Origin of the sequence: Clostridium sp. UBA2485, from assembly GCF_002341865.1 — a bacterium.
Taxonomy (GTDB): Bacteria; Bacillota; Clostridia; order Clostridiales; family Clostridiaceae; genus Clostridium_J.
Genome location: NZ_DDOV01000055.1, coordinates 1 through 57,671 on the forward strand (window position 1 = coordinate 1; position 57,671 = coordinate 57,671).

At 28.6% G+C, this 57,671-nt stretch carries 45 protein-coding genes and 2 riboswitches (1 of these 47 running past the window's edge); of the genes, 35 read left to right on the plus strand and 10 right to left on the minus strand.

Annotation, left to right across the window (positions count from 1 at the left end):
• The first annotated feature begins 106 nt into the window (after positions 1–106).
• The 3 genes from B3603_RS11380 to B3603_RS11390 all read left to right on the plus strand — a co-directional run bounded on the left by B3603_RS11380 (position 107) and on the right by B3603_RS11390 (position 5,740).
• Positions 107–1,879: a glycoside hydrolase gene (locus B3603_RS11380; protein ID WP_291564789.1), complete on the plus strand. Its 1,773-nt coding sequence runs from the start codon at positions 107–109 to the stop codon at positions 1,877–1,879.
• An 85-nt stretch (positions 1,880–1,964) separates the two neighbouring features.
• On the plus strand, positions 1,965–3,044 hold the full coding sequence (locus B3603_RS11385) for a glycosyl hydrolase family 18 protein (RefSeq protein WP_291564792.1): 1,080 nt from the start codon (positions 1,965–1,967) through the stop codon (positions 3,042–3,044).
• Between the two features lie 962 nt (positions 3,045–4,006).
• Complete coding sequence (locus B3603_RS11390) at positions 4,007–5,740, plus strand: methyl-accepting chemotaxis protein (protein WP_291564794.1); 1,734 nt, start codon at positions 4,007–4,009, stop codon at positions 5,738–5,740.
• Between the two features lie 112 nt (positions 5,741–5,852).
• Here the strand turns inward: B3603_RS11390 and B3603_RS11395 are convergent, their stop codons facing one another.
• The gene (locus B3603_RS11395) at positions 5,853–8,432 is read right to left on the minus strand and encodes a Xaa-Pro dipeptidyl-peptidase (RefSeq protein ID WP_291564795.1); all 2,580 of its coding nucleotides are present in this window, start codon (positions 8,430–8,432) and stop codon (positions 5,853–5,855) included.
• Positions 8,433–8,994: 562 nt separating this feature from the next.
• Here B3603_RS11395 and B3603_RS11400 point away from each other — a divergent pair.
• From B3603_RS11400 to B3603_RS11410, 3 genes are all read left to right on the plus strand, one after another.
• A complete protein-coding gene (locus tag B3603_RS11400) occupies positions 8,995–9,807 on the plus strand; it encodes an alpha/beta fold hydrolase (protein WP_291564797.1) in 813 nt (270 codons plus the stop codon).
• Positions 9,808–10,047: 240 nt separating this feature from the next.
• Positions 10,048–10,224: riboswitch (cobalamin riboswitch) on the plus strand.
• A gap of 339 nt (positions 10,225–10,563) precedes the next feature.
• Positions 10,564–10,758: riboswitch (cobalamin riboswitch) on the plus strand.
• A gap of 475 nt (positions 10,759–11,233) precedes the next feature.
• Positions 11,234–12,895, plus strand: a complete 1,662-nt coding sequence (locus tag B3603_RS11405) for an iron chelate uptake ABC transporter family permease subunit (RefSeq protein WP_349676812.1) — start codon at positions 11,234–11,236, stop codon at positions 12,893–12,895.
• On the plus strand, positions 12,892–13,677 hold the full coding sequence (locus tag B3603_RS11410) for an ABC transporter ATP-binding protein (protein ID WP_291564799.1): 786 nt from the start codon (positions 12,892–12,894) through the stop codon (positions 13,675–13,677). Before B3603_RS11405 ends, B3603_RS11410 begins: the two co-directional genes overlap by 4 nt.
• Before the next feature lie 183 nt (positions 13,678–13,860).
• Here B3603_RS11410 and B3603_RS11415 read toward each other — a convergent pair whose 3' ends face one another.
• The 3 genes from B3603_RS11415 to B3603_RS11425 form a co-directional block, all read right to left on the minus strand.
• Positions 13,861–14,622 carry a YoaP domain-containing protein gene (locus B3603_RS11415; protein WP_291564800.1) on the minus strand — a complete coding sequence of 254 codons (762 nt, stop codon included), beginning with the start codon at positions 14,620–14,622 and terminating at the stop codon, positions 13,861–13,863.
• A gap of 1 nt (position 14,623) precedes the next feature.
• The gene (locus B3603_RS11420; RefSeq protein WP_414632380.1) at positions 14,624–14,875 is read right to left on the minus strand and encodes a zinc ribbon domain-containing protein; all 252 of its coding nucleotides are present in this window, start codon (positions 14,873–14,875) and stop codon (positions 14,624–14,626) included.
• 91 nt (positions 14,876–14,966) lie between these two features.
• Positions 14,967–15,875 carry a helix-turn-helix transcriptional regulator gene (locus B3603_RS11425; protein WP_291564802.1) on the minus strand — a complete coding sequence of 303 codons (909 nt, stop codon included), beginning with the start codon at positions 15,873–15,875 and terminating at the stop codon, positions 14,967–14,969.
• 473 nt (positions 15,876–16,348) lie between these two features.
• Here B3603_RS11425 and B3603_RS11430 point away from each other — a divergent pair, with 473 nt between their 5' ends.
• The 15 genes from B3603_RS11430 (at position 16,349) to B3603_RS11500 (ending at position 28,826) form a co-directional block, all read left to right on the plus strand.
• Positions 16,349–17,104: a threonine/serine ThrE exporter family protein gene (locus B3603_RS11430; RefSeq protein WP_291564959.1), complete on the plus strand. Its 756-nt coding sequence runs from the start codon at positions 16,349–16,351 to the stop codon at positions 17,102–17,104.
• A 4-nt stretch (positions 17,105–17,108) separates the two neighbouring features.
• On the plus strand, positions 17,109–17,576 hold the full coding sequence (locus B3603_RS11435; RefSeq protein ID WP_291564804.1) for a threonine/serine exporter family protein: 468 nt from the start codon (positions 17,109–17,111) through the stop codon (positions 17,574–17,576).
• 436 nt (positions 17,577–18,012) lie between these two features.
• Positions 18,013–18,330, plus strand: a complete 318-nt coding sequence (locus B3603_RS11440; RefSeq protein WP_291564806.1) for a hypothetical protein — start codon at positions 18,013–18,015, stop codon at positions 18,328–18,330.
• Between the two features lie 45 nt (positions 18,331–18,375).
• Entirely contained in the window at positions 18,376–18,771 is a 396-nt protein-coding gene (locus B3603_RS11445; protein WP_291564962.1) for an alpha/beta hydrolase, read from the plus strand.
• 74 nt (positions 18,772–18,845) lie between these two features.
• A complete protein-coding gene (locus B3603_RS11450) occupies positions 18,846–19,007 on the plus strand; it encodes a hypothetical protein (RefSeq protein ID WP_291564808.1) in 162 nt (53 codons plus the stop codon).
• Positions 19,008–19,187: 180 nt separating this feature from the next.
• The gene (locus B3603_RS11455; RefSeq protein WP_291564810.1) at positions 19,188–20,081 is read left to right on the plus strand and encodes a glycosyltransferase family 8 protein; all 894 of its coding nucleotides are present in this window, start codon (positions 19,188–19,190) and stop codon (positions 20,079–20,081) included.
• A 141-nt stretch (positions 20,082–20,222) separates the two neighbouring features.
• Positions 20,223–20,345: a hypothetical protein gene (locus tag B3603_RS11460; protein WP_291564812.1), complete on the plus strand. Its 123-nt coding sequence runs from the start codon at positions 20,223–20,225 to the stop codon at positions 20,343–20,345.
• Positions 20,346–20,404: 59 nt separating this feature from the next.
• On the plus strand, positions 20,405–21,070 hold the full coding sequence (locus B3603_RS11465; protein ID WP_291564814.1) for an HD domain-containing protein: 666 nt from the start codon (positions 20,405–20,407) through the stop codon (positions 21,068–21,070).
• Positions 21,071–21,592: 522 nt separating this feature from the next.
• Positions 21,593–22,363, plus strand: coding sequence for a sigma-70 family RNA polymerase sigma factor (locus B3603_RS11470; protein ID WP_039633681.1), 771 nt, complete (start codon positions 21,593–21,595; stop codon positions 22,361–22,363).
• Positions 22,326–23,336 carry an anti-sigma factor domain-containing protein gene (locus B3603_RS11475; protein ID WP_291564816.1) on the plus strand — a complete coding sequence of 337 codons (1,011 nt, stop codon included), beginning with the start codon at positions 22,326–22,328 and terminating at the stop codon, positions 23,334–23,336. Before B3603_RS11470 ends, B3603_RS11475 begins: the two co-directional genes overlap by 38 nt.
• A 448-nt stretch (positions 23,337–23,784) precedes the next feature.
• On the plus strand, positions 23,785–25,044 hold the full coding sequence (locus B3603_RS11480; protein WP_291564818.1) for a hypothetical protein: 1,260 nt from the start codon (positions 23,785–23,787) through the stop codon (positions 25,042–25,044).
• Between the two features lie 141 nt (positions 25,045–25,185).
• Positions 25,186–25,911 (plus strand): ABC transporter ATP-binding protein, encoded by a 726-nt coding sequence (locus B3603_RS11485; protein WP_291564821.1) that lies wholly within the window; start codon positions 25,186–25,188, stop codon positions 25,909–25,911.
• Complete coding sequence (locus B3603_RS11490) at positions 25,898–26,650, plus strand: ABC transporter permease (RefSeq protein ID WP_291564822.1); 753 nt, start codon at positions 25,898–25,900, stop codon at positions 26,648–26,650. The genes B3603_RS11485 and B3603_RS11490 overlap by 14 nt, the downstream gene beginning before the upstream one ends.
• Before the next feature lie 9 nt (positions 26,651–26,659).
• Complete coding sequence (locus B3603_RS11495; RefSeq protein ID WP_291564824.1) at positions 26,660–28,096, plus strand: HAMP domain-containing sensor histidine kinase; 1,437 nt, start codon at positions 26,660–26,662, stop codon at positions 28,094–28,096.
• A gap of 34 nt (positions 28,097–28,130) precedes the next feature.
• Positions 28,131–28,826: a response regulator transcription factor gene (locus B3603_RS11500; protein ID WP_291564826.1), complete on the plus strand. Its 696-nt coding sequence runs from the start codon at positions 28,131–28,133 to the stop codon at positions 28,824–28,826.
• A gap of 441 nt (positions 28,827–29,267) precedes the next feature.
• Here B3603_RS11500 and B3603_RS11505 read toward each other — a convergent pair whose 3' ends face one another.
• Positions 29,268–31,007: a phosphoenolpyruvate carboxykinase gene (locus tag B3603_RS11505; RefSeq protein WP_291564827.1), complete on the minus strand. Its 1,740-nt coding sequence runs from the start codon at positions 31,005–31,007 to the stop codon at positions 29,268–29,270.
• A gap of 691 nt (positions 31,008–31,698) precedes the next feature.
• Complete coding sequence (locus B3603_RS11510) at positions 31,699–32,283, minus strand: TetR/AcrR family transcriptional regulator (RefSeq protein WP_291564829.1); 585 nt, start codon at positions 32,281–32,283, stop codon at positions 31,699–31,701.
• Positions 32,284–32,499: 216 nt separating this feature from the next.
• On the opposite strand from B3603_RS11510, the gene B3603_RS11515 reads away from it, so the two are divergent.
• The 6 genes from B3603_RS11515 to B3603_RS11540 all read left to right on the plus strand — a co-directional run bounded on the left by B3603_RS11515 (position 32,500) and on the right by B3603_RS11540 (position 44,695).
• Positions 32,500–35,175: a cation-translocating P-type ATPase gene (locus B3603_RS11515; protein ID WP_291564831.1), complete on the plus strand. Its 2,676-nt coding sequence runs from the start codon at positions 32,500–32,502 to the stop codon at positions 35,173–35,175.
• A 763-nt stretch (positions 35,176–35,938) separates the two neighbouring features.
• Positions 35,939–37,348, plus strand: a complete 1,410-nt coding sequence (locus B3603_RS11520; RefSeq protein ID WP_291564832.1) for an AAA family ATPase — start codon at positions 35,939–35,941, stop codon at positions 37,346–37,348.
• Complete coding sequence (locus tag B3603_RS11525; RefSeq protein ID WP_291564834.1) at positions 37,348–38,367, plus strand: DUF4435 domain-containing protein; 1,020 nt, start codon at positions 37,348–37,350, stop codon at positions 38,365–38,367. Before B3603_RS11520 ends, B3603_RS11525 begins: the two co-directional genes overlap by 1 nt.
• A 1,199-nt stretch (positions 38,368–39,566) precedes the next feature.
• On the plus strand, positions 39,567–40,511 hold the full coding sequence (locus tag B3603_RS11530) for a class I SAM-dependent methyltransferase (protein ID WP_291564836.1): 945 nt from the start codon (positions 39,567–39,569) through the stop codon (positions 40,509–40,511).
• A 582-nt stretch (positions 40,512–41,093) separates the two neighbouring features.
• Positions 41,094–42,884, plus strand: coding sequence for an ABC transporter ATP-binding protein (locus B3603_RS11535; RefSeq protein WP_291564838.1), 1,791 nt, complete (start codon positions 41,094–41,096; stop codon positions 42,882–42,884).
• The gene (locus B3603_RS11540; RefSeq protein ID WP_291564840.1) at positions 42,881–44,695 is read left to right on the plus strand and encodes an ABC transporter ATP-binding protein; all 1,815 of its coding nucleotides are present in this window, start codon (positions 42,881–42,883) and stop codon (positions 44,693–44,695) included. Before B3603_RS11535 ends, B3603_RS11540 begins: the two co-directional genes overlap by 4 nt.
• Before the next feature lie 128 nt (positions 44,696–44,823).
• Here B3603_RS11540 and B3603_RS11545 read toward each other — a convergent pair whose 3' ends face one another.
• The 3 genes from B3603_RS11545 to B3603_RS11555 form a co-directional block, all read right to left on the minus strand.
• A complete protein-coding gene (locus B3603_RS11545) occupies positions 44,824–46,218 on the minus strand; it encodes an alpha/beta hydrolase family protein (protein ID WP_291564842.1) in 1,395 nt (464 codons plus the stop codon).
• A 73-nt stretch (positions 46,219–46,291) separates the two neighbouring features.
• A complete protein-coding gene (locus B3603_RS11550; RefSeq protein ID WP_291564844.1) occupies positions 46,292–46,945 on the minus strand; it encodes a TetR/AcrR family transcriptional regulator in 654 nt (217 codons plus the stop codon).
• A 287-nt stretch (positions 46,946–47,232) separates the two neighbouring features.
• The gene (locus tag B3603_RS11555; RefSeq protein WP_291564846.1) at positions 47,233–48,105 is read right to left on the minus strand and encodes a LysR family transcriptional regulator; all 873 of its coding nucleotides are present in this window, start codon (positions 48,103–48,105) and stop codon (positions 47,233–47,235) included.
• Positions 48,106–48,369: 264 nt separating this feature from the next.
• Here B3603_RS11555 and B3603_RS11560 point away from each other — a divergent pair, with 264 nt between their 5' ends.
• Positions 48,370–50,118 (plus strand): ABC transporter ATP-binding protein, encoded by a 1,749-nt coding sequence (locus B3603_RS11560; protein ID WP_291564848.1) that lies wholly within the window; start codon positions 48,370–48,372, stop codon positions 50,116–50,118.
• Complete coding sequence (locus B3603_RS11565) at positions 50,105–51,853, plus strand: ABC transporter ATP-binding protein (protein ID WP_291564850.1); 1,749 nt, start codon at positions 50,105–50,107, stop codon at positions 51,851–51,853. Before B3603_RS11560 ends, B3603_RS11565 begins: the two co-directional genes overlap by 14 nt.
• A 121-nt stretch (positions 51,854–51,974) precedes the next feature.
• Here B3603_RS11565 and B3603_RS11570 read toward each other — a convergent pair whose 3' ends face one another.
• Positions 51,975–53,336: an MATE family efflux transporter gene (locus B3603_RS11570; RefSeq protein ID WP_291564851.1), complete on the minus strand. Its 1,362-nt coding sequence runs from the start codon at positions 53,334–53,336 to the stop codon at positions 51,975–51,977.
• A gap of 572 nt (positions 53,337–53,908) precedes the next feature.
• Between B3603_RS11570 and B3603_RS11575 the strand changes: the two genes are divergently transcribed.
• From B3603_RS11575 to B3603_RS11600, 6 genes are all read left to right on the plus strand, one after another.
• Positions 53,909–54,802: an alpha/beta fold hydrolase gene (locus tag B3603_RS11575; RefSeq protein ID WP_291564854.1), complete on the plus strand. Its 894-nt coding sequence runs from the start codon at positions 53,909–53,911 to the stop codon at positions 54,800–54,802.
• Positions 54,803–55,051: 249 nt separating this feature from the next.
• Positions 55,052–55,228 carry a DUF4358 domain-containing protein gene (locus tag B3603_RS11580; RefSeq protein WP_349676811.1) on the plus strand — a complete coding sequence of 59 codons (177 nt, stop codon included), beginning with the start codon at positions 55,052–55,054 and terminating at the stop codon, positions 55,226–55,228.
• Positions 55,225–55,758, plus strand: coding sequence for a Chromate resistance protein ChrB (locus B3603_RS11585; RefSeq protein ID WP_291564856.1), 534 nt, complete (start codon positions 55,225–55,227; stop codon positions 55,756–55,758). The genes B3603_RS11580 and B3603_RS11585 overlap by 4 nt, the downstream gene beginning before the upstream one ends.
• A 202-nt stretch (positions 55,759–55,960) precedes the next feature.
• Positions 55,961–56,866, plus strand: a complete 906-nt coding sequence (locus B3603_RS11590; RefSeq protein WP_291564859.1) for a cation diffusion facilitator family transporter — start codon at positions 55,961–55,963, stop codon at positions 56,864–56,866.
• A gap of 162 nt (positions 56,867–57,028) precedes the next feature.
• Entirely contained in the window at positions 57,029–57,625 is a 597-nt protein-coding gene (locus B3603_RS11595) for a Chromate resistance protein ChrB (protein ID WP_291564862.1), read from the plus strand.
• Between the two features lie 11 nt (positions 57,626–57,636).
• Positions 57,637–57,671, plus strand: the 5' end (the start) of a protein-coding gene (locus B3603_RS11600; RefSeq protein WP_291564865.1) for a Fur family transcriptional regulator. 418 nt of this gene lie beyond the right edge of the window; 35 of the gene's 453 nt are visible here — the first part of the coding sequence; the start codon lies at positions 57,637–57,639; its stop codon lies beyond the right edge, outside the window.

Genomic DNA, 57,671 nt, shown 5'->3' on the forward strand with positions numbered 1-57,671 from the left:
TTTTCGCATTGTATCCCTATAAGATAGGTAAGCATACTGATTAGTTATTTTTGATATGTCTTATCTATAGAAAGATTGTAAAGTAATAGGTGAGGGATGAATAAACATGAATAAAAACACCCGCAGTAATGAACTGAATTATCGTAAGAAAAACCGTATTAAAGTGATTAGAACAGTAATACAAGTAATTATTTTATTGATTTTCTCAGTGTTACTAATTAAAGCACTATTCGGTATTAAAAAATATGAAGAGCCAGATAAGACACAGTGGGAAAATAAAAATGGCTTTATTGCATTGTCATATTTTGGGGTGGGACGTTCCGGTACACCTAAATTAATATCTAAAAGTCAATTAGATAAACAACTAGAGACTCTTTATAATTTAGGTTATAGAACTATATCTCAGCAGGATATATTAGATTTTTACAATGAAGGAAAGCCATTACCCGAAAAAGCACTTTTCTTAACTTTTGAGGATGGACGAAATGACTCTAGTTTGTTTTCACAACCAATACTTGAAAAGTATAATTACAAAGCAACAATGCTTTCTTATGCTGACAAGTTAGAGGGAAAAGATTTTAAGTTTCTTCAATCAAAAGATTTATTAAAATTAATGAAAAATGGGTTTTGGGAACTTGGAACTAATGGATACAGATTGTCGTATATAAATATATTTGATAGATACAATAATTATATAGGGATGAAAAGTGAAACTGAATTTAAAGATAAAAAAAATGCAACATACTATGACCATTATCTTATGGATTTTATCCGCGACAAGGATATGATTCCGATAGAAAACCGAACTGAGATGGAGGCACGGATAAATCAAGATTATATGAAAATGGAAGAGGTTTATAATCAGAAACTTGGTTTTATGCCTCAAGTATATATGATTATGCATGCTAATTCTCTTTATAATGGTATGAATAGATTAGTTGAAGATGTAAATTCACAGAATATACAACAAAAATTTAAAATTCATTTTAACCAAGAGGGAGTCAGTTACAATAACGATGTTGAAGAACTATATAATCTTAAAAGATTACAACCTAACCCATATTGGTATACAAATCATCTTTTGATGAAGATCAATAAGGATACAGGACAGAAGCTAGCCTTTGTAATGGGTGATGAAAACCGCGGAAAACAATGGGAACTCATTAATGGCGCTGCAGAGTTTATAGGAAATAGGATTGTTCTTACATCTCCAGTAGAAGATAGCGGTGTATTATATTTAAAAGATAGTGATGACTATAATAATATTAAGTTAAGTACTAGGATTGAAGGAAATGTAGTAGGCAGGCAAAGTATAGTTCTTCGTTATGATAGAGAAAAGGACTCTTTTATAAATATTGCATTTCAGGATAATCAAATTATTGTTGAAGAGAAAGCACCTATGAAAGAGATTAAAAAGTTATTTTCTTATAAATTTGGAGATATAAAATTGGATGATGAGGAAATATCACCTCAAGATAGGAAGGAATCCTCTACTAAAGTTGAAACACCAAATAATAGTGTGATGGAAACAAAGGAATATCCCATTAATATTCAAAAAAGCAGAGATGTTAATATTATTATGAATGGTAATAAATTAGAAATTTGGGTAGATAATATTTTAGTAACAAAAGATATAGAAATAGACAGTGCCATAGTAAAGGGTGGAGTAGCATTAGAGTCTCAATACAGTAAAATCAATAAAAAAGACACAATATACGATGGAGTATTTGATGATTTAAAGATTCAGCATATTATAAAGGAAGAAGATAGTGAAATGCCTATTTTGTTTTATAATGGCTACACCAAATCTCAAAAGATAGCTAAAGATATACAAGACTTTTTCAATTCATTAGTTGACTGGGCAATAGAAACCTTTTAAAGATAAGGGGTCTTTAAGAAATAATAGGACAACATTTTAGGTTTATTATTTTTTGAAGATGTCTAATGTGAATGGAGATAAAGAGATGTTTCTTGGGAAGAAAGCTAATAAAAAGATATTTTTTGTAATTATAATCACCATTATAATTTGTATTTTAATACTATATAGTGGAATAGGACCTGCTACAAGGAATAATGAAGATATACCTAAAGAACCTCCTAAAAAGATATCAGCATGGATTGCTGACTGGCAATGGGAAGCTGGAATTAAGGATTTTAAAGAGGTCAGGAAAAATTTGTCCAGTTTGCAGGTCTTTGCAGCATATTTTGATTATCATGATAATTTGTATTTTACAAATGAGTTTAATGAGGTTCTACCTGAAATTATAGAAATTAATAGTGATAATAAGCTAGTTAATTTATATATCACAATTGTAAATGATAGATTTAATGAAGAGGGTAAAGCTGTTCAGAAGGATCCAGAATTATTAAAAAGGTTAATGGCAACAGAGGAGAGTAGGAATAATCATATAGATGAAATTATCAATATGGTTACACAAAAGGGATTTAGTGGAGTAGAAATTGATTATGAAAATATAGATGATGATATATGGGAAAATTATATTGATTTTTGCTCAAAACTCTACCAAAGGCTTAGCAGTATCGATAAATCTCTTAGAATTGTTTTAGAACCCAAAAGTCCTATAGACAAGTTAACATTGCCAGAAGGACCTGATTATGTGATGATGGCTTACAATCTTTATGGATATCACAGCGGTCCCGGGCCTAAAGCAGATGAATCCTTTATACATGATTTAGGTTTAAAGATGGGGAAAATTCCAGGTGATAAAATTATAGCCTTTGCCACAGGAGGATTCGATTGGAGTGACGATGGGAAAGTTACTGCTTTAACAGAAAGCGAGGCAGTTAAAGTATCAGAAAAAGCAGTTGATAATCTTAAACGAGATGAGTCAAGTGGAAGTGTATATTTTAATTATTTTGATGATAATAATATTAACCATACTGTTTGGTATGCAGATAATAGAACATTAGACAAATGGTTTAATATTTCAAAACAGTTAGGATATAACAAAATTGCATTATGGAGATTAGGAGACATGCAACAGAAAACACTTGATTATCTTAATCTTGAGGCTAATAATTAAAAAATTTGAATAGGTAAGTTAAATTTAAAGAAAGAAGATTTTTAATATAGTTTTTGTCATGGTGAGAAATCTTACTTTGACAAAATGAACTCTCAGAAATAAATAAAAAAATAAAATTCATATAGTGATATATAATAAAGTTATGTAAGTTAATGTTGTTATCTTTAATAAATATCTATATAATTAGCATTTAAAATAAAATTATTATAAAGAATAAGGAAAGGATGCGGGATAAGTCTCGCATCCTTTTTTGATTATCTTTTATAAAATTTAAGATTATATTAAACTTAAGTAATTGATTTTGCAATATTAGATAATTTATATATTTTTTATATCTATAAGATGACATTATAATACATTAAGCACAAAAAATTGACAGAAAAGATTGACAATAGACAAATGGTATATTAAAATATACATAATGTGGAGAATCCTGTAAGAATGAATAAAAAGAGGAAATAGAATAATAAAGTTTATCAAATTTGATATTGTATTAAGAATACTTTTCTCATCCAGATTTTGGATGAGAAAAGTCTTTATTATGTTTAAGACAGATTATAAAAATACTATTTATGTTTTATATGATATTATCGATAATATTAATATGCATTATATATATATGATTTCTTAGTGAAAAATTAATTCATAAGGAGTTAATTTCAACTATGATTATGAATTTTGCATTATGAATTGAAATACTCAAGGGTGCAGCTATATTAGCTATGCATTAACTTCTTAGGTAGTAATAGGAGTATTTATTTAGATATCTTAAAAAATAGCTGTAAGTATGCTAATTTATTTTGTGTTGCTTCGCAAAATCTACTGATATTTCTATTGTCAGTGGAATCTATTGACCTGGGCTGTGCAAAATATTTAGTCAATCTTTCACTAGTTATTTTATTTGAGATATCTTAAAGTATTTCAAGGTTATAAAGCTATATTTATGAAAGGGTGTGGGTATTTTGAAATTTAAAAAAATATCAAATGTTTCTTTATCTATGAAATCTAAAATTATATTAATAACATCACTGATAATAGTGTTGTCAAGTTTTTCTATGGGATACATATTTTATAGTAATATGTATTCTCACACTGTAACTCAACTACAAGGAGATGCTTTAAATATTGCAAAGTCAGCTGTTACAGTAATCGATGGAGATGAATTTGAAAAACTTTCAAAATCTTTAAATGGAAGTGATAAATTTTATATTGGTACAAGAAAAAAGCTACAAGCATTAAATAATAGTATCGGGAAAGGTATGTTATATACCTTTGTATCAAATGACTCAGACAATTATACATATGTAATTGATGGAAGTGATGCAAATACAGAAATAGGATATAAGCAACCAAAAGCTGATTTTTCAAAAGAGGCAAAAAAAGCCTTTGATACAGGTGAAGCACAGGTAAGTGAAATGTATTATGTTGAATCACTTAAGAATCATTATATATCAGCCTTTGTTCCAATATTAAATTCTGCTAATAAAGTAGTTGGAGTGGTAGAATATGATTATAGAGGCTCAGACCTTTCAGAAAGGACACATCAATTAACTGTAATAATAATCTTAGTTACCATTGTTTTAATTGGAATTTCTATAATTATTAACTATATTGCTTCAAAAATTATGCTTAAACCAATGGGAGCACTAGTAAAATCAATAAATAATATTGCAGAAGGAGATTTAACTTCACCTATTGACACTTCTAGAAAGGATGAAATAGGTAAAATTAACATTGCATTAAGTAAGACCGTTGACTCATTAAGAGATATGATAGAAAAAGTTCAAGTATCTTCTAAAAAGGTTACAGAAGCAGCTCAAGGAATTCTAGAAAGTTCATCGGATTCATCAAGTGCTTCTGAGGAACTGACTATATCTACAAATGAAATTTCTTCAATATCAACTGAGCAAGCTACGAAAACACAAAATATAAAGGATGTTTTAGATAAATTAGATTCTGACATTCAAAATATTTTTACACAAATAAATCATACTAATAAAATTGCGTACAAAACATTAGAAGATACTAATAATGGAACAGTAGTAATTAAAAATACTAAGAATCAAATTGATAATATTGAAGGTAGTATCAATAATGTAAATTCAGTTATTACAGAATTAGCACAAAGTATTAGTAAAATACAAGGTATATTAACAACAATATCAAGTATTGCTGATCAAACCAATCTTCTTGCATTGAATGCAGCAATTGAAGCAGCAAGAGCAGGTGAAGATGGAAAAGGTTTTGCTGTTGTAGCAGATGAAGTTAGAAAACTTGCTGTGGAATCAAACGCAGCAGCTAGTGAAGTAGTAGATATAATTGGATTTATGAATGAACAAACAAATAATGTACTGCAAGCAGTTTCTGTCAGTGTAAATATGACAAAAGAAGGTAAGAAATATACTGATAATGTAAGTGATACTTTTGAAGTAATAAAAGATTCTAATGCAGATATAGAAAGCAAAATAGTTGAGATTAAAAATTCAGCTAGCGAAATAGTATCAAATATTGGAAATATAAATGAAAGTATGAATGAAATTGATAAAGTATCAAAAACAATAGATACAAATGCTATGAATTTAGCAGCAGTAACTGAGGAGCAAATGGCTTCATCAGAAGAATTTAAAGCAATGTCTGAATTCTTAAATAGAGAAGCTGAAGTATTAAACGAAAGTATTTCTAAGTTTAAGGTATAGACAAGCATTTATAATTAACAAATATAAAATGCCAGGTGTAAAGGTAATTAAATTATTAATATCTTTTACATCTGGCATTTACTACATTATACTAATTTTTATAAGTGTCTTACTATTTTTTAGTATTATTTACTATTGGAATTTCTACAAAACTTTCACTTGTGTTAAATGTAAAGTTTGTTGTTTTTAAAGGTCTTACAGTAAATTCGGCATCTGTAGATAGTATTATTAAGCCTATCTTGTGACCTTTTTTAACAGTATAATCCATTGGCTGCATGTCCAAATTAAATGTATATTCTTGTCCAGGTTGTATAGTGTCTACACGATAATTTGCTACACGGTTTTGTGCATCCATCCAACCACGAGAAATAACTTTATAGTCTGTTTTTTCACTATCCATAACAAAGTTTATTATATCATCAGAACCTGCATTACCGCCGTATATTATACCATTAGGAACTACAACTTCTGTTTCTGTTGTAGGTCTATATTCAGGGCCGTAATCTACAAGTATTGCACTTATATTGGCAGTAGGCTTATCTATAGACGCTTTTATAGAAACATTTACAGTTCCACTTATTCTTGTATCTTCAGTAACAGGTTCGCTTACATAGGATAAACGATCAGGTCTTTTTACTTCAGGCTCTTTAGCTATTGTATCTAGCCATTTAGTAAAATCAGGATTTTCTCTATCAAATTGTGATAATGATAAATCATCAGAAAAAGTTTCTTTTAAATCTTTTTTTACTGGACTAAATGTTAATTTACCATTTGTACCATCATTATCAAGATAAAATTTAGTATTTTCTCCTTTTACAGGCCAAGTATTGAAGGTTTCCCATTTAAGGTCTGTATTGTTTTGTATTGTAGCAGTAGGAATATCTTCCATTACATTGTTATCTATATCATAAAGCCAATGAGCAAACCATCTACCCATTATATCATTGTAATCTATTCCTGCTAAATTATTGATGCTCATATGATCCCCTTGATGTAATATAACTTTACGTGGCACATCATATTTTTCAAGCTCTTTCCATAACATATCAAATTGTTTAGTTTTTACATTCCAGTCGCTAAGACCATGAACTAAGAATACGCTTGCCTTTATTTTGTCAGCATTATTTAAATAATTACGCTCGTCCCAAAATGTATTGTAATCTCCTGTGTCACGATCTTGATCAATTTGCATCTGTTTTATATTCTTTTCAAATAATTCTTTTACTGTAGAATAATCTTTAGGATCAAACATTCTGCTCATGCAATATGTTGCTAATAAGTCAGCATCATCTCCTTGCCAACCTAAAGCTGGAGAAGTTACACCATTTGATCTATAATAATCGTACCAGTTGCTTATTGCTGCTACAGGAACTACTGTTTTTAATCCTTCTACTCCTGTTGTTGCTGCAGCTATAGACAATGTACCTAAGTATGAGGTACCTGACATTCCTACACTTCCTGTGCACCAGTCTGCAGATACTTCTATATTATCAGTTTTATTTGTGAATGCTTTAGTTCTTCCATTTAACCAGTCTATTACAGCAATAGTTGATATTGTTTCATCCACTGAACCAGTACTTGTAACACCTTCAGAACCTAAAGTTCCTATACCACCAGAAAATACTATTGCATATCCGCGAGGCAAGAAATAATTATACCATCCACCAAATTCAAAAGGTGCAACTCTTCCGTTTCCTGCTTTACCTGAAACTTTTCTTGGAGCAGGAATTGTTTTTTCCACCGGTTTATACTTTATATCTTCATAAGTTATGTTACTTTGTGGACTTACAGTTAAATCTTTATCTACATTATGAGTGATATAAAGGTCGTCATTTGTTCCAGGACGATAAGGGCTTACCTCAAATATTGCTGGAACCTTCATTCCTTTTTCAGTTTCAATAGGACGTTTTATCCATACTTCAAGTAAATCACGCTTTCCATCAAGATCTGTATCTTGTGGTGATTCCACATAAACTTTTTCATAAATAGCCTCATCATGTTTAAATATAGGTTGAGGCTTTCCGTCAAATACAAGTATTTCTGGTACATCTTTATTTTTATTAAAATCCATCATAAAACCAAATTCTAATAATACTTCAAAATATTCACGACCACTTTTTGTCTTTGCTTTTAAACAATCGTTAAGTGCTTTTGCAAATTCATCATTTGTGAATTTACTTTTTTCTGAAGGATTAAGACCAATAGATTTTGCAAATTTTATTATATTTTTATTTGTAAAATCGCTTCCTTGCTCATATCCTAACAGCTGAAGAACAATCTTATAAAACTCTTCCTCGCTTACAGATTTGTTTGGGTTAAATTTATCTTTATCAGCTTGTATTAAGCAAGCTTTAGGAGTTGCTTTTATATATGCAAGTATATTTCTCTCTTCTATGGAACTTACTGATTTATAATCTGAAAAGTTTTCTGTTCCTTCAAATTTTTTAGCTTCATCTTCAAGTCCATTTAACCTTAAAAGTATAGTTGCAACTTGTATTCTTGTAGGTTGTTTTGCTGCATATTCAGGTGTTAATCCTTTTTCATCGCCTTGAATTAGACCAAGGTTATTCATAGCAGTCATTTCTTCACTAATGATATTAGTAGATGATTTAATATCATTTGTAGCATATGCAACTGGAGTTACTGAAAACATTAATGTAAAAGTTAATACAATAGATATAATCTTTTTCACAACTTATCCCCCCTAATAAATGTCAGGCTCTCTAATTAATTAGTTGGCCTTATCAAATTTTGTCCTGTTTTTCAGTTACTTTGTTAAAAGTTTTTATTTTAATTTAAAATTTTAAAGAATTTCTTATCATCTCCCTTCTGGTAAAATAATGAATGCATTCAAGATTTAATTATATCATAAAAATATAACATAATATTCAAATATAGGGATAAATTCATAAAAATTACCTGTAAAACTTGTAGAAAAAAAGAAAATATTGCCTCTATATGTCTATACTAGTTATATTTTTGACATATTAATCTCTACTTTAAATCTTCGTATAATATAATAAAGGCTTTAAAATTAATTTTTAATTCTCTGATTTTTAACATATAGTGTTAAATCTTTTTTTTATTACAATAGAATTTTCAAGAAGTTATGTGATTTTAGGAGAGAATGCTGGGTTTTATATATTTTTCATCTAGTCATTAAAATAGTTGGATTAAAATAGATAAATAACTCACCTATTTAAATTAAAGGAATAAAATGTTACTGAGATAATTTTATTAATGGAGGAATTCCTGTGGGATATTATATTAGAGTAGAATCAGAGGTAAGGATTTATGTAGAGGATATTAACCCGACGGGGGAGAAGATAATCCTCTTTATACATGGTTGGCCTGCAAATCATAACTTGTTTGAATATCAGTTTAATAAACTTCCAGAGATGGGATATAGATGCATTGGAATTGATATTAGAGGATTTGGTAATTCAGATAAACCATGGGAAGGCTATTACTACAATAGATTAGCTGACGATGTTCATTGTGTAATTGAAACACTTGAGTTACAAAATATTATACTTGCTGGTCATTCTGTAGGAGGAGCAATTGCTATTAGATATATGGCTCGTCATAAGGGGCATGGGGTATCTAAACTTGCTTTGTTTGCTGCGGCAGCTCCAAGCTTTACTAGACGTCCGAATTTCCCTTATGGATTACCAAAGGAAGATGTAACTAAACTAATTGAGGAAACATATAATGACCGTCCTAAAATGTTACAGGAATTTGGAGATATGTTTTTCTTTAAGTATATAACAAAACCTTTCTCAGATTGGTTCTTCCAGTTAGGATTACAGGCAGCAGGATGGTCTACAGCTAAACTTGCAATTTCCCTTAGAGATGAGAGCTTGTTTTCTGATCTCGGAAAAATACATGTTCCTACTTTAATTCTTCATGGTGTTCATGACAAAGTTTGTATGTTTTCATTGGCTATTGTACAAAAGGAAGAAATCAAAAATTCTAAGCTTGTGCCATTTGAAAACAGTGGTCATGGATTATTCTGGGAAGAGCATGAAAAATTTAATAAGGAATTGATAAAATTTATTGAGAGATAAATTTTTTATCATGCAGAGAATAAGAAAACACGAGGTCTAATTTAAGGACCCCGTGTTTTGTTTAATACACATGCTTATAGGTTTATACGAATGAGGAAGTAATATAAATTTTTAAAATAGAAAAGTATTATGGAATTATATTGTAGAAAATCAATTTACTTTTTGGCAATGTGGATTAGAATACTATAATAGATAAATTGACAAATAAAATTTACATGCTTATAATAGGTGTGTAAATATTTAATATTGTAAATTTCAGGTGCCTCATTAGGCTTAATATGGAAACAGGTGAAAATCCTGTACGGTCCCGCCGCTGTATTGGGGAGATTTTATAAGATATGCCACTTCTTATTAGAGGGAAGGTTTATAAGATTGAAGAACCAGAGTCAGAATACATACCTGTAATGGACACTAATAACTCTACGGTTGATAGATAAGGTGTATTAAGGTTTTTTGGCATACAACCATAATATATGTTTATATCAACTTCTCATTTGTTAATGGGAGGTTTTTTATTTTTTAAAATAGCATAAAAAATATTTTAATTTATTGTAGGAGTTTTAGCGTAGCAATTCAAACTTTATTCATTTTGAATCCAGAGATTATTAAGGATTTATATGAAGTATATGTTGAACTATTATCAAAACCAAATACTGAAAAAATTAAAATTAGTTATATACTATCATAATATGTAGAAAATTGTTGAACTTTTTCAAAAATTGTGGTAATCTAAAATAGATTTTGTAAAAAAATTATAAATATGGATATTTTTGAGGTGGTAAATGTTACAAAAATATTTACATAATAGAGAATTAGGTGAAAATCCTAAACGGTCCCGCCGCTGTGAAGTGGAGTAATAATTATTAAGATCACTGTACTACTATTGTATGGGAAGATAAATTATTACAATGAAGCTAAGTCAGAAGACCTGCCTTGTTATATATCTTTACTTTGCGTGAGACAGAGGAGGGAGTGTTATTTTTATTATTAAATAGAAAGTCCTGTACTTCACATTATAAAGTACAGGACTTTCTTAGTTTATATTAATATTTATTCAAATAGGAGACAAAGGGAGAATTAAAATGAAAAAAAAGAGACTTATAATATTTTTAACTTTTATTATGATTATTAGTTGTTTTGTGGGATGTGATTCAGCTAAAGAAACTAATACACAATCTAAATCCGAAATTACTTTTACAGATATAGCAGGAAGGGAAGTTACCATTAAAAAACCAGTAAAAAGAATTGTTGTAAATAACAGAAGTCTGTTTGATTCTCTTTTTGCTGTTGGCGGAGAGGAAATGGCAGACATGATTATTGCAACATCAGGTGGTAATAGAGGAATTTNNCCTATGGAGCAAAATTTCCTAAGTTAAAAGATTTACCTCAAATATCTAATAATGGTGGGTATGATGCTGAAAAAATTATTTCACTAAAACCTGATGTAGTAATATTAATTAATCAAAAACCTGATCAAAATTTGGAATCGTTAGATAAAGTTATAGAAGTTGGAATACCTGTAGTTTGTTTAAGTTATAATATTGAGCCATTAGAAGATAGAGTGAAAAATATTGAAATTATTGGTAAAATTTTAGACAAAGAAGAACGAGCAAAAGAAATATGTGATTTTATTAGTGAGAAATATGAACTAGTTAATAAGCGTTTGGAAAATATGACTACTCCTGCACCAAATGTTCATCAACTAACATTTCATGGTGATACTCCAAAATCTTTTTGGAGTTGGGCAATAATTGCTAAGCATGCTGGAGGGCATGATATCGCAGATGATATACTAAGTGGCAAACTGGAAAATGGCGGAACTATTGATCCGGAGTATTTGTTAAAGCGAGATCCTGACGTTATAACAATGGGTGGTGATGCTTTAGGATTAGGTGGAAATGAAGAAGAAGCTCAGGCTTATCTTCAAGAAATGGTAGCAAAACAACCTGGATGGGAAAATTTATCAGCAGTTAAAAATAAAAAAGTATATGCTATATCTTATTCAGCAGCATTAAACTTAGAAACTTTCTATGCAAACATGCAACTTGCTAAGTGGTATTATCCTAAAGAATTTGAGGATATTGATCCAGNNAAAAAACTAATATTAGTTTTTTTAATTATTGCTATCATAGTTGGATTTTTTGCTAATATCTTAATTGGATCATCAGGGCTCAGTATTTCTGAGGTATTTAGAACTATATTAGGAAAAGCACCAGACGATATGACGAAAACCATTGTGTGGGAAATAAGATTACCTATGGCACTGATGGGGATTGTTGTAGGAGCTGCTCTTGCTGTAGGTGGATGTGAGATGCAGACCATATTAAGGAATCCAATGGCAAGTCCATACACTTTAGGGATATCTTCCGCTGCGTCTTTTGGTGCAGCAACTGGTATGATTTTAGGAGTTAGATTTATACCATCATTTACAAATCTTACTATTCCTATAAATGCGTTTTTATGTACTATGATTGTAGCAACTATGATGTACTTATTTACTAAAAAAAAACATGTTGGGAAGAGTACAATAGTACTCTTCGGAATAGCTCTAAGCTTTATGTTTAATGCTTTAACAGCAGTATTGCAATATATTGCAACGGAACAGGAATTACAAGGGTTTATGTTTTGGTCTTTTGGAGATTTAACAAAAGCAACTTGGGAAAAGTTGTTCATTACAATAATTGTATTATTTTTATGTTTAATTATATTTACAAAAAATGCATGGAAACTAACAGCCTTAAGTTTAAGTGATAGTAAAGCAATAAGTTTAGGGGTGGACGTTCAGAAAATGAGAAGAATGTCAATAGTATTAATTTCAATGCTTTCAGCTACAGCGATATGTTTTGTAGGCACAATTGGCTTTATAGGATTAGTGGCACCACATTTGGCACGAATGTTAGTTGGAGAGGAGCAAAGATTTTTATTACCTATATCCGCATTAGTAGGAGGATTAATTTTATCCGTGGCTTCTATTGTAAGTAAAATCATTATTCCAGGTGTGATTATTCCTATAGGAATTGTTACATCTTTCATAGGCGTTCCTTTTTTTCTAGTTCTAATTTTTAAAGGCGGGAGGAATTACATGTGATTGAAATAAAGGATTTAAGCTTTGGGTATAGAGAAAATAAAGTTCTAAATAATATTTCTTTGCAGATAAAGCCAGAATTAAATGCAATTGTAGGACCAAATGCAGCAGGAAAATCTACTTTAATGAAATGTATATTTGGACTACTGAAACCCAAAGGAGAAATTTACTATAAAAAAAAGTTATTATCAGACTATACTCAAAGTGATATAGCTAATTTCATGGTGTATCTCCCGCAAGAGGAAGAAGGTACGCCACAGTTGACAGTGCTTGAAACTGTTCTTTTAGGTAGATTACAAAACTTATCATGGAAAATAGATGATAAAGATTTAAATATTGTAATGCATATACTTGAAGCTCTATGTATAGATAACTTATCTTCTCGTTATTTAACAGAACTAAGCGGGGGTCAAAAACAAATGGTGTATATTGCACAAGTTTTAGCTAAAGAGCCTAAAATATTATTAATGGATGAACCTACTAATAATCTTGATATGCAAAAGCAATTAGAATTTTGTGAATTACTAAGGCTCATCATGAAAAAAAAGAAATTAATGATTTTAGTTGTATTCCATGATTTAAATCTTGCTGCACAATACGCTGATAATATTATTGTAATGGATGGAAAAGGAGGTCTATATAGTTCAGGTGCACCAAAAGATGTTATTAATGAAAGAATGCTAAGAGATGTTTATGGCATTGAAGGAAGTATTCATATTGACAATTATGGTACTCCTATAATATCTGCAAGAAAATCTATAAGAAAAGTAGAATTTTTACCCTAATAGAAAGTTTGGATCTAAGGGACGGTTCATGATTATATTGCTTTATGTGAGAATAATAATGAAACGTCCTCTTAATAAAATAAAAAAACACCATGCCTAACAGAAGAGACTTGGTGCTTCAATTAATATATAAGTATATGAATATTTTTAATTTGTAAAGATAGTTTCTTACATAAAAAATATCTACTTAAAATTTTCATCTATTAATTTTAAAAATTTCTTTTCAGTGAGAATTTCATTTGTAACAAAATTACCATTTATAAAAATGCTATATGTTGTCCAAACTGTAGGTGCATTTTGAGCTTCCTCTAGGGCATTAATTTTAATCAGACTAAAAGGAATAGCTTTTTTATCTGCGATATCTTTCAGTAGTGAAGTATATTTTTCAGTATATGGACATTGGTTTGTATAATATAAGGTTACGCCTTCTTTATCAGCTATTGTGCCATCTTTGGCACAATCCTTGAATGTGGGTAATTTATTGTCGTTATTAAAACTTAAGCATAACAATTCAAAATAAGGATGTGCTGTATCACAAGTCTCAAAGCCTTTATACTTCAAATACTTGGGGTCAGAAAGAAAAGGCATTTTTTTCTTTGATGTAACAATAATAATTCCATCTTTATTTTGTCTTTTTGTATCATCAATGCATTCTTGTAATAACAGGTTTGATATGCCTTGCGCTTTATATTGTCCTGAAACCCAAAGACAATTGATAAACATATAATTTTCAGCATTTATAGGACTCCAAGCCTTTTCAGCAGGGATATATTCAATAAAAACCTTGCCTCTAACATCAGCTTTTTTAAAAATTAATCCGTCCCTGAAGCGTTCTTTCATCCATGCTTTTTTTGACGACACACAATTTTCACCTTTTTTATCTGAAACAACGCAGCAAATATGTTCCTCATCTATATTACTTTCATTTACTGATATAATATTCATATTACTTCCACCTTTTTAAAGTTGGGAAGAGTTCTTTCATTGAAGTTCGAGCTTCATCCTCGTCTGCATAGGGATTGCCAGAAGAAACGTGAGGTATGCATGATTCAATCATTTCTTCCATCGTTTCCTCAGTGGTAAATTTGCCGTTTTTATAGCAGTAAAGGCAATAATCCTCATTCCTACTTCCATCTGCATTTGTTCCAAAATCTTCACTCTTTATAAGAGGCATTGCACAGCTTTGACAAAAAATCATATTTTCCATATTAAAATCTCCTCTCAAAATTATTCTTTTATGAATTGATTATAACAATTTTAATATGACAGCAGTACGTCACATTTGGTAATCATTTATATATTTCCATTATATTTTGAGCTCTTTTTTTAATAATGTCCTTAATAAAATCTGGTTCTAAAACCTCAACAAAACTTCCAAAAGAGAGAATATAACCAATAACCCATTCATCAAAGGGATAATCAATGGTAACAGTAAATGTATTATTATCACCATATTCAATTTGTTCTTCTTCAAAATCATCATATACCCTGTAGGCTACTTCTGAAGCAAATTTTAATTTTAAGGATACCATTTGATTTTGCTTTGAATTATGAGATTCGACTTGTAAATCATTTGGGATTTCTCTAGTAAAAGTTTCATTACATAATTGAATGTTTTTCATTCGTGATATGCGAAAAATGCGAAAATCTTGTTTATTTCTGCAATAACCCTGAACATACCAAGAATGTCCTTTAAAAACAAGACGAAGTGGCTCAATATTACGATTTGTCTTTTCACCATAAGAACTTACATATTCAAAAGAGATCACTGTTTTTGTTAATATTGCTTCTTTTAAATATGTAAATTTTGTTTTTTCCTTTGGATGACTTCCCCAATAAGAGAAATCAACTTCTATCCAATTTGTATTTGAAACATTTTTGAACAAGGCACTTATTTTATTAAGAACCCCATCAACATCAGGAAATTTTAAAGCATTAATACTTTGTAAAGCAAAAATAATATCTTTCTGCTCTTTCTCTGATAATAAGGATTTATCAATGGTATAATTTTTTAATAAACCAATTCCACCACCATTCCCTTTTAAAGAATATATTGGAATTCCTGCTAAACTTAAAGTATCGATATCTCGGTAGATTGTTCGTGTGGATACATGGAATCGTTCAGCTAATTCTTTTGCTGTTATATGTTCTCTATTTAGAAGTATCAAGATAATTTCTAATAACCTATCAATTTGCATATTCATCACCTAAAATCAGTATAGCACACAGATATGAAACTACATGTCATATTTGAAAAAGAAGCTGAATACAATGCAATTGCTTTTGCTACCTTAACAAAGCATGTCACATTTTAATACTTTATTGTAGTTAGATAGAGCATCATTGATCTTTATTAATATATAGTAGACTAATTCTAGTAAGTTTCTTTTAATAATATCAATTTTCTTACAAGCAAATTTTATTATGAAATATAAATAGTAAATAGACTTTTTTATAAATAAAGCTCATAATAATCTTGTTTTTGTTTAAATTTTAAATATAATTAATTTCTATTGAAAAAATTAATTATATGATATAATAATCACAAATATAGCCAGAGGCATTAATTTTTAAGATAATATGGAAATTACAACAAATCGTAAAGAGTTAAAGAGAAGATTATATTTATAAAATATAACCAATAGAAACAATGATGCTAAAGGAGATTCTTATGGATATAAAAAATGTGAGTGAGCTTGCTCTTACAGCTGGTGAAATATTATTAGGGAACGGTGCTGAAACTTATAGAATTGAAGAAACTGTTTCAAGAATCTGCGAATCTTATGGTTTTACAGCGGAATGTTTAGCAATGTCAAACGGAATTTTATTATTGGTGGAAGGTTCCCAATTTGATAAAGTTACCACAATGAAAAAAGCTGGACGAAAACGGGTAGATTTATACAAAATCGAATTGATTAATTCTTTTTCAAGACAACTTAAAGAAAATCCTTTATCCTATGATGAAGCGAAGAAAGCTCTTGATGAAATTAAAAAATCTCCTAATTTCACCTTGCCTGTACGAACAATAGCGGCCTGTATGACAGGATTTATTTATACGCTTTTTTTTAACGGCTCTTTCATAGATGGTGCTGCATCAATAATTATATGTCTGATTACATATATGATGCTTGAAAAGATTGCTGAATTTGGATTTTTTCAATTTTTAGAATACTACTTAGCAGGTCTTATCATAGGCGGAACAAGCATTTTATCTCATATGCTAATTCCTTCTATTAACGCACATAATGTTATTACAGGTGGCATTATGATTTTACTTCCAGGAGTGGTATTAACAAATGGAATAAAAGACGTAATTTATGGAAATTTTTCGTCTGGCATATCAAAATTTTGTGAAGCTTTGATTGTTATTATAGCAGTTAGTATAGGGGTGGGAACTGCTCTGTTTATTGGAATGAAAGGAGCGTGATAAAATGCTAATAAAAATGACTATATTAGCATTTTTAGGAAGCGTATTTCCTGTAATATTGTTTAACATTGATAGGAAAAAAGCTCTATATGCAGGATTAGGTGGAGCTATTGGATGGGTAGTTTATAGTATTTGTCTCCAAAGAACAGGGAGTTCTGTAATTGGTTCTTTCTTTGGCGCCTTTATAGTTAATTTATATAGTGAATTAATGGCACGAATAATGAAAACACCGGCTTCTATGTTTTATGTTCCAGGAATTTTCCCTCTAGTTCCCGGTATGGCAGCATATAGCACAATAACATATCTTGTTGAAAAAAATTTTACTTCTGCCTTGGATAAAGGTATGTTAACACTAGGAATAGGTGGTGCTATCGGCTTTGGTATTATGTTATCTACTACTTTGGTTAAGTTCATTACAAAAGTCCGTTCTAAGAAAAGCAAAAAAAGACTTGATAAAGGGAATATATTTTAAGGGACGATTCATATTAATTGCTAAAATTTAATATTAAAAAATATATACATTTTAATAATTTAAAAAGGTTACCAAAAGTATTTTAAATATATGCTTAGGTAACCTTAATTTATATCATAGGGACGGTTCATAATTATATTTTAAATGATGTTACCTTATTTAAAATGAAATCAAAAATTTTTGACAATGTAATTATGAAGATGTTAGGGGCACATTGCTATAATACAAGGTTCATATTACCATTGCTGATTTTATTATTTTAAGTTTATAATATAATATCAAAGTTTTTGTTTGAACTGTATCTTGTTAATTTTAGTAAATTTAAAGTTTACAAATGAGAGCTAAAGATATTTAGAATAATTTGATTACAGGGCATTACCTTTCTATCTATTTTTAATATGATAGGTTATGCTTTTTAGGAAGGAGATTATTAATTATGAATTGGCTTGAAATGATATTAATGGTGGTCATAAGTTTGATAGCAATTTTCGGCTTAGTTTTAATATATTGTGTTATATCTCCTATGCCAACAGTTTGGTATTTAAGGAAGCTATTTTCACGTACTGAATATACCAAATTGGATGACTATGAGAAACTTAAAGAGAAAACAATGATTTATGAAGATATCGATTATGGGTCTGATTTTCCTCATGGGAAACTTGATATTATTATGCCTGAACAAGTAACTGGAAATCTTCCTGTGATTTTCTGGGTTCATGGAGGAGCCTATTTGCTGGAGATAAAAAAGATATAACACCGTATGCTGTTTCTCTTGCTAACAGAGGATTTATCCTAGTTAATATTAACTAACTATGCACTTGCACCAAAAGGAAGATATCCAATACCGTTAAGACAGATTGAGGAAGCTTACTCCTATATTAAAAAGCATTTTGCTGAGTATCATATTGATCTGAATCATACTTATTTTGCTGGAGATTCTGCTAGGGCTCAAATGGTATCTCAGTTTGTCAATATTCAAACCAATCCAAAATATTCTCATCAAGTAAATTTAGAACCGGCTGTGAATGAAAATACTATTAAAGGTGTTTTATTATTTTGCGGCCCCTTCGATTTAGCAAAATTAACACAAATAAGTTCTCCTATGTTAAGTTGGATATTTGATCGTGTTGGTTGGGCTTATTTAGGAAGTAGAAATTGGAAAAGCGAAGAAAAAACTAAAGAGCGTCCATCATAGATGAATTAACCTCTAATTACCCACCAACCTTTATTACCGATGGCAATAAAGGGTCCTCTGAATATCATGGAAAAATGTTAGAAAAAGCATTAAAAGATGTGGGTATTTATACAGAGGGTGTATTTTACCCTCAAGAATCTCAAGAGCTAGGTCATGAATACCAGTTTAATCTAGGAGATAAATATGGGGAAGATACTTTCGAAAGAGTTATTGAATTTTTGAATAAGACCCATTAAACATTTAACTATTGTAATAGGAATTTTTTATAAATAAATTTTGGATATTTAGGAGATAAATAAGGTAAGGTTATCAATTTTTAAGTTTTTAGTAAAGAATTTAAAGAAAAGTTGATAACTACTTTTTTATATTTTTATTTATGTTTTATGAGAAAACTACATAAAAGGAAAGGAGTATTTATGAATATTCTTGTTACATTAAACTCTAATTATATTAAGCAATTGATTATTATGATTTATTCTATATTAAAGTCTAATCCAGATGTAAATTTTAATGTATATATTGCCCATAAAGAATTAACAGAGGATGATTTTAGTTATATAGGAGGATATTTAGATAAAAAGAGATGTAAAGTTATATCTGTAAAAGTTACCGATGAAATGTTTAAAAATGCACCTGTTACTAAACGCTATCCAAGAGAAATGTATTTTAGGATATTTGCAGCGCAATTTCTTCCAAAAGATTTAGATAGAATTTTGTATTTAGATCCAGACTTAGTTGTTATTAATCCTCTTAACGAACTTTATTATATGAATTTTGAAGACAATTATTATATTGCTGCTTCTCATGTTAATAAGGGAATGCAAAAGCTAAATGAAATTCGCTTAGACATGGAGAAGGATGCTTATTATATTAACTCAGGTGTAATGTTGATGAATTTAAAGCTTCTTCGAGAAAAACAAGATATAGACAGTGCTTTGGAATATATTGAAAAGAATAAGAATCGTTTATTGCTTCCTGATCAAGACGTGTTAAGTGGATTATATGGAGGAAAAACTAAGGTGGTAGATTCTATTATTTATAATCTTAGTGAACGATACTTAAAATTGTATAATATGAATTTTAAAAATCTTGATAAAAGAATAGATTTAGATTGGGTACGACAAAATACTGTTATTATACATTATTGTGGAAGAAATAAGCCTTGGAAGGATAATTATATTGGAGAATTAGATATATTTTATAAAAAATACGCTCAAATGGTTGCTGAAATTGAAGGAAGTACCAATGAAAATACTTTGAAGAATATCGAAGTATATAAAAGAAACAGTAAAAAGAATCAAAGGCTATAAAAAATTATTAGATATTAAAATACTTAAAGCATTAATATAAATGAATAAAATCAAATATACACTGTAAGGTTAAAGCTGATAAAATAAATAACATTCAAATTTAAATTTGGATGTTATTTATTTTTTATTTAACATATTAGTATGATTCCATCTGTAATAGATATAGATGAAGAAAATAAAAAATGGGGTTGTTTTGTAAAATTTACCAAGGCTGATTCCTATATTTATAGTGGATTATTAATTGAAATAGATGGTACAATATAATATAAGCTTATTTATAAAAGGCGTATTGGCATATATGAAATATTAATGAGGAGATATATATGAAACATATAACTTTTGAAGATATAAAAAAGAATAAAGAATTTCAAACCTATATCCAAAAAGGTGATGAATTACTTGGAGTCTTAGGATATACTGAACATTCTTTCGTTCATGCAGGAAAGGTTGCCTATACTGCAGATAGTATATTGCATAGTTTAGGGTATAGCGAAAGAGAAAGAGAACTTGGGAAAATAGCTGGATATACTCATGATATTGGCAACATGATAAATAGAATTGATCATGCTCAAACAGGTGCTATATTAGCTTTTAATATTTTAACTAGAATGGAAATGCCCCCTGAAGAAATTGCTACCATAGTTTCTGCTATTGGAAATCATGATGAAGGTACAGGTCAACCTGTAAATACAGTATCTGCAGCATTAATATTAGCAGATAAAACTGATGTTAGAAGAAGCAGAGTGAGAAACAGAGATTTTGCTACTTTTGACATTCACGATCGTGTAAATTATGCAGTTGAGGAGGCAAAAGTTAAAATTAATTCTGAAAAAAGAATTGTTTTATTGGAAATGAAGATTGATATTACTATTTCTTCTTTAATGGAGTATTTTGAGATATTTCTAAATCGTATGATGATGTGTAGAAAGGCAGCAGATTTTTTAGGTGCTAAATTTGAATTAGTGATAAATGGTACGAAATTACTATAGATATCAAAATTTATTAAAACACAGAGATTTAATTTCATAATGTAAATATATAAATGCGTTAGTGGAAAGAATTAATATCTTGAACTAACGCATTTTTATTAATGTAAATAAGATATAGGGATGCAATGTGAAAATTTAAAGTATACTCTGGAAAATAAGTTTTCTATAAAAATAGCTTAAACCCTTAGAAATTAAGGATTAATAGTTAAAAATGAAGAATTAATGATGAAATTCACTAAATGTGAATTTCTTAAAACAAAATTTATTTTAAAAACTCCAAAGGCTTTGACGGTATAATTTTAGCCACAATTCTTCATTCTTCATTCTTAATTTTTAATTCATGGTAAAAATTTTATTATGAAAATTAAAATCATGTATAAGTTAAATTTTTATTAAAGAATCCTATAAATGCAGTAACTTTAGAATATGATAATACGTATTTATATTTAAGGTGAATAGATAATCAAAGTGGGTACTAAAAAATTTATATAATATCGTAATATATAAAGAGGAGGTGAAGTGATGGTCAGACTTCTCAATATTTTTAACAGAGAACAGACATTAGAGGAACGAGTGAAAGATATACAAAAGGGTAACGAAGGGGATAAAAATAGTCTAATTGAAGAATATATTCCTTTTATAAAAAAAGTGCTTAGCAATGAATTAGGACAATATGTTGAAATAGAAAATAATGACGCCTTTAGTGTAGGATTAATAGCATTTAATGAGGCTATCGAAAAGTATGATGAAAAAAGAGGCAATTTTTTAACCTTTGCTTCTATGGTAATAAAAAGTAGATTAATAGATCATCGCCGAAGTGAGGCGAGAAAACCAAAGGAAGTTTGTATTAGTGAGTTAAAATGTGATGATGAGAGTTATGGTTATAATGAAAATATTATAGCAATAGATAGTTTTGAAAAGAGAGTTGAAATTAGGTTTGACATCGCTCTTCTAGTTAAGGAGATGAAAGGATATGGGGTTTCTTTAGATGAATTGATAAAGGAATCTCCAAAACATAAGGATACTAGAATTGTAGCTATCAGTATTGGAAAATACATATTTGAAAAGGATTATTTAAAAGAAAAATTTTTGAAAACTAAGAATTTACCAGTTAGTGATTTGATGAGAGAATTATGTGTATCTAAGAAAGTCATACAAAGGAGTAGAAAATTTATTATAGCAATAGTATTAATTTTGAACAGTGACTTAGATACATTAAAGGAATATATTTTCTATAGCGAAGGGTGTGAAATGAGTGATCTACAAAGGCACTGTGATAGAGATTTATTATGATAGTATAGTTGTGATGGCTGAAGATTGTACTTTTAAAAGGATAAAGAAAAGTGACGGTTTAGAGGAAGGAATGGAGATATATTTTGAAGATAGAGACATTATTAAAAACTCAAACTTTACTATTAAAAATATTTCTAAGGGAGTAGCTGCTGTTTTAATTTTTGCAGTTACTTCTTTATATGTTTTAGGGTTTTGGAATGAAAATTATAAATCAGTAGCTCTATTAGCTGTAGATATAAATCCAAGTGTTGAGATGGAAATTAATAAAAATTATCGTGTAATAAAAATTTCAGCACTTAATGAAGAAGCTTCAAAACTTCCTCTTGAAGATTTGAAGAATTATCCATTAATAGACGCTTTAGAAGAGATTGTAGAAATGGTGGAAACGGCAGGATATATTAAGAAAGATGAATCAAACCGCGTATTGGTAACGTCAGTAGAATTAAAAAGTAATGATGAAGGTGATAAAAACTTAGATAATCTTATAATGGAAGGAAAGAAAAAGATACAGGAAGTCTCTAATGAGAGAGGGCAGCAGATTGAAGTTGTTACAATAAAATCAGATAGAGAAACATTAAATAAAGCGAAAGAAGAAAACATTTCAGTGGGTAAGATGGAGATTTATAAAGAAATTGAAGATGAAAATAAAAATCAGAATAAGAATGAGATAATGGAATTAAAAGATAAAAAATCAGAGGAGTCTATAAAAGAAGTTGAAAAAAGTGAAAAAGTTAAAAAAAACAATAATGAGAATAACGGTAATAAAAATAATCCTATAAAAGAAGAGAAGGAAAATAATAAGAATAAAAAAGGAAACGAAAATAGTAAGGATAAAAAAGATAAGGAAAACAATAAGAATAAAGAAAAAAAGGAAAATAATAAGAATAAAAAAGAGAATGAAAACAGTAAGGATAAAAAAGAGAAGGGAAATAATAAGAATAAAAAAGATGAGACAAATGGCAAAGATAAATAAAGAGAAGAGATAAAAAAATAAAAAACTAAAGAAATTTTAGCTTGTAGTTTTTCTGGAAAAATAAAAAAATTGATAAATATTTCATGTGATTTATCTAAAAAAATCAAGTAATCATAATTTTATAATATAAAAAACAGGTAAGCGAATAGGAACCTTACCTGTTTTTCTTTGAAAGCTTCTCATATATTATTTAATCTTAATCTTCACATTATATCTCCTAGAATTTAAAATTAAGAATGAAAGATAGAAATTATAGTTAGAACTCCATAGTTAAAGCCTTTGAAGTTTTTAGAACAAGTTCTATTTTCTAGAGTTATTCTAAATTTTTATAGTATGCATCTTAAAAGTTTAGAATTTCTTTAGAATTAATTTAGAAAAACTATAGATGCTACATTTAAAATGAATAAGAGGAAAGCTTTTCTAATTTTGTATAAAGGAGAGGGTTAAAGTGAAAATTAAAAAGAAGACTGCTATGATTACAAGCTTTACTTTAGGTATTTTAATGTTTGCAACAACTGCTATGGCGGAAATATCATCTAAGAGTGGGTATGATCAAATGAAAGATGCGTTGAAATATTCAGCAGAAAGTTTTTCAGATAGGCTTTCAAATTATACTATTGATATGTCTATGAACATAAAAGATAATGGCAAGATTATCATATCTGATAGTGCAGTTAATAAAGCGGATGTAACCAATAAAGCAGAAGAAAACTATAATACTGAGATTAGAGGAAATAAAAAAACAGAATATTATTCTTATAGTGATGAGAATGTTAGAATTAGTGCTAATGATGATAAGAGTACTTACTATATAAGTGAATATGAAAGTCCAATTGATAAAACAGTTTTTGATAATCCTTTTAAAATGGAAGAAGCAGGAGATATTGAAAAGATTGCAGATGCAATTGTAGGAAATTTAAAGGATTATGTTGTAGTAAATGAAAAAGCAGAGGGAAATAAAGAATTGTCTGGTTCTATAAAAGATGCACAAATACCTGCTTTAATAAATGCAGTCACATCTTATATGATAAAGAGCAGATCTGTATTTAGTCCAGGTTCTGGAGAAGAACAAATTATGCCTGTAATCACTAAAGATGCATATGTAAAAGAAATTGATGGTAAAATGGTTGTAGATAAAAATGGATTAATTCAAAATCTTATGGGCACAGCAACTATTTATGGTAAAGATGAACAAGGAAAAGAACATAATTTAACTGTTGAATTACTTGTTAAGGTGTCTAATGTTAACTCTACTATTGTGAGTAAACCAGATTTATCTGGAAAAGAAGTAGAAAAGAGTATAGTATCCAATAATGGGTATAAGTTAGAAACACCTGAGATGTATTTAGGTAAGTACAAGACTGATATTATTATAGAAAAAGATGGTAAGTTCCAAAAGATTGGAGAAAGAATTGTAAATATTACACATTCTGACGATAAATCTATTGGTGGAACATATCATGAGGAATATGTAGAAGGATACGCAGAAGGATATAAGGATTACAAGGCAGTGAAATCAGATATTAGTTTTGATGGTAAATATGGAGAATATGGAGAATATGAATATTACAATGCTGAACTTGATATTGAAGGATCTTCCGATAAAGGTAGTATAACTCTCTATGTGGGAAAAGCTGGATTTTATCTTGGAATGCCAATAGGTGATGGCCGTTGGCATGGTGGTGAACTTAATAGAGTATTTGAATAGTAAACAGTTTTAATTAATAATTTATATTTAAGTTTAGGTGTAAAAAATTGAGAGTTGAGAATTATATTATTTTCAATAAATTTTCAACTCTCCACTATTGTCTAAATAAAAATTTATGACAATTTTAAAGGGGGACTAAAGTTGGAGAAGGTTATTGAAATAAATAACTTAAATAAAGTTTATAAAAATGGCAGGGGAATAACTGATATCAACCTTGAGATAAATAGGGGGGATATCTTTGGATTTTTAGGGCCTAATGGAGCGGGTAAAACTACTGCTATGAAGATTATGACAGGACTTATAAAGCCAGACAGCGGTGATGTGAAAATTTTAGGATATAGTGTATTGGAAGAATTTGAAAAATCTATGGAAAAAGTGGGATGTATTATTGAAATAGCTGAATCCTATAAATATCTCACTGCTTATGAAAATCTTAAACAATTTTCAAGATATTATAAAGATGTGGATGATAAGAGAATTGATGAAGTTTTAGAACTTACAGGAATTAGAAAGTTCAAAGATGAAAAGACAAAAAGATTTTCTCTTGGAATGAAACAAAGGCTTGGAATTGCAGCAGCAATACTATCTAGACCTGAAGTTGTCATTTTGGATGAGCCTTTAAATGGACTAGATGTTGAAGGAATGATTGATATAAGAAATCTTATAAAAAAACTTTCAGAAGAAGAAAAGACAACATTTTTTATATCAAGTCATCTTATTCATGATGTTGAGCTTACATGCAATAAGATAGGGGTACTTTATAACGGTAAAATGCTTAATGTGGATACTACTAGAAATATATTAAATAATTACGCTAATCTAGAAAACTACTTTATAAGCGAGGTGGAACGAAATGGTAGAATTTAAAGCTGCTGTAATCAATGAAATGGAAAAGCTATATAAAAAGAAAAAAATTTTAGTTGCAGCAATAATATCATTAATTTTCATTGTAATGGGACAACTTACTATTATTGGCTTAAGAAGTGGATTTGGTTTAAGAGGTACTTCTAGTATGGAGTTCCCAATATTAGTACTTTCTATAATAGTTAATACTATATTACCGCTTTTTACTGCCCTTGTTACTATAGATAGTTTTTCAGGGGAATTTTCTCAAAACACTATGAAAATAGCCATCACAAGACCAATTACAAGGCTAAAATTTTTTACAGCTAAAATGGTGGCTATAATGTTTTTTGTATTAGTTAATCTCTTATTTGTAATGATATTTTCAACTATTGTAGGAATAATTTTTAATTCAAGCTCTTTTACGATGCAAGGAATAATTAGAATACTTGTATCTTATATAGTTACTGTATTGCCAATGGCAGTTTTAGTACTGTTAATTGTAGTCTTTACTAATATAATAGAAAATGGAACAGGGGTGTTTTTCTTATCAGTGTTTGTTTTTATTGTTTTTAAAATAGCGGAAATCATCTTTTCACAATACTCAGGACTATTTTTCACATCAATGTTTAAGTGGTATAATTTATGGATAATGAGTAATTTCCCATTTTTAAAGATTTTCCGTCAGCTTATGATGATGAGCAGTTATGGAATACTACTTTTTACACTGGGATATTATTTATTTGATAAAAAAGATTTTTAAGGTGAGTAAATGGGTATAAAAAAACGATTAATAATATCTAATACTATAACAGCTATAATTCCACTGATTATAACTATTATAACTGTTTTTAGTTTCTTATCTGTTTCTTCAAAGATTTTTTATAAACAGCATGATTATAATGAACTTAAGGATGGAATGGTCATAAGAACTAAGCTTGTAGACATTAGAAATAATATAATAAAGCAAAATATTGAAAATGTTGAGGATACTAAATTTCAAGAAAAATTATTAGGTGAACTTTCAGATTTAGATGGTAAATTTATAATTCTTAAAGATAATAAAGTTGTATCAGCACCTAAAGACATCAGTAAATTTGATATAGAAAAAATCAAAGAATTACTAGAAGAAAAGGTAATAAACAAAAAAGCTGTAATTAATAATGTTCATTATTTACTCGAGTTTATAGAATTGAATTTAGAAGAGGAATCTAATAAAAATATAATATTATTAGCTCCAATAGGAGAAGAAATAAATATATTAAATAAACTTATAATTATTGCTATTGTAGTTTATATAATATCTTTTATAATAATCAACATAATTATGTCTTATCTTTTTTCTGAGAGGATAGTAAAACCTATTAATTTTTTAAAAGAAGCCACTAACGAAATTAGCAAAGGAAATTTAAATTATGAAATTATCGAAGACGGTGATGATGAGATAAGGGAATTGTGTCGTGGTTTTGAAGCCATGAGAGTGCAGCTTAAAGATTCTGTAGTTATGAAGATTAAGTATGATGATAATCGTAAGCTGCTTGTATCTAGCATTTCTCATGATTTAAAGACTCCAATAACATCAATAAAAGGCTATGTAGAGGGAATCTTAGATGGTGTAGCAAATACATCTGAAAAAAGAGAAAAATATTTAAAAACTATTTATTCAAAGGCAGAACATGTAGATCATATGATTGATGATTTACTTTTATATTCAAAGCTAGATTTAAAGCAGCTTCCATTTAATTTTGAAAAAGTAGATATTGTTGAGTATTTGGATTTCTGTATATATGAAAGTGAACCTGAACTTATAAAGCATAATATAAAAATACAATTAAATAACGATTTTGATTCTTCAAGATATGTTATGATGGATAGAGAAAGAATGAGAAGAGTTATTTTAAATATTATAGAAAATTCACGTAAATATATGGATAAACAGCAAGGTGAAATAAATGTAAATCTTAGAGAAACAAGTTCAAGTATTATAATAGAGATAAGAGATAACGGTGCTGGAATAGATAATGAGGATGTCAGCAAAATTTTTTATAGATTTTATAGAGCAGATTCTGCAAGAAGTGAAGCAAGTGGAAGTGGATTAGGACTTGCTATAGCAAAACAAATTGTGGAAGGTCATAAAGGAAGAATATGGGCAATTAGTCACGGTGACAAAGGGACAAGTATATTGATATCTCTAGGAAAGATAATATAAAATAATAAGATTAATATTTGGAGGTTTCAAGTATATGAAAAAAATATTAATAGTAGAAGATGATTTGAGTATTGCTGAACTTCAAAAGGATTATTTAGAGATATCTGGATTTGAAGTGGATATTTGTACTGATGGAGTAAGTGGTTTAAATACAATAAAAGAAAATAGTTATGATTTAATAATTTTGGATGTTATGCTTCCTAAAATTGATGGTTTTGATATATTAAGAATTATTCAAGAAAACAAAGATATGCCAGTTTTAATGGTTTCTGCTAAAAAAGAAGAAATTGATAAAATAAAGGGTCTAACACTAGGAGCAGATGATTATATAACTAAACCTTTTAGTCCAGGAGAATTAGTTGCTAGAGTTAAATCTCATATTCAAAATTACGAGAGAATGAGAAATAAATTTAGCAATAAGATAAATAATAATAGTATTATAATAAGAGGTCTTGAAATACTTAAAGATTCAAGACAGGTATTTATAAATGGAAAAGAAGTTAATTTAGCTCAAAAGGAATTTGAATTATTATTGTATATGGCTGAAAATCCTAACAGGGTATTTGGAAAAGATGAACTCTTCGAAAGAATTTGGGGTCTTGATTCTCTTGGAGACAATGCTACGGTTACAGTACATATTAGAAAAATACGAGAAAAGATTGAGTCCAATCCATCAGAACCACAATATATTGAAACGCTGTGGGGAGTTGGATATAGAGTTAGGGTATAAACATTATAAAAAAATGAGTTCATTTAACTCGTTTTTCTAATTCACAATTCACATTCAACAATTGAGAATTGACGATTGATAATGGACAATTGTGGATATTTCTCAGTTATCACTGAGAAATTTATAATTGACTCTGTAGCGGCGAATAGTGTTCGCCACATATTTATTGTATTAGTATTAAATTATAGTATCGACTCAAAAAAAACTGGTGAATACTGTTCACACCTACAACAACTAGCAATTCCATTACTAGTCAAAAAAACAATTAAATAAATTATTTTTTCTAAAAATAATTTCAACCTTAATTGTCAATTGTCCATTGTCAATTCTCCATTATCTAAAGTTATCCACAGATTTGACTTTTTATAATTTTCTATAGAATAAAAAAGTTGTCACTTAAATTTTTAAATAACAACTTTTTTTATTAGTTACTTTAATAAACTATATATTTTTTATTTCTTCTAATAAGCTTATAGCTGCTTTTTTAGGACCGTCTTTTTCCATACCAATTATACCTAATCTAGTTCTTAATTGTCCTACTTTAACTCCTGATTGGTAGAATTTATTGAAATATTCTACTAATAACTTTTCTGTGTCTTCCATCTTTTGTGCTGGCCCAAATGGATTTGCAAAGTAAGTTTTTACTAATCCTTTTTCTGTAGTAGTTCCTTTAGCCATTCTTGCTCCATCTCTAAAGGTATCTAAAGCTTCATTTATATCTTTAAAGAATTCTAGATTTTCTCCTTCTGACTCATAGTTATTAGCATATAAGAACAAGTCTATTGGATATTCTGTAGTAATTTCTTTATAGCTTGCTACAGGTATAACTAACCTAGCATTTACCTTATCTGGATTCATAAAAATACTTCTATCTATTTGTTTAAAAGCATATCCGGTATCTAAATCATCTAATCTTACAAAGGCTCCTATTTCCGTTCCTGATCCTACTGGTTTTTCATCTTTGTTTAATTTAACTACGCCCATGTCATCAAATATTATAGTCATATCACTTATATAATCTTCACTTAGCTCTCTAAATGCCTCTAAACTTTCAGATTTTCCTGCACCACTATCTCCCATTATTATTACATTAGCAGTTTTATTATTTTTAGTTACTATATTAACCATAGCACCGTGTATTGGTAAATATCCTCTTTTTATCATTATTAAATTATGAAGAGTCAATGTCATTTTCTTCATATAACCAAAGTAATCTATGGCTTCATTATAGTTTATATATCCTAACATAATATCATTTTCTTTATCATCATAGAAAACTATTTGTATTTCTTTATTTTCATCTCTTGCACCAAAAACATATACTATATCTGGCTTTTTATCTCTACACTCTTCTTCTGTAGCAATTTCAAACAGATTACATAGAGTTACTCCATGAGCCATAAAATCTCTATGAAAGTATATATAGGCTAAAAGTGTTCCTACTTTTGCAGGATAGCAAAACCAGTGGTCTAAATTTATTCTACAACTTTTTAATGGATTTTCAAAAGTTTCTTCAAACATACCATCTCGTGTATTCTTTTTAGGATAAGTTATAAAAGGTGGATCTAATAATATAGACTCTATAAATGGGATATCTTTTAGAATTTTATAACTATTTGGCATATTCCAATTAGAATTATTTAATATTAAACCTGCATTACCTCCAGCAGGTAATTGTCTATATATCCTTGGTTTTTCACCTAAAACATTTTCTTCAATTTTTCTATAAGTCTTTAATATAAGATTAGAAAAATTATTATTTGCATCTATAAAACTAACATTTTGGAGTCCATCTCCAATTTTACTATTTTGAACTATAGTATATCTTTCAAGTTTTCTCCAAAAATTATATAAATCTTCTATCAATAAAATAAACTTATCTTTGTTTTCTAACAGCTTTTCATATTTATCTTCCATCTTTTTTACTTCTTCTGCATTTAAAACCATAAGCAATTTAAATACATTAATAATATCTTCTAACAATATATCATTATCATCTACATTCATAGTACTGTATATATACTTATATACGTTAGTTTCTTTTCTTTTTATTTTTTCCATATAGGCTGATAAAATTCTTCTAAAGCCGTAACTACTAAACAATGCTTCAGCAGTATCACAATATTTTGCTGTAAAATTTATCATAACTTTTCCTGTGCTTAGAGAAAATTCTTTTTTCATTCTGCTACCTCCAAATATGCAATATAAATTTGACATTTCTTGCAGTTTAACTAACTGAGTATCATTATAACATACGAAATTGAAATTTGTACAGTGGCTACCATTCATTTTATGAAAAATTATATAAAATGTTAAATTATTTCTTGTTATGTATATTTCCATATAGATGCCATCTTTATGTATAGCTTTTTTATATTTATGTTACTTATAATCTTTTAGGCAATTTTATAATTTTAAATAAAGTTTAAAGTCTATACTAATTTTAAAATAGAACATAATTTATTATATTTCCTAGGATATTTTTTATTAAAGACATTTCTTTAAGTTCTATAATGGATTCAAATACTATAGTATGGGGTATTTTTGTTTATTTAACAATCTATAAAAGAAATTTCATCTGATTTATATAAAGTAGAAGTGAAGGTAAGTGAGATAGGACTTAGACAAATTCGGAGGTAGGTATTTTAATTGCTTATGTATTAGTTGATAGAAATGAACGTCTTAGGACATTATATTGTTATTATAAGAGAGGTAATAATAAGATAAACCCTATAAAATAGAACTAAAAACTCTATCTTATAGGGTTCTTTAGTTGAAAATGAAAAAAATAAAGATAAGGCTATATTTTTAATAACTTTAGATATAAATGTTAATAAAATATAAAGAATTTAGATATGCCTACATTGATAGGTTAATTAGACTTGTCAAAGTATAAATGTAAATCAGTAACCTTGTCGATTTCAAAAGTTAACTCGTCTATAGTTTTAGGATTATCATCCTTAAGCCATCTAACTACAATTGAAATGAAAGCACCAGAAAAAAATTCTGATAAAAAATCTGTACTAACAATAAATTTATTTCCCTTTTTTTCGCAAGCATTTAACATCAGTAAATATTGTGGTTCAGTGAGCTCATGCAATGTACCTAGCATTAATCTAGCATCCTGTGATGAAAGAAGACCTTTGAAAAAATTTCTGTTTTTATCGATATAAGATAAGATTACATGTATGGCTTCACCTTTACTAAAGTCAGAGATTAACTGCTCCGAAGCTATTATTTCTTTTTTCATGTAATATATGCTAAAGCATAAAAGATGATACTTATCTTCAAAATGATTATAAAAAGTTGCTCTACTTACCATGGCTTTATTGCAAAGATCATTTACAGTAATCTTATCTAATTCTTTTTCTTCCACTAAAGCAATTAGAGCTTTATGTAATCTAAGGTGGGATTTGGTTATCTTCACATTGTTAAGTTTATCAAAATAATTGTACATTTTTCACCTCCTTGTAAAATTTTTTACAGATTTTAAATTTTGTAGGTTGAACAGAATAATTAATTATAATACTATTAAAAATATCAAAAATGTTAAAAAAGTTAAATTTATTTAACAAGTTATATATAGTATATAAAAATCTAGATTTTTTATCAATAAAACTATTTTTACCGGTAGAAAACTACTCCCAAACTACAAAAGAAAGGAGAGTTTCTTATGAATTATACAAAAGACGTAAATAAAATTTATAAAAACTTTAATACTAATCCAGAAAGAGGATTAGATGATAATCAAATAAAAATCGCTGAAGAAAAATATGGATATAATAAATTCGTAGAAAAAAAGCCTATGAGTTTTGCAAAAAGATTTATTTTGCAATTAAAAGATTTTATGATAATAATGCTAATTTTTGCATCAGCACTGTCATTTTTCCTAGCTTCAAAAGGCGATGGTAGCTATATAGAAGGTGCTTTAATCCTAATAATAGTATTAATTAATGCTCTATTAGGTGCTATACAAGAAAATAGTGCTGAAGCAGCTCTTAATTCTCTAAAAGACATGAATGCTCACTATTCTAAAGTTATTAGAAATGGCAATATAATTGAAATAAAATCAGAATTTATAGTTCCAGGTGATATTATTACACTTGAAGCTGGTGATTCTATACCTGCTGATGCACGAATTATTGAAAGTGCTAACTTAAAAGTTGAGGAATCACCTTTAACTGGAGAAAGTATACCAGTAGAAAAAAGTGCTACTGTTATAGTAAAAGAAAAGGCTCCTATTGGAGACAGATTAAATATGGTATATTCAGGGTGTACTGTTACCTATGGAAGAGGTAAAGCGCTTGTTACCGAAACAGGTATGAATACTGAAATGGGTAAAGTAGCATCTCTTTTAAATAATGAAAAAACTAAAAACACTCCCTTACAAGAAAAATTTTCACATCTAGGCAAAACCATTACTATTAGCGCAATTATCGCTTGCACCATCTTGTTCTTCATTGGATTATATCAAGGAGAGACTCCATTAGAAATGTTTATTTCTGCTGTTTCCTTAGCTGTAGCAGCTATACCAGAATCACTAACAGGTGTTGTAACCATATCCTTATCCTTTGGTGTAACTAAAATGGTAAAAAAACATGCTATTATACGTAGATTACCTGCAGTTGAAACTTTAGGAAGTGCATCAATAATTTGTTCTGACAAAACAGGAACATTAACTCAAAATAAAATGACAGTAAAAAGTGTATGGCATCATGGAGATGAAATTGTAAACACAACAAATCCTATAACCAAAGAAACTTTAAATATATTAAAGTTCGGCACATTATGCTGTAATGGAAGAGTAGATGTAGTAAATGGGGAAGAAAAACATCTTGGTGATCCTACAGAAACTGCTATAATTGCAGCCTTTCAAAAAAATGGTCTTCTTAAAGATGAATTAGATAATGAAATTCCAAAGATTTATGAACTACCTTTTGATTCAGAAAGAAAATTAATGACAACAGTTCATGATATCCGAAATAGTAGTCTAAGTGATAAAGGTAATTATTGTGTAATAGTTAAAGGTGCCTTCGATGTACTAATTCCAAGATGTATAGAAGGAGATTTTGAACATGCTAAAGCTACAAATTCTAAATTTGCCAAATCTGCATTAAGGGTAATTGCAATAGCTTGCAAATTTTATACTGAGTTACCAAAGGAATTGACTAATAAAGTTTTAGAAAATGACTTATCCTTATTAGGTCTCATTGGAATGATTGATCCGCCTAGAGAAGAGGCGAAAGCTTCTATAGAAAAAGCTAAAGAGGCTGGAATAAAAACTATTATGATAACAGGAGACCACATCTTAACTGCAACGGCAATAGCCAAAGAACTTGGGATATTAGAGAATGATAATGAAGCAATAACTGGTGAAATGTTAAACGCTCTAAGTGATGATGAATTTTCAAAAGAAATTAGAAAATATTCAGTTTATGCTAGAGTAAGTCCTGAGGACAAAATAAGAATTGTAAAGGCATGGCAAAATAATGGTGAAGTCGTTGTAATGACTGGTGATGGTGTTAACGATGCTCCAGCATTAAAAGCTGCTGATATAGGATGTGCAATGGGCATAACAGGTACAGATGTTGCTAAAGATGCTTCAGATATGATTTTAACTGATGATAATTTTTCAACTATAATAGATGCAGTAAAAGAAGGAAGAAGTATTTATGATAATATTAGAAAAACTGTAGAGTTCTTTTTAAGCTGTAATGTGGCTGAGGTTATTATAGTATTCGTTTCATTCTTATTAGGATGGGGTTCACCTATTTTAGCAATGCAATTACTATTAATAAATGTAGTAGCTGATGCACTTCCTGGATTTGGTTTAAGCAAAGAAAAAGCTGACAATGATATAATGACTAGAAAACCTATAGATAGAAACAAAAGTATACTAGCAGATAAAGTTGGAATTAAAATAATTCTACAATCTGTAATGTTTGCTATATTAACCTTAATAGCTTATTATATTGGAAACTTCGTAAAAATTTCAGATACAATACTACCATCAAAAGATGTTGGTATCACAATGTGCTTCTTAGTTATGGCTTTCTCATCAATAGTTCATGTATTTAATTGTAGAAGTAAATACTCAATATTTAAAATTAAGTTTAGCTCTAATAAGGCAGTTTTAAAAGGAGTTGCAGGATCTATGGCAATTATGTTCATGATTTGCTTCATACCACCACTAGCAAATCTGTTTAGCGTAGTTCCTCTATCTTGGAATCACTGGATGCTTGTAACAGTATTATCTATAGCTCCTTTAATAATAGTTGAAGCAGTAAAAGCTTTTGTAAATAAAGGTGAAGTATATAAAGAATTCAATTCTGTAAATTACTCAGAGTAGCTTTAACTTTTAATAAGAGCATAAAATAACTATTTTCCCACCTCTGGGGAACAGCTTAATCAATGGAGAATTGAGAATGGAAAATTGACGATTGTAGTTGAAATTAATTTTACAAATTAATTCCTTTGAATAGATTCTTTAATAAAAGTGACTGCATCCCTTCAAAAATAAATAAACTTAAAACTTCTCCTATAAAAGAGAAGTATCAATAATTCTACATTATCAATTATCAATTCGTATTGTATAAGGGCTCAGTATAGTTCTCAGCAATACCTATTTACTTAACTGAAATAATGGAGAGAAACAATACAATTAGTGCATTAGAATAAACTAAATATAAAATACAAAAGACCATGAAGAAAGCTTTTATAGCTAACTAACTTCATGGTCTTCTTTGTTTTATAAAATAGATAAATAATAAATTAAATTAAAAAAATGTTAATAATTTATATGTTTTTTTAAATAGTGAAAAATTTGTTAGAATATTTGGGGGAATTAGGAAGGCATATTTACAACTTTGTAGAAATAGTAATTATTCCTCCGTTTAGATTTTATTTGGTGATTAAATCATAACATAGAATAATCAATTATGAATTATTTTAGTCTAACTTCATTTTACAATGGGTCGAAATAAAATTTCAATAGTTTGCTAACATCACTTAGAGTATGCCTCTATACATTGTATAATATGTAAAAATATGTACAAAAGTCTTATGCTATTGTATAATAAACATAATGTTTTCAACGGAGAGGATGTGTTAATGTGAGCGGTGTATTAAATCGTTTTGTTATTCATAAATTGTGGGGGGAACAAAACTATGAATTAAAATTTAATGATAACAAATTGATAATTGTCGGTGAAAATGGAAGCGGAAAAACAACTATTCTAAGAATACTGTATGAAGTACTTGCTTGTAGGTGGGGAATGTTATCTCAAGAAGACTTTGAAAGTATCGATATAGAGATAAATAATGAAGTGAAAAGCTTATATAAGAGCGATATTGAAAATAGTAAAAGTTATTTAGTTAGTATGAATGAAGATGCGATACGGGAACTTCCACCTCTAGTAAGAAGAAAAATATTTGATAGGTCTGAGTATAGTGGACGAGAGATGACATTAGATCAAATTATGGATATAATTTCTGAATTTGATTTCCCAGAATATTACTATTCCAGAGCGCTTGACGAACTTCGTAATCGTACAGAAGCTTTGCCCGAAAATATTAAATATTTATCAAATTGGATAAATAATTCTTTAAATTGCAGCATAATTTATATGCCAATTTATAGACGTATTGAACGAAAAATTGGTTATATAAAAGAAAAGGAGTTTTTAGGAAATAAAAGAATGCCCCCATCTTATTATAGAAATAAGATGTCATTCGATGAAAGAACTAAAAGAATTATGGAAATATCTCAAACCGGTATGGATGATGTTCACTTATCTATTACAATGACAATTGATTCTATCCAAAAAGAGTATAATAGCACGGCATCTAAGTTGAATCTTGAATGTTTTAAAGGAATTATTACGCAATCATTTAATAAAGATATTGTTTTTACACGTGAAAATTTAAATCCTAAATTTATTGATAAAGTTTTTGGAAGTATTAATGAAAATATCTTACCACAGCATGATATTTTACAGATAAAAAAAAGACTTTTAGAAATGATGAAAGAAACTCAATCTCTATCGGAATATGATAAAATTGTATACTATTTTTATCATATGCTTGTACAAAGATTTATTGCTTTAAAGAAGAAAGAAGAAACTATTGAGAGATATTTTGAGGCATGTAATCAATATTTAGTTAATAAGCATTTTGAGTATAAATCAAGTGAATTTACTTATGAGCTAGTAGTAGATGGATTTAATGGTACGAGACGAATTATAGATTTAGAACAACTATCATCGGGTGAAAAACAAATTGTATCTTTATTTAATTATATATATTTATCTCCTATTGAAGACATAATGCTTTTAATTGATGAACCAGAATTATCTCTTTCCGTACCTTGGCAAGAAAGTATTTTAGAAGATATTATTCAAGGGGGGTCATGTAAATCTTTAATTGCAGTTACACATTCGCCATTTATATACTCGAATAATATGGAACAATTTACTAGAGCATTAGAAGAGTTCTCATTTAATAATCAAGAGGAGAATTTATAATGAATATGTTAGAGAAACATCAAGTTGCAATTAAGGGTATAAACATACCTTATCATAGGTTTTTGTTAGCATATAAAAGCCACGAGGATCAAGCTTTTATTTTTTGTGAGGGTAATGAAGATTTAAGCTATTATTCTGGACATGTCAAAAGTAAATTGCCATCCACTTGCAGCTTATATCGTTTTTTTGTTGATGGACGAAATAAGGTATTACGATTACACGATGATTTTGATTGGAATAGATTTTGCAATAAACAAATCTTATTTTTCATAGATAGGGATGTAACATATTGGTGTGAAGAAAAACAAACAGTTGCAGATAATATATATATAACAGATGGTTATTCTTTTGAAAATGAAGCTGTTAATGATTCTGTTTTTATTGAGTGTTTAGAAGACTTATTTGGTTTTGCTAATGCGACTGAAATAGAGATTAATAAAATAAGAAAATTTTTTATTGATAGACTTTCTATTTTTAATGAAAATATGAGATTTATTATGGCATGTGTTGTTGTAAGTTTGAAGAAAACGAATAAACATCTTGCAAAAGAAATTAAGCCTAAAAGGTTTATAGATTTGTCAAAAGACAATATTGTAATAGACGAATATTCAGATATTTCAACTAAAAATTATATTATGTCAAAATTAGAACTTACAGATGATGATATGCCTCAAATTAGTTATTTTATTGATAGATTTGTTACTGAATCTGAACATTATTATGTTAGAGGTAAATGGGCATTATATTTTATGATAGAATGTTGTCAGTATGTTTTTAAACATGGTCGAGAGTTCGCACCTTCGCTATATGATAATAATGGTAAAGAGCCAAAACGACTTTGTGATTTGAATTATAATAGTGCAATGAGTATACTTGCTCCTAGGCTGCCTGAAACAGCTTCTTTGAGATCATTTTTACTTAGGACATGTAAAGTATACGGAGAATGTAAAGACCGTAGAAAATGTGATAGACAATCTATATCTTCGTGTGGAAATCGAACCATGGTACTTGCTAACTAGTATATGTGCAGTAGTATTATTTATGTTTAATTAGGATATGTGATTTATTAGGACATACTATATGAAGTGAATAATAATACCACAAAGAAATAATGAAAATTTATATATTTAAGTGATTTGTGAGTTTTTAACTTTACTAAGGATGAAGATAGCTTTAAAAATAAATAGCACATAAATGATATTGAAGTATATATGGACATATCAGCTACATATATTAGAAATAACTGTATTATACTAAATAAGAATACATCTATAGTTTTATATGCACATTATCTTAGAAGCTTATTAGTGTCTTTATTATTTTGTCTTCTGAATGAGTGACAATAATTTACAAAATAGCTATCTATTTTTAAGCATTCTTCTAATTTCGTAAATTCGCTAAAATCTTTACTATTAATTTAGAGAAGAAGGTTTTTTTATATAAGCAACAGCTCATAACTGTATTTTAAATAAGCTTATATCACTTTTACAATAATAAAAGTCCTAAGAAAAATAGAGTAATTAATATAGAATTCATAGTTAGAAAAGGGCATCAATGATTTCTATTTCATGCGATAGTAAAAATAGTATATCTATGATGTCACTTTACGATAAATTTAATATGTAAAATAAAAGCAAATTTATAGCTATAATACAAAATGGAATATAAAGTGAAGTTTTTAATACTAAAATTCATTATACAGAACAGTTATTATTGTTCTCTAAGAATTTAGACACTATCTGAAAAAGCTCCTTATCACAGTTTAGAAAGGTATAATGTCATCTAGCATTAAAATAATAATATTTTTCGTTGTTAAGTAAATAGTGAAAGTATAGCTCTTTTCTACTCTGGTGCACTGACTTTATCCGTGTGGGAGCCTAAATAAGTACTTTCCTATACTAGTTTTCATAATCTTTTGTTTTGTATTTGGGAGATGGTTCATAATTATATAGAAGCTTATGCCGATAATAGGTACTATCCTTTTATTTATGTAGAGAAACAAGTTAGCAGGAAATTGAATATAGAATATAAAAAAGCTATGAAGCAGAGTTAAGATAACTAAACTTCATAGCTTTTGTATTTTAGATTTTGAACATTGACAACTTTAGCTTTAAATGATATATTTTTATGAATAGACCATAATATATCATTATATCATATAACAATATATTTGTCAATAGCTATTTAAAAATATTTTAAATTTAAAGGAGTGTATTTTATGGAGGTTAACAAAGCAAGCCTTACGGCTATTGTATCAGCATTTGGACGAGCATATCATTCGTTAAATGATGAGCCCAAAATATTTAATGATTACTTAGCTGAAAAAATGATTACAGATGAGGAGTTTAAAAATATTTCTAAGAACATGATAGAAGGAATTAAATTTTTTAATCCTGAAGATGAAAATATATATAAGAATGAAGAATCCATGCTTAAATGGATTGTGCAAACACAAATATCACCAACACCTTTAGCAAGAAGTAGATACACAGAAGATATGTTAGAAAATGCTATTAAAATGGGTGTAAAGCAATATGTTATTCTTGGAGCAGGTTTTGATACTTTTGCATTTAGAAAACCTGAATTATTAAAGAAAATAAAAGTCTTTGAAGTTGACCACCCTGCTACTCAAGAACTAAAATTAAAAAGAATTAAAGACTTAGGTTGGGAAATAAGTCCTTCACTTAAATTTGCTCCTGTAGATTTTTCAAAGGATGGTCTTAAAAAAGCATTGCTGGATTCAGGATTTGATTCAAATAGTCTTAGCTTTTTTAGTTGGTTAGGAGTCACATATTATTTAAGTAGAGAAGAAATAATTAATATGTTTAAAAGTATTTCTAGTATTGCTTGTAAAGGAAGTTCATTGGTATTTGATTACCCAGATAAGGATATTTTCAATAGTGAAAGAACCACAAGTCGTGTCCAAGCAATGGTGAAAATGGCTGAAGTAGCTGGTGAACCTATGAAAACAGGATATGAATATTTAGAACTGGAAAGTGATTTAGATAAAGCAGGATTATTGATTTATGAACATCTTACTCCAAAGGATATTGAAGAAAAATATTTTAAAGAAAGAGATGATTATTATCATGCTTTTGAAAATATAAACTATGCTTTAGCAGTTGTGGATAAAAAGTTGGGGGCGGTTCATAGTAATATTTAAAATTCGATAATATTACTATCATGCTAAAAATATTAAATATAATATGAGTATATTGGTTAGGGGAATTGCTCTAACCAAATTTTTTATCTAATTGAATATTGAGTTTTATAAAACATACTAGGTACTATTTTTTAAGTAAAGTTAACTGTCACTAGAATTGCATTATTAAATTGTTTAATATTCCACTAATATAAATTTTAAAATTGCTATTAGAAAGGCAATTGTGCACAATGCTAAGGGGAATATAGTCACTTAAAAATATAATAGATTTAATTATTATATGAGAATAGTCAAGCAATATGAGGTTTGAATTTTATGGAACAGTTGTTATTATATATGATATAATGTAATTATTTGGAGCATGATGAAAGAATTTAATGTTAAATGGAAACATAAGAAAAGACAGTGTTTTAAGAGAATATTATATGTAAACAGCAAAATGAACTGCAAATTAAAAGACAACTATTTGTTCTAAAAAATTTAAATAAGATATTGTATAGCGAAACAATGTTATGTTACAATAAGTTTATAAATTAAATGAAACTTTATAGAATTTTATGCTAATAAAGGGGGATTAGAGAGGTGGAGAAAGAGAAGTATACTATAGGGGATATAATAAAAATTCCTTTCAACTGTGATTTTAGGTACGCTTTAGTTATAATGTTTCAAAAAATTCTGCAAGGATTGGTGCCAACCCTGCAGGTAATAGCAACAGCTAAGTTTTTAGATGTGGCTATGGCAATAGTTAGTGGAAAGGCTGATTACAATGAAATTTTCTTACCATTAACTTTAGTGATAATATTTATTGCTTATAACTGGATTTCATCACAGCTTATAAAACTAGTTGAGGTAAAGCTAGAGATAAAACTCAGAGAAAAATTTAGAGTTTTTATTACAGAAAAAAGAGCCAAGCTAAAGTATAAGCACATTGAAAATAAGGATACTTGGGACTTGATATCGAGAGTTGCAAAGGATCCAGAAGTACAATATGCAAATGCATATAAAGCTCTGTTAGATATGGCGGCACTTATTATCAGAATATTAGGAATACTACTTGTGCTGATTACTCAAGTTTGGTGGTCAGCTGTAATTATATTAGCAGTATCCATACCACTATTTGCGCTGGCATTAAAAAGCGGCAAGGCAAACTATGAGGTAAATAGGGAAGTATCAAAGTATAAAAGAAAATATGAATATCTTAAAGAGGTTATCACTGGAAGAGATGCTGTTGATGAAAGAGCACTATTTAGTTATACAGATGAAATGAATAAAAGATGGTGGCAGGAGTATGAGCACGGAAGAAAAATTGAGTATAAAACCAACGTAAAATGGTATATAAGGATGAAAATGGGAAGCATAATTACTGCACTTATATCTATATTAATAGTAATAGTTCTTATAAATCCAGTAAAACAAGGTCTGCTAACTATAGGAATGTTTATATCTGTTGTTAATGGGGTTTTTTCTTTAGTTCAAATGATGTCTTGGCAGCTTGCATATTATGCACAAGAACTAGCCACTAATAAAGAGCGCCTAAAGGATTTAACAGATTTTGTTAATTTAGAAGAAAGAGAAGGTGCAATTGATAAGCCCGATGAAAATGAAATAAAATTAAAGTCATTGGAGTTTAAAAATGTATCTTTTAAATATCCAGGCACCAATAATCATATTTTGAAAAACATTTCTTTTAATATAGAAGAAGGAAGGCATTATGCTTTTGTTGGAGCTAATGGGTCAGGAAAAACTACTATTACTAAGCTTATCACTGGATTATATGAAGAATTTGAAGGAGAAATCTTAATAAATGGAATAAATATTAAAGAATATAGTCATAGTAAATTAAAATCTTTATGTTCTGTAGTATATCAAGATTTTGCAAAATATTTTATAACTTTAAGGGACAATATTGCTTTAGGGCATATCAGAAAAATGGACAAGGATCTTAGTGATGAAGATATAAATAAGATAGTAGATATTATAGATTTAACAGATGTTATAGAGAAACTTCCGAATGGCTTAAACTCTTATTTAGGTAAAATAAAAAGTGATGGATTAGATGTTTCTGGAGGACAATGGCAACGTATAGGTATGGCAAGGTCTATTATAAGTGATGCACCATTAAGAATATTAGACGAGCCTACAGCAGCTTTAGATCCAATAAGTGAAAGTAATATATATGAGAAATTTGAAGAAATAAGTAGAGGCGGGACTACAATTTTCATAAGTCATAGACTTGGGTCAACGAAACTTGCTAATGAGATTTTTGTTATAGAAAATGGGACTATATTAAAAAAAGGTTCTCACGATGAGCTTATGGAGATTAACGGCACTTATGCAGATATGTATGAAAGCCAAAGGAGTTGGTATCTATGATAAAGGAAAATGAGAATAAAGATATATCAGTTTTTAAGATAATTAGAAGAATTCTTCCAATAATTTTAACAGCTTCACCTATATATTTTTTATTATATAGTTTAATGGGGATTATGCATGGAACTTCTATTGGAGCTATAACCTTTATGACTCAAAAATTTTTTGATTCAGTTACAAAAGGAATATCAATTGGAGGAGATGGTTCTAAAGTAATATTAATGGCAATTGCTTTAGGTTTAACTGTAATAGGGTCTCAAGTATTAAATGGAATTCATAATTTTATGGGAGACAATCTTAGTAAAAAAATATATGGTCAAATGGGTAAAAAGCTAAATGAAAAATTTGGGAAAATATATCCTGTGGATTTTGAAAATCCTAGATTCTTAGACGATATAAGTAAAGCTGATGAAGGAATGCTCAACAGTATTTACTTAATTTTGTTAGCTTCAACTATCTTTACTTTCTATCTTCCTTATTTTATTTTTATGGGAGTATATCTTTACAAACTAAAGCCTATTTTAATTGTATCTTTAATATTAATATTTGTACCAGTAGCTTTAACTCAATTTATAAGAGTTAAAATTTTTGGAAAGCTAGCAGATGACTCTGCTCCAATAAGAAGGGAATATGAATATTATGAAAGATGCATGATAGATAGAGAATATTATAAGGAAACCAGGCTTTTAGGAGTTTTTGATTACTTTAAAAATCTTTATATATCTTCATTAAGACTTTTGAACAGTAAAATATGGAAAGCGGAAAGAAATTCTGCACTTATGGAGTTAAGTATGAAGATAATAACTATTTTAGGGTATATGGGAGTTCTTTACTTATTATTTGATGCATTACTTAAAGGTGAAATAACAGTAGGAGCTTTTGGTGCAATATTTTCATCTATAGGCAGCATGTTTAATATAATGGAAGAAATAATATGTCGTCATATAGGTGAGATGACTAGAAATCTAGGTACTGTAAGAAACTTTGTAAGATTTCTTGAAATTCCTGAAAGAGGTGGAGAAGACATAGAAATTAAAGGGACACCAAATATATCTATTAATAATGTATCTTTTGCTTATCCAGGANNATCTGATATATCTTTGCAAGTAAAAGCTGGAGAAACTATTGCTATTGTTGGAGAAAATGGGGCAGGAAAAACCACTTTAGTTAAACTTATGACAGGGATATATTTACCTACAGAAGGTGATGTGAAAATTGGAGGAATAGATACCTCTAAAATATCACCCCAGTTTTTATATAGCGGAATATCAGGAGTATTTCAAAAATATCAAAGATATAAGATTACTCTTAAGGAGAATATAACCATAAGCTCTATGGAGGAAAAAGGAAATAAAAAACTTAAAGCAGATTTAGAAACAGCAGTATCGAAATCAGATTTAATTATTGATGAGGAAAAGTTCCCTAATGAATATGAAACTATGCTCTCACGTGAATTTGACGGAGTAGATTTATCTGGTGGGCAATGGCAGAGAATATCTATAGCAAGAGGATTTTATCGTGAGCATAATATGATAGTTCTAGATGAACCTACAGCAGCTATAGACCCTGTTGAAGAAACTAAAATATATAAGAAGTTTGCTGAAATGTCAGAAGGAAAAACTTCTATTATTGTTACTCATAGATTAGGTTCAGCAAAAATAGCTAATAGAATAATAGTTATGGATGATGGAAAAATAGCTGAAATAGGAAATCATGAAGATTTAATAGAGAAGAGAGGTAAATATGCACAAATGTATGAAGCTCAAAGTAAATGGTATGCTGAGGAAAAAGTTGTAGCAGAAACATATATTTAATTTATAAGAAAGTTAGAATAAAAAATGAGGCTTGGACAAAAGTAGGGTTTATATTATCTTTTGTCCAGGCTTCATTTTAGTAATAACAATTAACAGTTAATTTATTTCTTAGTTAATGCTGCTACATTTTAGTATTTATTCATTTCTATTTCCGGATGATCTTCTTTAAATTTATCAAGAGCATCTATGTTGGTTTCTTTCAAATATTTATCAAAAAAGTCGAGAGAAAGTTCATTGATAAGTTTAAAAGTTTTCTTATNNCTTATTAACGGAGAAAAACCTGCTAAATCGGTAAAACTACCATGATCAGTGTTTGGTAAAACAATAGTGTAGACGCCTGGTTTTTTAATGGTTTGATTTCTCTTATAAGATTCAGCAAAAAGTTCATCTCTATTTCCAACCTCGGCTTTATTTGCTTCTTCCATGTTACGGATTGAATCAGATGCATTAATTAACATATATGGTTTTTCGGGACCTTTATCAGGTATTGCTTCTCCGTATAAACCGCCATCCATATCAATAGCTGCTTTAATTCTCTTGTCTTTAATTAAAACTTGAGTTGAAGTTGCTCCACCAAATGAATGACCCAACATCCCAATCTTATTAAAGTCTACCATTTTGGCTATAGTTTTAAGTTTTTCATCATTAGTACCTTTTTCTACCTCATCTAAAACAAAAGAGGCATCACTTTCCCAGATTTTAATTTCAGAATTAAGGAATTCTAAATCAGTTTCTCTTGGTCTAAAGGGAACAGGTTCTTTTCCTGGGAATAGTGAAGTTGCTGCATCTCCTGTATAGTTTATTGCAACCACAACATAACCATGACTAACCATTTCTTCTATTTGGAAGGTATTTTGGCGATTGTATAAACTCATGCCATGAGAAAATAGAAGTAATGGAAATTTCTCTTTTTCATTTAAAGGTTTAGCATCTTTAAATGAATGTGTTTTAATTAGACCTAAATGTGAAGTAATGAAAGATTGCATTGTTTGAGTAGCCGAAAGTGCTTCACGTAAAGATGTAATATTATCTGAATATGGAGCCTTTTGTTTATTCTCACTATTTGCTGGATAATAAACTTGGACCATCAATTCACGATAAGGGTTATCGTTATACTCGTATTCCTCTTTACGACTTTTATCTATTAAGTGAAAAGAAGTTGTCCCAACTTTATATTCGCCAGTTGGTTTAGGGAATTTTATAACAGGAAAAAGCGTTGGTAAACTAACAACAATCGCTATAACTAACAGATAAGAAGCAATTTTAAAAACTTTAAAGATAGTTTTTTTCGAAACACTCTTCTCCTTAGGTTTAATAAAAACTAACAGAATACAACATAAAGTTATTAAATAAGCTGGTATCATCTGCCAACGAGCACCTTCAATTAAAAGATGGGTAAACATTAATCCACCGCTTATTACTAATAAGCTATAATTTTTTTTGGTTGCACCTTTTTCCTTAAAGATTAAAAGAAACAACACTATTAGTTGAACTAAGACATATGTTCCTTCGATAATACGCATTTTTTTCACTCCTTAACTTTAGATACATTCAAATGTATGTATATCTTTAAAAAAATAAAACTATTTTGTAGTTTTATTTTTTACTTGAATCTTGAATACTGTCATAGTACTTTTCAAAAGTAACTCGTACTTCATCATTGACAAATGGTATGCCAATTCCTGAAAGAATTAAGTTAATATGTTCGATTTTTTGCATGTACTCTTCCTTAGAAACCTGGAAAATACTTGGATTAGTCCAGAGATTTAAAAGTAAAGTAAAGGTTTCTGCTGCTTGTTTTGGATAGGCCACTTTCATAGATCCATCTCGATTCCCAGCTAAAATAAGTTTTAAAATATCTGGAGCAATTACATGAACGCCATCATTTACCATACACAAAATAAACTCAGGAGAATTTATCATGTGAGGGATCCTTATAATCTTACCATGCTCTACATGATTATTAAGTGAAAAGGAAAGGCCTTTTCTTAAACGCTCAATTGCAGTCAAATTCTCACTTTTTTGTTGATTTTCAAATGACTTATTCTCTGAAAAAAACTCAGCAGTTACGGCATCAATTAAATCAGCTTTTGATTTGAAATGATGATAAAATGCTCCTCTAGTAATGTCGCCTACATCATCTACGATGTCTTGAATTGTAACATTGTCCCACCCGTTGATTGTGAATAAACGGACAGCTGATTCCAAGATGTTGAACCTAGTAATTTCTGGATATTTATTCCGAGCCATTTAAAATCCTCCTATACATACATTTGAATGTTTCTTTATCTTACTTCTCTTAAGATAAACTGTCAAGCCTTTATTCTCAAAAAAATAATTAAAGTTAAATTTCTTATATAGACAAAGAGGGTGAGGCATAGGTAGATAGTTAGATTTTATTTATATACCGCTTTTAAATTTTGACTACACAAAAATAGCACACCTTGACATGATTAAAGCGACGAAACTAAACCATAAAAGGAGTGCTATTTATGTATTTAAATTGTAACATGGGTGAAATAAATTTGCCATCAGAATTAGATTATTACATTACCAAAAGTACTTAAGAAATTCTTCGCAGCAGATGAAAGATAGCCATTTTTCATCCATATTGCAGCTATTTGAGTACATAAAGAACTGTTATCAATTTCTTTATATAATAAATTTGACGAACCTATAAGCTTAAGTGCTGATTTTGGAACAATAGCTATACCAAGACCAGCATTTGCCCACAATAAAGTAGTTCGTGCATCATCATTTTTACAAAAAACTTTAGGTTTAAAACCCAATTTATGACATTCCTCTAAGATTAATTTCTCAAATCGTCTATATATTATTAAAGGCTTATCCATTAAGGCTTTTATATCAATAGTTTTATTATTATCCCAATTTAAGTTTTCTACCATGGCGGCAACCATTGGTTCAGAAGATAAATAAATATGGTTTATATCTGCAGTATTAAAAGGTGTACGAACAATTGCAATTTCAATTATACCTCTATTTAGTATTTCTAATAATTCATAAGTATTTCCCTCATGAATTTCAAAATTTATAAATGGATATTTATCGTGAAAGGTAGCTAATCTGTTAGTTAATAATGAAGCACCAGAAGAAGACACTGTTCCTATAGATAGGGTTCCTTGAGTACCTTTTTTAAAATCCTTTAATTCATCTATAGTTGTTTCTGTTAAATCTAATATTTGTTTTGCGCGATTATAAAGCATAAGTCCTGCATCTGTTAATTTAATATTACGACTTCCTCTTTCAACAAGTTTTACTCCCAATTCATTTTCAAGATTTTTCAATTGATAACTTAAAGGGGGCTGAGCAATATTAAGTTTTTTTGCAGCACTAGTTATTTGTCCTTCTTCTGCAATTGTATAAAAATATTTTAATTGCTTTATATCCATAATATCCACTTCCCATATAAAAATTGTATATAGCCTATATATATTATGTATTTTTAATATATATCTATGCTTGATATAATAATAGGATAAATATAAAAATAATTCAATATAAATTATATTAAGCATCTTGAAAAGCAGTAAGTTAGTATGTTAGTGTATTTTCTATTGCAATAATCTACCACAATTATCTATAATTAACTGTGAGCAAATTCTAGGGAATTATATAATATAAATTTTTTAGATGCTTTATAAGGAGGTCAAAATTTGTTTAAATTATTTAGATTTATTAAGCCCTATAAAAAACAAGTTATTTTAGGACCGATTTTTAAATTGTTAGAAGCTATATTCGAAATATCAATACCTACAATTATGATTTTAATTGTAGACAAGGGGATAAAAATTGGGAGTACATCGTATATACTGAAAATAGGAGGTATAATGTTTCTCATGGCTACATTGGGAGTTATATCTTCTTTTACTTGTCAATATTTTGCGTCTATAGCATCCCAAGGTTTTGGAACGATTTTAAGAGATGAACTATTTAAGAAAATAGGTGCTTTATCTTATAATGAACTAGATGAATTTGGTACAGCTTCACTAATTAATCGTGTAATAAACGATGTAAATCAGCTTCAATTAGCCTTAGCAATGTTTATTCGTCTTGCTATAAGAGTTCCTTTCTTATGTATTGGTGGAATTATAATGGTAATGTTTTTAGATGTTAAGCTTTCAACAATAATGTATTTATCTATTCCTATATTTGCTTTTGTTTTATATATGATAATGAATAAATCCCTACCATTATATAAAACAGTTCAGAAGAAATTAGATAAATTAGCATTGATATTAAGAGAGAATCTATCTGGAGTAAGAGTTGTAAGGGCATTTTCAAGAATGGAATATGAAAAGGTGAGATTTGAAAGTGCAAATGAAGATCAAACAAATACTTCAATTAAAGTAGGTAAGATCTCAGCTTTAATGAGTCCAATTACAAGTATAATAATGAATTTTTCAATTTTATTTATATTATGGTTTGGAGGCGTTAGAGTAAATAACGGTGCTATTACAACAGGAAAGATTATAGCTTATATAAATTATACAACTTTAATTTTATCAGCACTTATTATTGTTGCTAATCTCATCATAATATTTACTAAAGCTGCTGCAAGTGCTTCACGTGTAAATGAAATATTCGATACAAATCCAAGTATAGAATATAATGACGTTTTACTAAGGGATAGAAAGTCAGATGAAAATGTTAGTTTAATAAAATTTGAAAATGTATCTTTTGCATATAAAAGTTCAAAGGAATATTCTATAAGCAATGTTTCCTTTGAAATAGAATCAGGACAAACTGTTGGAATAATTGGAGGTACTGGTTCTGGTAAAACAACGCTTATAAATTTAATTCCAAGACTGTATGACGTTAGTGAAGGAAAAGTTTTAATTAATGGAATTGACGTTAGGGAATATTCTAAAGAAGAACTTGGAGAGAAAATAGGGGTGGTACCACAGAAGGCAATTTTATTTTCAGGAACGGTTTCGGAAAATATAAGATGGGGAAAAGAAAACGCAAGTATAGAGGAGGTTAAAAAAGCAGCTGAAATTAGTAAGGCTGCAGAATTTATTGAAAAGCTTCCACTAAAATATGAAACCAATATATCTCAAGGAGGAGTTAATCTTTCAGGAGGGCAGAAGCAAAGACTTACCATAGCAAGGGCTCTTGTAGGTAACCCAGAAATATTAATTATGGATGATAGTTTAAGTGCATTGGATTATGCCACTGATGCAGCACTTAGAAGTGATCTTAAAAAGAATACAAAAGGTATGACTGTTATTATGGTTAGTCAAAGAGTGAGCACAATAAAAGCTGCAGATAAAATAATAGTCTTAGATGATGGAACAGTTTCAGGTGTTGGAAATCATGAAGAATTGATTAGTAATTGCGGTGTATATAAAGAGATATGTAATTCTCAACTTTCAAAGGAGAGTGATGAAGTTGAAAAAGAATAGTTTATTTAGATTATTTAAGTATATTGGAAATCATAAAATATACATGGGTATATCTCTTATATGTGCACTTATTAGTAATATTTTAATGGCATTTATTCCTTTTATTGTAGGAAAGGGAATAGACAAAATTGTAGGAAAAGGAACAGTGGATTTTGATAATTTGCTAAAAATAATAATTATTTTAGCAGTGGTATATTTAATTAGTTCATTATTTATGTGGATATTTACAGTTATAGCAAATATCATAGCTTTTAAAACTGTTAAAGATATAAGGAATGAAGCTTTTGATAAGATTAGTACTCTTCCACTTAAATATTTTGATAAAAATGCACATGGAGATATAATGAGTAGACTCACAAATGATATTGAGGCTATTTCCGATGGATTACTTCAAGGTATAACTCAATTTTATCCTGGAATTGTAACTATAATAAGTTCTCTTGTATTGATGTTTGCTTTAAGTGTAAAAATAACTTTAGTTATATTACTTATGACTCCATTATGTTTTGTAATAGCTTCCTTCATTACAAATAGATCAAATAAAATGTTTAAAGAACAACAAAAAACTGTAGGGGAATTAAATGGATATATTGAAGAAATCATAGGCAATCAAAAGGTAGTTAAAGTTTTTGGTTATGAAAAACGTTCAGAAGAAAAATTTAAGAAGATTAATAGAAGACTTTATAAATGTGGTCAACAGGCACAATTCTATTCATCACTTACAAACCCATCAACTAGATTTGTTAATAATATTATTTATGTATTAGTTGGAGTAATTGGTGGCTTACTGTCAGTTTTAGGTGGTCTTAGTGTAGGAACAATATCAAGTTTTTTAACCTATTCAACACAATTTTCACAACCTATAAACAATATAACTAGTGTTGCAACACAGCTTCAAGCAGCACTTGCATCTTGTGAGAGGGTATTTTCAATAATAGATGAAACACCAGAACCAACAGATTTAGAAAATACTAAAAAGATTACAAATTGTGAGGGAAATATAACTTTTGATAATGTATCCTTTTCTTATGTAAAAGAGGTACCTTTAATTAATGATTTTAATGCAGAAATAAGAAAGGGGAGCACTATTGCTATCGTTGGACCTACAGGTGCAGGAAAAACTACTATGGTTAATTTGCTTATGAGATTTTATGATATAAACAAGGGTAAGATCTTAATTGATGGAATAGATATATATGAAATTAAAAGAAATAATCTTAGATCTTTATTTGGAATGGTTCTTCAAGATACTTGGCTTTTTGAAGGAACAATAAGGGAGAATATTGCCTATGGAAAGCAGGAGGCAACTGAAAGTGAAATTGAAAATGCAGCTAAGGCAGCACATATTCACAGTTTTATAAAAAGACTTCCAGAGGGGTATGATACAGTTATTACAGAGGCAGGAGCAAATCTTTCAGAAGGCCAAAAGCAGCTATTGACTATAGCAAGAGTGATGCTTATAGATCCTCCAATGCTTATACTTGACGAGGCAACTAGTAGTGTTGATACAAGAACTGAAATAAAAATACAAAATGCATTTCTTTCTATGATGAAAGGTAGAACAAGCTTTGTTATAGCTCACAGGCTTTCCACTATTCGTGATGCTGATTTAATCTTAGTAATGAAGGATGGTGAGATAATCGAAAGAGGAAGCCATGAAGAACTAATAAATAGGGGAGGTTTTTATACCAAGCTCTATAAAAGCCAATTTAAAAATGCTACTGATGTAATTTAAAATTTTAGGATAGTTTATATATTAAAAGGTATGAAATTTACTTATTTAAATTTCATACCTTTTTTATTTGCTACTATTAAATTTTATGGGAGTTTCATAAAAAGTTCTATTAAATTTTATTTTATTTTGAAATATTCAATTCTTTTAAATCTACTCTATCTAACTTTTTAAATTCTACAGCTAAAAGAACAAGGCAGTATAAGAATACTATTACGTCTGTAACTGTAGAAGCTATCCATGTTCCTTTAATTCCAACAACTCTAGTAAGAACTATAGCTATAGGCATGAAAAGTACTACTTGTTTTAAAAGAGTTATTATTGCAGATTTTCCACCTTTGCCTATTGATTGGAAGAATGTCATGCACATAACTATAACACCTGATACTGGGAAGGCTAAAAACATAAGTCTAAATAAATTGTAGCCACTTTCTATTAAAGCTTTATCATTAAGGAACAAGCTTAAAACAATCTTAGGTTTAATCATATAGAAACCCCATAATATTCCGATGAATATTACAGAAGCTACACTAAAGATTTTAACCGCTTCTTTAACACGATCATATTTTTTTGCACCAAAGTTCATGCCTACTATAGGCTGAAGCCCTTGTCCTATTCCCCATATAGGTATAAATGTAAACATTAAAATTCTAAGGGCCACACCCATTAATACTACTTGTTCATCTCCACCATATATTGATACAAGCTTATATAATGCAGTTTGTTGTATTAGGTACATAAGTTGCATCATAGCTGCTGAACCTCCTACGGATAATATCTCTGGTGCTAAATCAGAGGCAAATTTTAATTTATTAAGTGGAATTATTGATTTATTACGCTTAAAGTATATAAATGTAGTTAGAGCTTGAATCATTTGAGCTATTACTGTAGCTATAGCTGCACCTTCAATACCTAGACCTAAAGGTTTTATAAATATTGGATCTAAAATAATATTTAATATTGCACCTAATGCCATAATACTCATAGCTTCTTTCATCTTTCCTTCTCCTCTTATGAGCATATTGGCACTTTGTGAAAAGTTAACAAAGAAGGAGCCTATATATGATATTCTTAAATAGTTTACTCCGAGCTTTAATATTTCCCCTTTAGCACCTGAAAATCTAAGCAAGTTTTCTGCAAATATACATCCTAATATAGTAACAGACAGTGATAATACTAATACACATATTATTAAATTACCTAAAATTTTATTTACTACTTTATCATCCTTAGCTCCAATAGCACGAGATAAAATTGAAGATGAACCAACTCCTACAAGTACAGCAATACAATTGTTTATAAAAGTATAGGGAGAAGATATACTTACAGCAGCTAAGGCCGTTTCTCCTACTAATTTTCCAACAAAAATAGCATCACATAAACTATATAAACCTATGACCAACATTCCTATAATTCCTGGAACAGAAAGTTTTAAAAGTAATTTAAACATATTACCATTAATTAATTCTTCACGATTTTTATTCATAAGTATCATTCCTTTTCTTAAATTAATTTATATATAATAATTGCAATTTTGATTTTATAAAGTTTTTTTACTCGGTATTTTAATAAAGCTTGGGAATATGACTTAGTATCTATAACCTTAAATCAGATTTGAAACTTTAAATTTTAAGTGATTATTTATACTGATATTTAAATTATTTCTACCCTCCTTTCAAATAAATAGATAAACTCTCTAAGAAGTTTAAGAATGATTATCTTTATCAATTATAAGAGAATGTACTATACATTCTCTACTTATATAAGGATTAAAAATAACGGAAAAAGGATTATTCTTATGAAGTGAATTATTTTTAGAAAAATTGAAGAAGTTTAGAAATATATTTAATGATATGAAGTTATAAATATAATAAAGTATTAGGTACAAGAGTAGCTGACGTTTTCTTTTATTAAAATTTAAAAGGAAATATATAATGCATGGAAAATATATATTATTAATGATATAGGAAATATTATGGTCTTCAGGGGATAGAGATACATAATAATTTTGTAACAACATAATTTAAAGTACTACTAAATAAGGGAGAGGGGGAAAATATGATAAGGTTAACTGAGATTGAAGGAAGAAAAGTGGAATATTTAATTAAAGGGAATGGAGAAAAAACAGTAGCTATTATGGTAGGAATGGGGTGTAGTATTTACGATTGGTTAAATATTATTGAAGATATATCACAATATGCCAACGTCATTGCAATTCATAGACCTGGAGTTGGAAATAGTGAGCCACATATTGAAGGAAGTACAACTGCTATAGCCTCCAAAGATTTATACTCTTTAATAAAAAAACTTGATATCAAAGAGAAGATTATATTGGTAGGGCATTCCTATGGAGGTTTGTGTGTTCAGCATTTTTCTAGATTATATCCAGAAAAGGTAGAAGGAGCAGTTCTCGTTGATTCTTCATCAGTAGATGGTTATAAATTTAATGAGTTAGAGTTACCTGTATCTGATGAAAATGAATCTGATGAAGCATATATAAATTTATGGACAACCTATTCTAAATATACTAAAGAACAATTAAAAGATGAAATAAAACCGACATTATCCAAAGAGGAACTAAAGCTACCTTATGAAATTCAACAGGAACTTTTAGAATTTAATATAAGACCTGAATTTTATAGAACACAATTATCAGAATTAATTGACTTAAGAAATGGTGGAAAAGAAATAAAAAGTGCAGGTAAATTTCCAAATGTACCTTTAAAGATATTAATAAGAGATCCTGAATATTCTATAAATCAAATAATAGAAACATACAGAGTACCTAGAGAAGAAGCTGAAAGAGTGGAAGAACTATGGCAGAGATTATCCAAGGAATTAAAAGAGTTATCAAATAAAAGTGAACTTATAATTGTAGAAAATAGTGATCATTGTATTAATGAAAGTAGACCAGATGCAGTTATTGCTGCAATAAAGGAACTTTTAATCTAAGGGACGGTTCATAATTATATTATAAATAGATTATATTATTTATAATATAATAAAAATGAACTGTCTCTTTAATATTCAAAAAAATTAATAAAAAGCTTTTTATTATGATGATTGTATGCACTGTTATTTTCACAACTTTAATTGGAGGTTCTATCAAAGAAGAAGCCAAGCAGGTTGTTAAGGTGAGTGAAATGAAAGAAAGAGGATATTAATAGACTTGAAAAACTATATAACTTCAATGATAAAGAAGTGGAGAGCTTTATTTTCTATATAGCTTCTACAAATATTAAAGCTGATGAAGTAACTGTAATTAAAGCTAAAGATGTTAATAATGTGGAAAATATTAAACAGAATTTCTTTATTTCTATGATATACTCTTTAAAAAGAGATTTTTTAGAAAATAGAGAGGAAGTATATAATTTATGAGTACAAATTTTTTAACTTTTACATATAAAATTCCAAGTGAACCCTCTAAGAATAGAGTCTATGTTTGGAGAATAATTAAAGATCTAGGAGGAATTTATCTGCAACATGGTGTAGCTTTATTTCCATATCAAGAAAACCTATATGAAATTTTACAGAATCTTCGTGAAGAAGTTAATTTATTAGGTGGAAAATCAACATTAGGTCAACTTAATTTTATAAATGAAGAAGATGAAAAAAATATTATATTGGAGTTCAAACAACAAGTAAATGAAGAATATAATGAATTTCAAGAGAACTGCCAACGACTTGTATACGAACTTGACCGTGAAACTGAAAATGGAAAATTTAAATTTTCTGAACTTGAAGAAAATGAGGAAGAACTAAAAAAGCTCCAACGATGGTATGATAAAATTATTAAAAGAGATTATTTTAATTCGGAAGGTAAAGATAAAGCAGAAGAAGTGTTTGAAAAAGCAAAAGTAAGATTACAAGAATATTCCGATGAAGTTTATAAAAGGCATGAGGAATAATAATAAAATAATATATAAGAAAAAGTTAAGTAGAAATTCTTTATGAAATTAAGATTATAAGGAATTTCTATTTTTTTATATTATAAAATGTTATTGACGTTAAATGTAACGAGTGTTACAATTAGCATATATTGTATGTAACAACTGTTACAATTAATATATATTTCATGATGATAATTAGAAATATTAGGAGAGGATAACATTGGGAAAATTTTTCAGGAAGAATGAATTTGAGAATATAAAGGGTAGAGAAAAATATGGCATTATTGCTTGCATTGTAAATATACTTTTGAATATTTTCCTATTCACTTTAAAACTTATGATTGGCCTTTTATCTCAGAGTATATCTATTATGGCTGATGGATTTGATAACTTAGTTGATTCACTTTTATCGATAGTAATAATTTTAGGGTTTAAGGTTGCCAATAAACCAGCTGATGAAAAACATCCTTTTGGCTATGGAAGAATTGAATATATTTTTACTTTATTAGTTTCTATTTTTATTTTGCTATTTGGTGCTTTATTTATTAAAAACTCCTTAATGCAGATATTGAGCCCGAAACCAATAAAATACAGTAATATTGCACTGATTTCGTTAATAATTTCAATCTTAATAAAAGTATTTTTGGTTAAATTTAATAGAAAAATAGGAGAAAAAATAAAATCACCTTTAATGAAATTGAATGTATTAGATTGTTTAACTGATATTCTTTCAACAGGAGCGACAATTATATCATTAACTTTATCAGGTTTTACAGAATTTCCCATAGATGGATTTATAGGAATTATTGTATCTATATTTATATTATATACAGGATTTAAATCAGCAGCTAATAGTATAGATTTATTACTTGGAAGAAATATTACATTTGAACTTATGGATGAGATAAAAAACATACTATTTTCTTATAAGGATATAAGTGGTATTCATAATTTAGTTATTCATGATTATGGGCCAGATAAAAGATGGGGTTCTGTACATGTAGAGATAGTCTCAGATAGAAATTTATCAAAAATCGATGAATTAATGGATAACATACAGAATGATATTGTGAAAAAATTAAATTTGAATATTAATATACACGTGGATTTAACTGAGCAAAAATAAGCTTATAACTACGTACGTAGTAGGATGAAAATCTTAAAGATGTGTATGTTTCCTAATAATAAACAGTTTATTATAGAAGAAATATCAAAGGTTAAATTCAATGTTAAGTTGAATTTAAATATGTTGATGATTTTTTATCACTGTAGGAGAGAGGCGATTAAATTGAAAACAAAATTTCTAGCTTTTAGCTATAAAATACCAAGTGAGCCATCTAAAAATAGGGTGTATTTTTGGAGAGCAATTAAAGAGCTAGGTGCAGTGTATCTTCAACATGGAATAATATTGCTTCCTAAAAATGAGGAGATACTTAATAAATTACAAGAATTAAGATATGAAGTTATAAAATTAAAAGGTAAGGCTACTGTTAGTGAAATTTCATTTATAAATGAAGATGATAAAAATGATATCATGTTTGAGTTTGAAAAATCACGAAAGGAAGAGTATGAAGAATTATCAAAAGAGTGTGAGAAAATTATTCGGGAAATAAATAGAGAGATTGAAAATAAAAAGTTTAAATTTTCGGAACTAGAAGAAAATGAGGAAGAATTAGAAAAAATTAAACGCTGGTTTAAAAAAATAGTTATGAGAGATTATTACAATATATCAGAAAGAGAAATAGCAGTTGAAAAAATAAAGAGTGCAGAAATAAAACTTCAAAGATATTCCGAAGAAGTCTGCAAAAGAGAAAATTCAAAATTTTATTGTCATAAAAATTATAATTGCGATCATAAACACTATTATAAATGTCATCATAGATAGGAGTGATATTTATGCAGGAGTTATTGGAAGAAATAAGAAATAGTTT

Bases quoted from the DNA above. Each gene is read 5' to 3' on its own strand.
- B3603_RS11380 (WP_291564789.1), top strand. From the start codon at position 107: ATGAATAAAAACACCCGCAGTAATGAACTGAATTATCGTAAGAAAAAC.
- B3603_RS11385 (WP_291564792.1), top strand. From the start codon at position 1,965: ATGTTTCTTGGGAAGAAAGCTAATAAAAAGATATTTTTTGTAATTATA.
- B3603_RS11415 (WP_291564800.1), bottom strand. From the start codon at position 14,622: ATGAATATTATATCAGTAAATGAAAGTAATATAGATGAGGAACATATT.
- B3603_RS11420 (WP_414632380.1), bottom strand. From the start codon at position 14,875: ATGATTTTTTGTCAAAGCTGTGCAATGCCTCTTATAAAGAGTGAAGAT.
- B3603_RS11425 (WP_291564802.1), bottom strand. From the start codon at position 15,875: ATGCAAATTGATAGGTTATTAGAAATTATCTTGATACTTCTAAATAGA.
- B3603_RS11430 (WP_291564959.1), top strand. From the start codon at position 16,349: ATGGATATAAAAAATGTGAGTGAGCTTGCTCTTACAGCTGGTGAAATA.
- B3603_RS11435 (WP_291564804.1), top strand. From the start codon at position 17,109: ATGCTAATAAAAATGACTATATTAGCATTTTTAGGAAGCGTATTTCCT.
- B3603_RS11440 (WP_291564806.1), top strand. From the start codon at position 18,013: ATGAATTGGCTTGAAATGATATTAATGGTGGTCATAAGTTTGATAGCA.
- B3603_RS11450 (WP_291564808.1), top strand. From the start codon at position 18,846: ATGTTAGAAAAAGCATTAAAAGATGTGGGTATTTATACAGAGGGTGTA.
- B3603_RS11455 (WP_291564810.1), top strand. From the start codon at position 19,188: ATGAATATTCTTGTTACATTAAACTCTAATTATATTAAGCAATTGATT.
- B3603_RS11460 (WP_291564812.1), top strand. From the start codon at position 20,223: ATGATTCCATCTGTAATAGATATAGATGAAGAAAATAAAAAATGGGGT.
- B3603_RS11465 (WP_291564814.1), top strand. From the start codon at position 20,405: ATGAAACATATAACTTTTGAAGATATAAAAAAGAATAAAGAATTTCAA.
- B3603_RS11470 (WP_039633681.1), top strand. From the start codon at position 21,593: ATGGTCAGACTTCTCAATATTTTTAACAGAGAACAGACATTAGAGGAA.
- B3603_RS11490 (WP_291564822.1), top strand. From the start codon at position 25,898: ATGGTAGAATTTAAAGCTGCTGTAATCAATGAAATGGAAAAGCTATAT.
- B3603_RS11495 (WP_291564824.1), top strand. From the start codon at position 26,660: ATGGGTATAAAAAAACGATTAATAATATCTAATACTATAACAGCTATA.
- B3603_RS11500 (WP_291564826.1), top strand. From the start codon at position 28,131: ATGAAAAAAATATTAATAGTAGAAGATGATTTGAGTATTGCTGAACTT.
- B3603_RS11505 (WP_291564827.1), bottom strand. From the start codon at position 31,007: ATGAAAAAAGAATTTTCTCTAAGCACAGGAAAAGTTATGATAAATTTT.
- B3603_RS11510 (WP_291564829.1), bottom strand. From the start codon at position 32,283: ATGTACAATTATTTTGATAAACTTAACAATGTGAAGATAACCAAATCC.
- B3603_RS11515 (WP_291564831.1), top strand. From the start codon at position 32,500: ATGAATTATACAAAAGACGTAAATAAAATTTATAAAAACTTTAATACT.
- B3603_RS11525 (WP_291564834.1), top strand. From the start codon at position 37,348: ATGAATATGTTAGAGAAACATCAAGTTGCAATTAAGGGTATAAACATA.
- B3603_RS11530 (WP_291564836.1), top strand. From the start codon at position 39,567: ATGGAGGTTAACAAAGCAAGCCTTACGGCTATTGTATCAGCATTTGGA.
- B3603_RS11550 (WP_291564844.1), bottom strand. From the start codon at position 46,945: ATGGCTCGGAATAAATATCCAGAAATTACTAGGTTCAACATCTTGGAA.
- B3603_RS11555 (WP_291564846.1), bottom strand. From the start codon at position 48,105: ATGGATATAAAGCAATTAAAATATTTTTATACAATTGCAGAAGAAGGA.
- B3603_RS11570 (WP_291564851.1), bottom strand. From the start codon at position 53,336: ATGAATAAAAATCGTGAAGAATTAATTAATGGTAATATGTTTAAATTA.
- B3603_RS11575 (WP_291564854.1), top strand. From the start codon at position 53,909: ATGATAAGGTTAACTGAGATTGAAGGAAGAAAAGTGGAATATTTAATT.
- B3603_RS11585 (WP_291564856.1), top strand. From the start codon at position 55,225: ATGAGTACAAATTTTTTAACTTTTACATATAAAATTCCAAGTGAACCC.